Genomic DNA, 49,116 nt, shown 5'->3' on the forward strand with positions numbered 1-49,116 from the left:
CCGTCCACACCACGACCTGACGGACGGCCCGCGCAACACCGGCCGTCGCCCTGCCGGAGCTGGGGCGACGGCCGCCGTCGACTCGCCGCCGGCTACCGGCGGCCTCCCGACTCCTCCGCCGTTCCGCCGCTTCGGACGGCCGCGGAGAGCTGACCGCGCAGCCAGTCAGGTTCGGGGTTGACGTAAGGCCGGCCCGCCAGCACGACGGTCGGCACGGTCTCGTCGCCGCCGTTGACCGCCCTGACCGCCGCGGCTCCCGCAGGGTCACGCCAGATGTTCACCCAGTGCAACTGTTGGGCGTCGCGGCCCAACTTGATTCGCAGCCGCAGACAGAACTTGCAGCCGGGCCGCCAGTACACGACCGGACGGCCGTCGGCCGTGCTGCGACGCCGCGCCTCCTGCGCACCGATCGACCTCGGAAAGATCACAGGCGAGTACACGACCGCCAGCAGCACGAACCACAGCAGGACCGGTGCGGCCGCGCCGGGGCCCCTGCCGACGTACAGGCCGGTCGCGATCACCGCACCGCAGAGACCGAGCAGTATCGGCAGTGTCCAACTACGAGTCATGGATGTGCAGGCTATCGGCGTCCAGGTGATCACGGAACAGGTCGCTCAGGGCTCCCCGGACGCCAGGTGGCCCGGCCTCGCCCGCCCGGGCGGCGCGGCTTGATTCGTCGCCGTGCACCCCCGCGGCGGACAATGGGATCTCCGCGCCGACCGAGGTGGTGGTGACGATGCCCGTATGGCACCTGCGCGACTATCACGACGACGATCTCGACCAGGCCATCCAGATCTGGGACCAGAGCCGCGGGGCCGACGAGGACCGGGTGTTCCCGGTCTCCGAGGTCATGGCCGCGGCCAAGTCCGGGCAGACGGCGGTCGTCGCTGTGGTCGGCGAAGAGCTCGTGGGCATGGCCGTGGCGGAGTCCTACGCCAAGCGGGGATGGATCCTCCTGGTGGCACTGGCCGCCCGCTGGCGCGGACGGGGTATCGGCAGCGCGCTCGTCGCCGAGCTGGAGCGGCGGCTGCGGGCCGCCGGAGTCCGCCACATCAGCGCACTGCTGCCCGCCCACGCCGCGGGGACGAAGGCCCTGGCCAACTCCGGGTACCAGTGCCGCGACGACCTCACCTACTACGAGAAACTCGAACCACCGGGAACCGCCGACGCCGACGTCCTCGCGGCCCTGGGCGGACGCATGCTGCCCGATGGCCTGTGGGACGCGATGGCGGGCATGGAGCGGGAGAAGCAGGTCATCGAGCGCCGTGTCGTGCTGCCGCTGACCGAGCCGGTGCTGGCCGACCGCTACGGCGTCGTCCCGCCGAAGGCGGTCATGCTGTTCGGCCCGCCCGGCACCGGGAAGACCAGCTTCGCCAAGGCCGTGGCCTCGCGGCTCGGCTGGCCGTTCGTGGAACTCTTCCCCTCCCGCCTCGCCGCCGACACCAGCGAAGGGCTGGCCGCGGCCCTGCGGGAGGTGTTCGCCGAACTGGCGGAACTGGACTCGGTCGTCCTCTTCATCGACGAAGTCGAGGAGATCGCAGCCGTGCGGTCCGGCAAGGCGGTCGATCCCGGGCACGGAGTGACCAACGAACTGCTCAAGCTCATCCCCGTCTTCCGTGAACACGACGCGCGCCTGCTGGCCTGCGCGACCAACTCGGTCCGCTCTCTCGATCCGGCGTTCCTGCGGCCGGGCAGGTTCGACTACGTCATCCCCATCGGCCCGCCGGACCCGACCGCCCGTTCGGCGATCTGGGCCCGCTACCTCAGAGCCTCCGCCACCGACTCCGTCGACCTCCCCCGGCTGGTGGAGGCCAGCAAGCTGTTCACCCCGGCCGACATCGAATACGCGGCACGCAAGGGCGCCCAGGCGGCATTCGAACGAGAGGTCACCGAGCGCCAGGGCGGACCGGCCACCACCGACGACTACCTGACCGCCATCGCCGACACCCGGCCGACGCTCACCGCACGGGCGATCGAGGAGTTCACCGAGGACATCGACAAGCACAGCAGGCTCTAGGCCCCGTCCACCTTTCGATCCTCGTCCCGCCCGGCCGGCCGAAGCCCAGCACATCGCCTATTCTAGGTAGACCTACCTACCTAGTCTGGATGGCGATGGGCGAGACCGACATGAGTACGACAGCCCGCGGAAGGCGGCGTCCGGCCCGGGAGCGGCTGCTGGAGGCGGCGGCCCGACGCTTCTACGCCGACGGTGTGGCGGCGACCGGTATCGACACGATCACCGCCGAGGCCGGCGTCGCGAAGATGAGCCTGTACAACAACTTCTCCTCCAAGGCCGAGCTGGTCCGCGCCTATCTCGACGCCCGGCACGAGGAATGGCTCGGTCTCTACCGGGCGCGGCTGGAGGCGGCCCAGGGGCCGCGGGACGGGGTCCTCGCGGTGTTCGACGCGTACGCGGACCACGCCGCGTTCGCCTACGAGCGGGGCTTCCGCGGCTGCGGTCTGCTGAACGCCGCCGCCGAGTTCCCCGCCGGGGACGAGGGCCGGGCCGTGGTCCGCGCCCACAAGGAGGAGGTCGAGCGACTGATCGCCGGGCACCTGGACGAGCTGCTCCCCGGCCGCCCCGACGAGGCGCGCGCGACGGCAGAGCACCTGTCGTTCCTCCTGGAGGGCGCGATGGCCCGCGCCGGCCTGGAGGGGAACGACGAGCGTCTGCGGCACGCCCGCGCGCTCGCGGCCGGCCTGCTGGACCGGCTGTGAAGGGCGTCGACCGCGGCCGGTCCGCAGGGACGGGGGCGCTGTGCGTGCTGGCTGCCTCCGTGCTGTGGGGCACGACGGGAACGGCCGCCACCTTCGCTCCGGAGGTCGGCCCACTGGCCATCGGCGCCGTCGCGATGGGGCTCGGCGGGCTCCTCCAGGCGCTCGCCGCAGCGCGGCCGACCGTCCGTGACGCGCCGCGCCTGCTCGCCCGGCGCGGGACCGTACTGCTCGGCGCCGTCTCGGTGTCCGTCTACCCCCTGGCCTTCTACAGCTCCATGCGGCTGGCCGGCGTCGCCGTGGGCACCGTGGTGTCGATCGGCACCGCCCCGCTGGCCTCGGCGGTGATCGAGCGGGTCGTGGACCGTCGCCGTCTCACGCGCCGCTGGATGCTCGCCGCCTTCCTCGGTCTGCTCGGCACCGTCCTGCTGTGCGTCGCGGAAGCCGCTCACGCCTCCGACGGCGCGGGACGGCACTCCGTGGCCGGCATGCTGCTCGGGGTCGGCCTGGGACTCGTCGCCGCCGCGACCTACGCCCTGTACTCCTGGGCCGCGCACCGGCTGATCACCAGCGGGATCCCCTCGCGTGCGGCGATGGGCGCCGTGTTCGGCCTCGGCGGCCTGCTCCTGGTCCCCGTCCTGCTGGCGACCGGCGGCCCGCTCGTGGACTCGTGGCCCAACGCGGCCGTCGGTGTCTACATGGCACTGGTCCCGATGTTCGCCGGCTACGTCCTGTTCGGCTGGGGGCTCGCGCATGTGCCGGCCAGCACGGCCACCACCCTGTCCCTGCTCGAACCGGCCGTCGCCGCCGTCCTCGCCGTCCTGGTCGTCGGCGAACGCCTCCCCGTGGCCGGCTGGACCGGCATCGCGCTCGTCATCCTGTGCCTCGCCGTCCTCACCGCGCCGACAGGCGCCGGCGCCCTGGCGCGGGAGGAGGTGACACACCCGGGCGACGCCCCCGTGCCTGCGCAGGCGCACGCGGCCGAGGGCTGACCGGCCGAGAACCCGGAGGTGCACGGAGGCCGGGCATCCGGACGCTCCCCGACCCGACGCATCCGGGTCGCGCCGCGCCGCCCGGGTGCCGGGCTACGGCGTGAGAGGCAGGGCGCGGGCGATGAGCAGGGCCACGTCGTCGTGGCCGGTCGAATGCCGCAGCCGCCGCAGGAGCCGGTCGCAGGTCTCCTCCACGGTGCGGCCCGGCTCCGCCAGCAGGCGCAGCAGGGCGTCGAGACGTTCGTCGATGGCGTCGTCGCGGGTCTCGATCAGGCCGTCGGTGTAGAGCACCAGTTGGTCGCCGGGCTCCAGGGTGAGGGTCGTGGTGTCGAACGGGGCACCGCCCACCCCCAGCGGAAGTCCGGTGGGCAGGTCCAGCAGTGCGGGCGGCCGCCCGGCCCGGATCAGGACCGGGGGCAGGTGTCCGGCGGAGGCCAGGCGGATCCGGGTGCGCCGGGGGTCGTAGACGGCGTAGAGGCAGGTCGCGATGTACGGGTCGAGCCCCAGGGTGATCCTGTCGAGGTGGGTGAGGACGCGGGCGGGGTCGAGGTCCAGATCGGCGAGGGTGGAGGTGGCGGTGCGCAGGCGGCCCATGGTGGTGGCGGCGTCGATGCCGCTGCCCATGACGTCGCCCACCGTGAGGACGGTTCGGTCGCCGTCGAGGGGGATCACGTCGTACCAGTCGCCGCCCACCTGGTTGAAGGCCTGGGCGGGCCGGTAGCGCGCGGCCACCTCCAGGCCGGGATGGCGGGACGGGAGCCGCGGGAGCAGGCTGCGCTGGAGGGTCTCGGCGGCGCTGCGGATGTGCTCGTGCAGGACGGCGTTGTCGATGCTCAGCGCGGCGGTGGAGGCGAGTTCGCAGGCCAGGGCGAGATCGTCGTCGTCGAACGGCTGGGGGTTACGGGCGCGGGCCAGGCCCATGACGCCGATGACGTTGTCGCGTGCGATGAGCGGGATGGCCATGTCGGTGTGCACACCGGCCCGGGCCAGCAGGCCGGCCTTCTCGGAGTCGGCGGCGATGCGGTCGTGGCCGCCGCTGTCCACATGGGTGATCAGCAGGGGCTTACGGGTGCGGACGCAGTGGGCCGCCGGGTGGTCGGCGTGGTACGTGGTGAGGCAGCCGGGCGGAACGATCGCCTCGGCGGCGTCCGTGGGATAGGCGGTCTTGACCGCCATGGCGCGGAACTGGGCGGGACCCTCGCCCAGTTCCGCCCGGCCGGTCTGCAGGACCGAGTCCAGGAGGTCCACGGCGACCATGTCGGCGAGGCCCGGCACCACGACGTCGGCCAGTTCCCGCGCCGTCCGCTCCACCTCCAGGGTCGTGCCGATGCGAGCCGAACCGTTCGCCATCAGCCGCAGCCGCTGCTGCGCCCGGTCGGCTCTCCGGGCGGCCTCGTAGCGGTCGGTGACGTCGATGACCACGTTGGCGATGCCCAGCACGTGCCCGTGCGTGTCCTCCAGCCGGTAGAGCGAGACCGCCCAGGCGTGGTCGTGGTCCGGGTCGGCCGCGGTACGGCCCACCACCTGCCGGTCCACCATGGGCACGCCGGTCGCCAGGACCTCCCGCATCGCGGACTCGGCACTCCGGAACGGATCACCGGGCAGGACGTCCCGGAACCTCCGGCCGACGTGCTCGGCCTCGGGCAGCCCGTGCATCTGGGCCATCGCGGGGTTGACCGCCAGGTACCGCAGGTCGTTGTCCAGGACGGACAGCCCGACCGGGGCCTGGGTGACCAGCCGGGTGGACAGGGCCACCTTGCGTTCCACCTGCCGCAGCGTGGCCCGGTCGGTGGCGAGCCCCAGGGCGTAGTGATCACCCAGGTTGTCCGTCAGCCGCATGTTGCGGAATTCCACCATCCGGGTACGGCCGTCCTTGTGCCGGACGGGGAAGGCCCCCGCCCAGCCCCGTCCGGACTCCATCACCTCGGCGAAGAGGGTGATCGCCGCGTCGCGGTGCTCGGGGTGCAGGAGCAGCGGGGCCGCGTACTGCCCGACCGCCTCCTCCCCGGTGTAGCCGAACAGTTCCTCGGCCTGCGGGCTCCACATGTCGATCCGGCCGTCGGCCTCCACCAGCACCGCCGCGACACCCAGCAGGTCCAGCAACCCGCTCGGCTCCGCGACGGAACTCTCCGCGCGGTCCGTCGCCCACTGCGGGCGCTGCTCGGCTCGGCTCATCGGCCTCGCTCCCTTCCCTCGCCGCGGAGGCACCCCGTTCAGCAGAGCACGTGAGCAGGCTCGCCGCCCTCTCCACCGCGCCGCCGACGGTGCGGCGGCGAACGCCACCCACCGGGACCGAGGCGGGGGACGGCCCTCGCGTCACGGAGCGACCACGGCATATCCATCATGCTCACAGCCCGAACAGCTTCGCCGCGTTGTCGTGGCACACCGCCCGCAGCCACTCCTCGCCGAGATCCAGCCGCTCCAGGGCGTGCAACTGGTGCGTGTACGTGTAGGGGATGTTGGGGAAGTCGGAGCCGAGCAGAACGCGCTCGCCGAGCCGGGCGAGCCGGGGCAGGGCCCGGCGCGGGAAAGGCATGAGCTCCTCGGTGAAGTCGGTGAACGCCATCGTCGTGTCCAGCCGAACCTGCTCGTACCGCTCGGCGAGACCGAGGAACTCCTCGTACTCGGGCATTCCCAGGTGCGCGACGATCAGCCGGAGCCCGGGATGCCGCGCCAGTACCCGCGCGATCGGCCCGGGACCGGTGTACTCGCCCGGCGCGGGTCCGGAACCGCAGTGGATCACCACGGGAACCCCGGCCTCGGCCAGCACCCCCCAGGCCGGCTGGAGCAGGGCGTCGGCCGGGTCGTACGCCCCGACCTGTACATGCGCCTTGAACACGCGGGCGCCCGCCTCGACGGCCTCACGGACGTAGGTCTCGACGCCCGGCTCGGGAAAGAGTGTGGCGGTGTGCAGACAGTCGGGGGTGCGGCGGGCGAAGTCGGCCGCCCAGGCGTTCAGCCACCGGGCCATGCCGGGCTTGTGCGGATAGAGCATGGCCGTGAAGGCCCGGACACCGAACTCCCGCAGCAGGGAGGTCCGTTCCTCCTCCGCCCTCCGGTAGGCGATCGGCCACTCGAGGCCGGCCGTCAGCGGTCCCTGTGTGTCGAAGTAGTCCCAGACCTTGTGCAGGACACGCTCGGGCATGAAGTGCGTGTGGACGTCGATCAGCCCGGGAAGACCGAGCCGGACCCAGAAACGGCGCACTTCCCCGGCCTCGTCCGCCTCGGCGCTCCCGGTGGATTCTCGCGAACCGGGCGCGGCGGGTGGCATGTGGTGATCACTCATGCCGCCCACGATCGGCCCTGCCGACGGTGCGGGTCCACCCCCCTGCCACGACCCGAACCGTCAGGTCACGCGGGCACGGCCGGGTTTCATGAGATCTCACATCGTGGTACTTGCTTTTCAGAAAGCAAGACGAGTGAGATCGTTTGCATCGCCCGTACAGTTCGCACGGTCTTTCGGCGAGGGGATGCGTGCGGGACGCGGGCCTTCGGCAACCGATCTCCACCTCGCGCGCGAAAGACCGAGCAATGCCCGCACCAGCCACCGGCTCCGCCAGGACACCCGTCAATCCGCGGTCCCGCGTCCTCATCGCCAGCCTCATCGGCACGACGATCGAGTTCTACGACTTCTACGTCTACGCGACCGCCGCCGTCCTGGTCTTCCCCTCCCTCTTCTTCCCGGGCGGCGACCCGGCCACGGCGCTGCTGTCGTCCTTCGCGGTCTTCGGCGCCGCGATGGTCGCCCGCCCGATCGGCGCCATCTTCTTCGGACACCTCGGCGACCGCCTCGGCCGCAAACGGACACTCGTGGTCTCGCTGCTGACGATGGGCCTCGCCACGCTGCTCATCGGCGTGCTCCCCACCTACGCCCAGGCCGGCTGGATCGCCACCGCGCTGCTCGTCCTCATGCGGCTCGCGCAGGGCTTCGCGCTCGGCGGCGAGTGGAGCGGTGCCGCGCTGGTCGCGACCGAGAACGCGCCCCGCGGCAAGCGCGCCCTGTACGGCACCTTCCCGCAGCTGGGGGCCCCGCTGGGCTTCATCATCGGCAACGGTCTGTTCCTGATCATCGGAGCCCTGCTCCCGTCCGCGACCGGAACCGACCCCACGCAGCCCTCCGACGCCTTCCTGAGCTGGGGCTGGCGCATCCCGTTCCTGTTCTCCGCCGTGATGGTCGCCATCGGTCTGTGGGTGCGCTCGCGGCTCGCCGAGTCAGCGGTGTTCGACAGGACCCGCGAGGCGGGGAAGGTGCGCAAGCTGCCGCTGGCCACGGTGGTCCGCGGCCACTGGAGGCAGCTCATCCTCGGCACCTTCTTCATGCTGGCCACGTACGTGCTCTTCTACCTGATGACAACGTTCTCCCTCAGCTACGGCCGCACCCCCGAGGACGCCGCCGTGCCCGGGCTGGGCTACAGCTACACCACGTTCGTCCTGATGATGATCTTCGGCGTGGTGTTCTTCGCCGTGTTCACCCTGGTCTCCGGCCCGCTCGCCGACAAGTACGGCCGGCGTACCACCCTGATGTGGATCACCGCCGCGATCGCGGTCTTCGGGCTGGTCTGGGTGCCTCTGATCGGCCTCGGCACGCTGGGCGTCGTCCTGTGGCTCGTCCTCGGCTTCACGCTGATGGGTATGACGTTCGGCCCGATGGGCGCGCTCCTGCCCGAGCTCTTCCCGACGAGCGTGCGTTACACCGGATCCGGCATCTCGTACAACGTCAGCTCGATCCTCGGTGCGGCCGTCGCCCCGTTCATCGCGGTGGCGCTGTGGCAGGCCGGCGACGGCTCACCCTGGCTGGTCGGGGTCTACCTCTCCGCCATGGCGGTACTGACGCTGATCGCGCTCTCCCTGGGCGAGGAGACCAGGGACGTCTCCCTGGACGAGGGTGAGACCGCATCGGCGGACGACGGTAGCGCCACGGCCGCCTCCTCCGCGGTCTCCCCGTAGGGCCGACGCCTCCTCCGGGGCTCACGCCTCACCTCGCGGCCCCCGGCCCCGCATCCCAGCGGCGCCGGGGGCCGTCGTATGCCCGCCCGCCGCGCTGGATTGAGGGTCCGCCGCGCGGGCAAGCGGACGTCACGACGGCGGAGCCAGGGCAGGCGTGATGCCGCATTAGTCGAGGAGACCAGGGAGAGTGGGCAGGGATGACGCGGGAAACGATCGCGGCGTCGGACGAATCGTCCGGGCCGGCCGGCCGGGGCGGCATCCCGACTCCGCCGCTGCGGCCGGGCGGGTACGACCCGGGCGACTACGCAGCGCTCGTCGTGCGCAGCGCCGAGGAGGCCGGAGTGTCCGCGCTGCTGCTGATGGGCGTGCTGCACAACGAGGCGTACAAGCCGCACCACCCGCTGCTGGAGCGGCTGTGGCACTGGTGGAAGCCCGAAGCCTCCTTCGGGATCGCCAACATGCACCGGGCGACGTTCGAGCAGGTGCGGCAGGCGCACGGCCTGACGGGCCGATGGAAGGACCTGCGCGACGACCCCGCCTTCGCCGTGCGGGCGGCGGCCCTCCACCTGCGGGACCTCGACCGGCGGCTGCCGCAGCGGCATGTTCGCCGCTACCGCCGGGACGAACTCCTCGCCCTGGGCTACAACGCCGGTGAGCGCAACATGCTGGCCTTCGCCCGAGGCGTGCCCCCGGGTCCCATGGCCCGGTCCTACCTCCGCCGCCTGCGGGCCAACCGCCACCGGTCGGCCGAGGTCCTCGCGTCGTTCGCCGGCCGGGGCGCCGGGACTTCCGAGGCGGCGGCGGTGGCGCCGGTCAGCCGGAATCAGGCAAACGGGGCATAGAAGGCATCCTGGGTGAGGGTGCGGGTAACGGGATGTGAAAGTCACTCCGACAAGGAGGCGCATCCCATGACGCCGACTCAGGATGTCGTCGAGATGATCCTCGAGGATCACCGGACGATGGAAGATCTGCTCCGCCTGATGCGCAGCACGGAGGCCGACCGCCAGGGCGCGCTCCACGATTTCGCGCACCTGATGATCGCGCACGGTGAGGCCGAGAGAGCCTCGGTCCACCCCGTTCTGCTGTCCTTCGAGGACGCCGACACCGTCGAGCACGTCGAGGCCGCGCACCAGGAAGCCGTCAAGGTTCTCTTCGCACTCCTCCAGGTCCGCCGGATCGGCTCCGTCGAATGGGACTGGAGGCTCCAGCAGTTGGCCGCCGTCACCGCCCGACACACGGACACGGAGGAGCGCACCCTGGTCAACCGGGTGCGGCAGAGCCTCAGTCGGCAGTGCCGGGAGGAGCTCGGCGCCGGTTTCGCCCGGATGGAGGCGGAGTTGCTGACGGCACGGTGCGGCAGTGTCGCCAACGTCCACCGCATGGTCCACGACGCCGCACCCGCGTGATGTCCCGTCGGCTCCGTGCGGGCCCGGCGACCGGGCCGCACCGGTCGCCGCGGAGAAGAGAACCACTGCTGAGGGCACCACGACGGAGAGAACCTCGACAGGAGGCTGTCATGAACTGGACCCTGGACACCTTCCTCACCCAGGTCACCGAACGCGCGGGCTATGACAGGCCGCAACAGGGGGCCAGGGCCGTGCGGAACGTGCTGGAGGTGCTCGGCGCACATTTGGTGGGCGACGACCGCACGGACCTGGCCGCGCTGCTGCCCGGAGGCTGCGGAGCACTGCTGACCGCGAGCGAGCCGGCCAGCGAACCACTGACACCGGCGTCGTTCGTCGAGGCCGTGGCCGACCGCAGTCACGAGGACCTCACCGAGGCCAGACGCGAGATCGACGCCGTACTGCCCACACTGGCCGAGGTGGCGGACCATGCACTGCTGCGCCGCGTCCTCACCCAGCTGCCGCCGGGTCACGCGGGCCTGTTCGGTCGCACGGACCCCGGATGACCGGCCTGGGCGGTCCGGTTGCCCGCCCAGGGATCGCGCGCTCCGCGGCGGGCCGTCCGGTCAGTCGCCGACGGCCTGGACGATGTCCTGCGGATCCAGGCCGGTGAGCTGCGCGATGCGCGGCGCGGGAATACCCGCGGTGAGAGCACGCTGGACCAGCGACTGCCAGTCCTGGGTGGTGTCCCGGAAAGTCAGCAGCTCCGACTCCAAGTCCGTCACGGACCGGGGCGCACAGGCGTGCTCGACCCGCAGTGTCTCCTCCTCGCTGAGGGGAACCGGCAGCCGCTCCGCCTCCTCCGGAATGAGCACCTCGGCTCCGGCCGGCAGGATCCTGACGTGCTCGGAGGAGGCGGGGATCCCGTGGGCGTGCAGCCAGCCCAGCACCGCGGGGCTGTCGGCGCACTCCAACTCGCCGACCGCGGACAAGGCCGCACCCAGACGCGGATGACGCTCCGGGAGAACGAACAGCAGGGCCTCGTCGGCCATGGTCGGCACCTCTCTCGCAACAGCTGGGCAAGGGACCCCATCCCTATCCCCTCCCAACTCGATGTGCCCGCATCGCCATCGCTCACTCACTCCGGAGGCTGGCCTGCCGATCGCGTGTACGCATTTCAGGGACCGGCCTCCAGGACAGAGCGCGACAGGCCGTCTCTCGCGGGTGGCGGAGTGCGCGGCTGCCCTACCTCACCGTGACGAGTGCGGCTTCGGTCTGCGATGCTTCGTCGACGGCATCGCCATCACCTGGGAGGACCGCCAGTGTCCCGGACCGCCATGCCCTCCAGCGCTCAGTGGGCCGCGGGGGGAGACCGGATGACCGTTCACGGGCGCACGGGCGCGCACACGCTCTTCGTCCGCCAGGACGGCCCCGCCGCCGGCCCACCGGTGACGCTCGTCCACGGCTTCCCCACCTCGTCCCACGACTGGTCGCTGATCGTGCCCGAGCTGGCGGCGCGAGGCCATCGCGTCACCACGTTCGACCTGCTCGGCTTCGGGCACAGCGACAAGCCGCGACGGCACCGGTACTCCGTACTGGAACAGGCCGATCTGGTGGAGGACGTCTGGCGCGCCCTGGACATCGGCGACACGGCTCTGGTCGCTCACGACTACGGGGTGAGCGTCGCCCAGGAGCTGCTCGCGCGGAATCCCGGGCGCATCACCCGGGCGGCCTGGCTGAACGGAGGCCTCTACCCCGATCTGCACCGTCCGATCGTCGTCCAGCGGCTGCTCCACGGCCCGTTCGGCCCGGTGCTCGCGCGCGCCGTCACCGAGCGCGGGTTCCGCGCCTCGATGCGCCGGGTGCTGGGCCGCACCGTACCGGACCACGATCTGCGTGCCATGTGGGAGAGCGTCTCCCGCGACCGCGGACACCTGCTGGCGCCGCGGCTGCTGCGCTACATCGACGAGCGGCGCACCCACGGGGCCCGCTGGATCCGGGCGCTGGAGAGCTACGAGGGTCCGGCGTTGTTCGTCTGGGGGCCGGCCGACCCGATCAGCGGGGCCCATGTGCTGACCCGTATCAGGGAACGCATGCCGGTCGCGGCAGTGACCGAACTGGGCGGCCCGCCGGCGGCCGGCCACTATCCGCAGGTCGAGGCGCCGCACGAGGTCGCGGAGGCCCTCGGCGGCTTCCTCGTCGCCGCGTGACCCTCGATCACGGGCGGGGGCGCGTCGCCCTCAGCGGGCGGGGCGGGTCGGAGCCGGCGGGTTCGTGAGCGTTCGGTGCGGTTCAGGCGCAGCCGTGCCGCCAGTTCCAGCCGACGAAGGTGTGCCGCAGCACCACCTCGAACCGGCAGGAGGCGGTGCCGTCGGCGCGGAGGCCGACGTACGAGTGGTGGCTGTTGGCGTACCAGTTCCCGGTCGCGTCGAAGATGCCCCGGTAGCTGAAGTCCGCGTGCGCCTCGGAGCGGGAGTTTGCGCAGTCGGCGGTGCAGTCGGTGCCGTGTGTCACCGATGCCGGGGACCAACCGGCGTTCCAGGGCTCCCGGTTGTGCTGCTCGGTGACATCCGTTGCGGCGCTGACGACCCGGCTGCCGTCGGTGGTCCAGTCGGACGTCGTGTACAGGCCGGTCATCCGGATGTTGCAGCAGTCGTACATCTCGTTCCAGCTCGAGACGCGGTGGGAGCCCTCCGCCGCGGTGGCGGCCGTGGTTCGGCGTCCCTCCGCGACGCTCCTGTCGGCCCGGTCCACCGGCACCAGCCGGACCGCACCGAACCGCGGGGCGCAGTCCGCACCGATCGAGACGTCCTGCCGCACCGCCATGCCCGGGGGCGGTTCCGGCAGCGAACTCGTCAGCCGCAGCGCGCCGCATGAACGGGCCGCAGGATCCGCGCCCTTCCCGACGGCCATGGCGGCCGGACCGATCGCGACGAGCCCGGCCGCGGCGAGCATCACGAAGAGGGCGTAGCGAGTGCGCAAGTCCCGTTCCTTCCGGTGGAGTCGGCCCACTGGGCGGTCTCAGACGCGAAACCTAACGTCCGGACACGCGCCTTCGGGGCCGTCACCGGAAACTTGGCGGAAAGGCGTGGCCTGTCCGCGGCCCGTCAGTGGATCCGAGGCCTCTCGGGCCTTCCCGCGTGGTCCGAGCGAACCCGTCTAGTCAGTGTTCACCGTTCGGTCCGCCTCGTCCTGGGCGAGCAGCGAGAGCAGCGAGGCCACGGTCAGCCCGATCCCGGCCTCCGCCGGGTGGCGCAGGACCCTGGTGGGGTCGATCCGGTAGGTGTTGCTGCGCCCCTGCCGGGTGTGGGAGAGGTATCCGTCCTGCTCCAGGTCGGTGATGATCTTCTGTACCGCGCGTTCGGTGAGGCGGCAGTGGGCGGCGATATCGCGGATGCGGGCGTTGTGGTTGTCCGCGATGGCCGCCAGTACGCGGGCATGGTTCGTCAGGAACGTCCATCCGCTGTGTGGCTCGGGCACTCCATCCATGTTTCAAGTTTACGGGCCAAGGCTTCACGCATCCAAAAACACGTACTTTATTTCCGGCATCGACTGACGTACTTTGGTTCTCGAGCAACGCGTCGAGCGGATGACGGAGGGAGCCATGTACGAGCCGGCCCATCGCGGAAAGTCCCTCATGGTGCGAAGCTGCGCCTCAGCGGGCGCGGACGACGGCCGTGGCCCGGTGCCGCCCGGCCTGGTGGTCGTCACCTACGCATCGAGCGGATGCCGCACCCGGGTGACCGTCCGTGGCGAACTCGACCTCAACGCCGGCCGGCATCTGCACAGTCAGCTCCACACCGCGCTCGCCGACTCGGCCTGCGGCCTCGACCTGGACCTGAGCAGGCTCGGCTTCTGCGACTGCGCGGGCCTCACCGTCCTGTTGGACCTGCGACTGCAGGCCCTCCGCCAGGGCAAGACCATCACGATCCGTGCCGCCGGCCCGGCCGTCGACCGGCTGCTCGACCTCGTCGGGGCCCGGGAACTGTTCACCACCGCGCACTCCTGCCCGACGACGGCGTCGCAGCCGGACGCACCGGATCGTCCCCCGGCCGCCGGTCACTTTTCGCCGGGCCCGCTCACCACCGTGAGCAACTGTTCCCGGCCGGCCAGGGCGTCCAGGGAGAGCGTTCGATAGCCGACCTCGTCGAAGAGCACGGTGATGCGGTCCCCGTCCTCGCTCAGCACGGTGCCGCGGCCCCAGCGGGCGTGCCGCACCGGGGCCCCGGCCGGATACGAGCCGGCGTGCGAGGGCCGCTCGTCGCGTGCCCCCTCATCGCCGCCGGCCGCCTGCTCGTCGCACACGTCGCAGTTGCCGCACGCCGACTCGGACTGCTCGCCGAAGTAGCCGAGGAGGAAGCGCCGGCGGCAGCCGGTCGCCTCGGCGTACGCCCGGGCCATGTCCACCCTTGAGCGGTCCATCCGCTTGTGCGCCTCCGCGCCGTCCGCGGCCCGTCGCACCGCGCTCGAAGGCTCCATGCCCGGGGCCGGCCGGATGGCGCCCGAGCCGTCCGTGACCACGGCACCGGCCTCCTCCAGCAGGTTCACGGCCGTGGTGACCCGGGTGCGGGACATGCCGACCTCGCGGTGCAGGGCCTCCAGGCCCGGGGGGTCGCCGGCGCTGTCGTGGACCGCCCGTGCGACCGCCCCCACGGATTCCGGCCCGACCGTACGGCCGCTGAAGTACGCCTGCATCCCCGTGTCCTCGGCGCGGTAGTGCAGCACGGCCAGGGCGGGCTGCCCGTCGCGGCCGCAGCGCCCGATCTCCTGGTAGTAGGCGTCCAGGGAGCCGGGCAGGGAGGCGTGCAGCACGAACCGTACGTTCTCCTTGTCGATCCCCATGCCGAAGGCCGAGGTGGCCACCACGACGTCCGTCTCGCCCGCCAGGAACGCCTCGTGGACACGTCGGCGTTCGGCGGCGCGCATACCCGCGTGGTACGCCTCGGCGGCGAACCCGAGAGAGGCCAGTTCCGCGGCGTACGACTCGCTGTCCTTCCGTGTCGCCGCGTAGACGATGCCCGGCTTCGCGGCGGCGGCGGCCTCCTCGACGACCACGCGCCGCCGCTCGGCGTCGTCCAGATGGCGGCATGCCTGGAGTCTGATGTTGGGGCGGTCGAAGCCGGTGACGAGCTGCCGCGGCCGGTCCATGTCCAGCCGTTCGACGATGTCCTGCCGTACCGGAGGCGCGGCGGTCGCGGTGAGCGCCAGCACGGGCGGCCGGCCCAGACGCCGTGCCGCCTGGCCGAGGCGCAGGTAGTCGGGCCGGAAGTCGTGACCCCAGGACGACACGCACTGGGCCTCGTCCACCACGAAGAGGCTGGGGCGCACCTCGGCCAGCCGCCGCACCACCTGGTCGTTGGCCAGTTGCTCGGGCGACAGATAGACGTAGCGCACCGCGCCGTCGCGGACCTCTTCCCAGGCGGCATCGGTCTGCGCCGCGCTGAGGTCGGAGTTCACGGCCACGGCGCCCGGGCCGCGGTCGCCACCGGGGAGCCCGGCGATCTGGTCCCGTTGCAGCGCGAGCAGGGGTGAGACGACCACCACCGGCCGGGGCAGCAGCAGAGCGGGAACCTGGTACACGGCGGACTTGCCGGATCCCGTCGGCATGACGACGAGTGCGTCCCGCCCTTCCAGCACCCACCGCATGGCGGTGAGCTGCTCCGGACGCAGCTCGTCCCAGCCGAACACCTCGGCTGCCGTCTCCCGCAGACGCCGGGTCGACCGTCTGCCCGTGCGTCGTCCTTCATCGGTCATGGCGCGGAGCCCGTCCCGTCCGGCGATCCATCGTGCGCCGCTCGACGCGGCGCTGCTCCGGGTCACCTGGTGCGTTCCCCGCAAACGCGGCGCGGCGACCGGGCAGGGTCACGACATCGAGGTCCGGCCGCACCGTCCGCCCTCTGCGTTCAGCCCTACGGCGGACCAGGAGGGCGGTCGGCGGACCGGTAGGCGTTCCAGTCGGCGCGGCCACCGGCGCCCAGGACGGCGAGATCGGCCGCCAGCTCGGAGGGGGAGTGGCGCCGAAGCTCGCGTCGGGTGATCCGGGCGACGACCGCCGGGAAGAACGGCCGCAGCGGCTGGCACCAGCGCAGCCACGGTGGCGCGTAGACGTACGGGGCGCGGCGGGCGATGCCGGAGGCGAGCCATTCGGCGACCTGCTCGGCGGTGTGGACGCGGCGCGCGAAGTGCGGCTGATTGCGGCGCAGGGCACTCAGAACCGGGTGATCGTCGATGCCGGCGACCATGTCGGTTCCGGTCCAGTGCAGGTAGGCGACACCCACGCCGATGTGATCGGGTTCGACCTCGCCGCGCAGCGCCAGGGCGAACGATTCCGCACCGGCCTTGGAGGCGCAGTAGGCGCTCATCATGGGAGCGGAGCCGAAGGCGGCCGTGGAGGCGATCTGCAGGAAGTAGCCGCGGGTGCGCGCCAGTTGGGCGAGGAAGACTCTGGCGGTGTTGGCGGCGCCGACGAGGTTCACGTCGATGACCCGCTCCCACAGGTCCGCCGGAGTATCGGCGAACGGGCCACCGGCCGCGATCCCGGCGTTGGCGACCACCACGCTCGCCGGGCCCAGCTCCCTCTCCACCCGACTGGCGGCGCTCTCGAGCGCGGCGCGGTCGGTGACATCGGCCTCGACGCACATGGTCCGGTTCGGCAAGGAGCCGGCCGCGCGGCACAGGGTCTCCTTCTCGCGCCCGAGCAGGGCCACGCTCATCCCGTCGTCGGACAGGCGCCGCGCCAGGGCCTCGCCCACGCCCCGTGCGGCCCCGGTCACGACCGCGACCCGCCCGCGCAGCGGTGCGCCGGCACCTGGGCGGTGCCCGGCAGCCGCGAAGATCTCACGCAATTCCAGCCCTCGTTTCCACAGGCGCAGACGGATGGCGCCGTCCCGGCTCACATACCCGGTAGAGGTGGCCGGGTCCGCTCCGATGCATCCGTTCGGCGGCGGGCATGCCGGCTTCATCGCAGTGGTTGTGTGGCAAGTGTCCAGTAGCTACTACCGCAAACCGGGCATCCACTATTACGCTGGACCGAACCTCTGCCGGGCCTGCGGCGCAGCTGACGCGCCGCAGCCACCACCCGGACTGCCCGCAGCCGGGCCGAGCAGAGGTGACCCATGACCGGCTTTCTTCACCCGCGTCCGGAGCGCTCCGACTGGCGTGACCAGGCCGCATGCGTCGGCGAGGACCCCGAGGTCTTCTTCCCGCTCGCCGACTTCTCCACCCCCGGTGCCGAAGCGTCCCTGGCACGGGCCATATGCCGTCGGTGCCCCGTGATCATCGCCTGCCGCACATGGGCGATCGACAAGGGGGAGGACGACGGCATCTGGGGTGCGACGACGGCCGCCCAGCGCCGCGCCATCCGTCGGGCCTCGCGGGACTCCGTCGGCCGCGCGGAACGCCGGCCGCGCGACCCCACGCAGGGCTCGCTCGGAAGAGCCGGCTGACGCCGCGCCGCTGCCTCAACAGGCGCCGAGCACGTCAGCCGCCTTGCCGGGCCGGAACGTGGCCACGCCTTCGTCTTGCGTACACTCCGGGTCGTGTCCCGGTGATGGGGCACAGCGCTTGCACCATCGCGGGGCGCGGACCTGGCCGCACCTCCCGGCGGGCGCACGGGTGCCCTCCCTCGGACGGGTGACCTTCTGGCGCGGTTGCGACGCGTGCGTCTGGTGCGCCGCCCGATCGAGTGCCCATTCCGTGTGGATGAGGGGCCGTGGCCACGGCGGGGCCTACCATCCTCGAGGAGCTTCGACACAAAGGGGGACCCATGCTTTTGACAAGGCTGGCGGCCGTGGGAGCGGGCGCGGTGCTCGCGGTGAGCCTGAGCGGTGCACCGGCGAACGCCGTGCCGGTGCTGTCCAACTTCGTGAATCAGGCCACGGACAAGCCGTGCCTGGACTTCCGGGCCGACTACGGTCCGTACGTCTTCAACTGCAATGGTACCTCTTACCAAAGGTGGTACTGGAACGACGACTTCGAGTACACCGCGTTGCGGCAGCAGGCGACCAGACTGTGCCTCACGCTGCGCAGTGACCAGTTGACCATGAAGCCCTGTGCCGCTGCCGACGATGCGGCGCTGTGGCAGATCGACGAGACCAAGCCCGCGCTGATCAGGAACATGGTCAGCCGCAAGTGCCTCGCGCGGATGGCGAACGACCGCGTCTCGACCGCGACCTGCACCGGAGGACCCTCGCAACGCTGGTCCCTCAGGTTTTCCTGAGCCTCGCGGGCGGGGCCGGCACAACTCACCGGCCCCGCCTCCTCGTCGCAGGTCAGTCCGGCCAGGTGCCGGTCAGGAACAGGCCACCGGCCGGCATCCCGCCGACGGCGCCCAGCAAGAGACCGACCGGCTTGCAGGTGATCGGGGATGGCTTCACCGTGTCATCCCTTCCGGCGGCACATCAGCCACAGCACGGCGGCCGCTCCGGCGGCGGCGAGCACCAGCCCGCGGTTGTCACGCGCCATCCGCGCGCCCTGGGCCGTACTGGCCCGCACCGGCTCGGGCACCTTCTTCTCCCAGACCTGGCCGGCCTGCGCCGCCTTCACCCGTGCCTGCCCGGCCACCTGTGCGGCCTGTTCCCTGACCGGGTCGGGCAGCTTGTCCTGCACACGCGACGCCGCCTGAGCAGCCGCGGTCCTGGCCTGCTCGGCCCTGAGCACCGCCTGCTGCTTCAACTCACCCGCCTTGACGACCGCTTGGTCCCTGACCTCAGCGGCCTTCTCCTTGGTACGGGTTTTGACGTCGGTCCTGGCCGCGAGCGCCTCCACTGTCTCTCCGAGTTCCTGGCGAGTGTGCTCCACCTGCTCGCGCAGCTCTTCGGGGGTCTCGGCGGTCGGCTCGTCGTGAGGCGGCTGGGTCATCGGTGCGCACTCTCCTTGATCTCGGCCACGTCGGCCTTCACGTTCTCGATCGTCGCCTCGGGCGCGGGCGGCGCGGCCTCGGCGAACTCCTTCTTCCCGGTCAGCGCCATCACCGCCACGATCACCGCGAGGACCGCGGTCACGATGAGCCCTGCGGCCCACACCGGCAGCGCCACCGCCAGGGCGGCGATCGCGGTGGCCACCAGGGCCTGAAGCATCAGGAACCCGACCAGGCCGGCGCCGCCGAACAGCCCGCCGCCCTTGCCGTACTTCCTGCCCTTCTCCTTCACCTCAGCCTGCGCCAGGCGCAGTTCGCCGCGCACCAGCTCCGTCAACTGCTGTGAGGCGCGCTGCACGAGCTCGCCCACGGGCTCCGACCCCGCCGTCTCATGGCCCGGGCCCTGACGCGGCTGCGTACTGGTCGACAAGGCGATCACCTCCTCCGTGCTGACTCCGTCCTGCGGAAAACGCACAGCGGCGCCTCCCTTGAGCGCGCGGGTACCCCGAACGGACCAGTTCAGGACACCGATCTCGCTCTGTCGCCGCGTACGCGAGCGGCGACCGGGCCGATCACGGTGCTACGGCGGCCGATGCCATGGCGAGACGGATCCGGAACAGGGGTATCCGGCGTCACTCCTTATCGACGCGGGTATACGCGCGAGGGACGAACGGGGTACAGAAGATGGCCGCGATGGAATCATTGCCCGTGGGCGAGGACGGCGTCACGCCGGGCGCACGGGTCGCACAGACCACGGTAGCCCTGGACGGGGACGGCACCGACATAGCTCAGGCCCGCCACCTGGCCGCCGACTTCCTCACCCGGGTCCGGACCGAAGACGGGCTGCCGGTCTCACAGCGGGCCATGGACCTCACCCAACTCGTGGTCAGCGAACTGGTCACCAACGCCCGTAAGTACGCCCCCGGCCCGGTACTGCTGGACCTGCGCGTCGTCGGCGACATGGTCGAGGTCGTGGTGTGGGACTCCGCCCCGGAGCTGCCCATGGCCAGGGCCGCGGCCGCCGACCGGGTGGGCCAGCACGGACTGGAGATCGTCATGGCCGTCGCCCAGGGCTTCGAAGCGCAGCGGGAGCCGGGCGGCAAACGCATCACGGCGCGCATCGCTCTGATCGACGACCCCGGCGGTGCGGTCTCGGGACGCCCGCCCCGGTAGAGCGGCCGGCCGGGCCTCGGGTCAGGCCGGTACAGCAGTTCTGCCGGTGGGGGAGTGGTGCCGGTGGACCACGGTGAGGGGGATGACCTCCCGGTGGGCGCCCACGGCGTCGCGCAGGCGCCGTGACATGACCTCGACCTGGTCGCGCCACGACGCGCCGGAGTCCGGCAGGCCGGTGTCCACATGCCGTCTCGGGGGACCACTTCGCGGTTCCCGACCCCGACCGGCTGATCCACCTGCAGTTCCGCGCCGGATGCCGGCGAGCACGCCTACGACCAGTGGTCGGTCGGCGAACTGCTGGAACTGGCGGCCCGTGCGGACGCGCGGGCGACCATCGAGCGGCGGACGCCCGGCACCGGCATCTGATCGATGCGCGGGGTGGGCCTTTTCGCTGCGCGCCGTCACCAGGGTGCCACCGGCACTCGCTCTGACCCGGCGGAGCCGTCCGCGCGGTGCAGCTGGAACCAGACGCTCTTGCCGGTGGCCGTACGTACGCTGCCCCAGCGGTCGGCGAGCAGGTCCAGCAGTTCGGTTCCACGGCCGCCCTCCGCGTCCGGGCCGGCGATGTTGCGCACGGGGCCGGCGGACTCGGTGTCCTCGACCTCGCAGAGCAACCGGGAGTCACTCAGGCGCAGGTTGAGCCTGAGTGGACCGCGGGTGTGCCGCAGGGCGTTGGTGACGACTTCACTGACCAGGAGCTCGGCGGTGTCGCCGAGGTCGGGTACGGCCCAGTCGGCCAGCTGCGCCGTGACCAGGTGCCGGGCTCGGCGTACGGAGGCCAGTTCCTGCTTCAGGGGCCAGGAGGCGTCCCAGGCGGTGGCGCGTCCACGGGGTGCGTCCAGCGGCCGCAACGGTGCCAGCGTGCGGGACCACAGGGCCCGATGCCTGACGGCCCAGGCGCTTGCGGCGGCGCGCGAGAAGCGCCTCCTGCGGCGAGCGGCTACGGGGAGGCCGATGGCCAGGACGGCCATGGGGAATCAGTCCTTTCCGGGAGCGAGTGGTTTGCCGGAGAGCGTGCTGGACGCGCCAGGCGCAAACATGTAGCGGCTGCTACATCAAAAAATATACACGTAATGGCTGCTACAGTAAAGACCTGTACAAAAGATCTCATATCGGACAGGCGAGGGATCGCCCCGCACTCCAGGAGCCGTCATGCCCCGCCCACCGGACACGGCCAAACGAAGTGAGCTCCTCGACCGGGTCCGCGACTACGTGCTGCGCAACGGTCTCGCGAACCTCTCCCTACGCCCTCTGGCGCAGGCGCTGGGCACCAGTGACCGCATGCTCCTCTACTACTTCGGCACCAAGGAGCGGATGGTCGCCGAGGCACTGGCCGACTACGAGCGCCGCCCCCTCCTGCGCGCCCGCGAACTGCTGGAATCGGCCGGCTCGCCCGAGGACCCCGCAGCCCTGCGCCGCTTCATGAACGAGGTGTGGCGGCAGTTCAGGACCCCTGACGTACGCGCCGCGCTTCCCCTCTACCTCGAGATCATGAGCGTCGGTCTCCTGCACCCCGACCGCTACGGCTCGGTCATGTGCGACGTCCTCACCTCATGGACCGACCTGCTGACGCCCGTCTTCCAGGACCTGGGCATGACCCGGGACCGGGCCCGGACACAGGCCACCCTCCTGACGGACGCCTCCTTCGGCCTGTTGCTGGCCCCGCTGGCAGACGGCCACTGGGACCGTGCCGACCGGGCCTTCCACGCTCTTCTCGACAGCCTGGAACCCGGGTGGCACGAGGGAGGTGCGGGTGGATAGGCCGTGCCCAGCCGGCACGGCCTGAATCCGGCCGTGCACAGCCGGTGCGCGATCAGCGGGGTGGCCGCCGCGCCGCGCTGCGGCGGATGGAGATACCCAGGGCGAGCATCCAGTAGCTGAGGATCGCGCCCATCAGGGCGGTGGTCCCCCAGCCGTTCGCCGCGTAGAAGTGTGCGGGGGCGTTGCCGAAGAACAGGGACGGCACGAAGGCCAGGTTGACCCCCGCCAGTACGAAGGCGGAGCGGCCGGTCCACCGCGGCAGCAGGTTCGCCCGGGAGATCCCGTAGCCCACGGCGGTCAGGAAGAGCGCGAGCATGAGGCGGCCGATCGATCCGTACAGGATGTAGGTGCCGTCGACCGTGATGGTCGGGTCGACGGGGTGGTCGGTGGCGATGACAGCGCCGGCCTCAAGCCCGCTGGAGACCAGGGTGATCGTCGCGTAGACGAGTCCGGCGGCGAAGGCCAATGTGCCGGCCCATTCGCAGGCGGGGTTCGCCCTCTTGACGAGCTCACGGAAGGCGGTGACGAACACGATCAGGAACGCCAGCGCGAGGATGCCGATCAGCAGCCTGGCCAGGACGTTGGAGTCCGGTGGCGGGCCGGAGTAGATGAAGTACAGGGGTACTTCGACGATGAGGGCGGCCGCGGTGGCGATGCCCGCGAGGCCCGTCAGGCGCCTGGCGTCGATTTCGTTCATGGATGTCCCCCTGGGCCCGCGATGCGGGGCCCTCGTCGGTTGGTTGCCGGTGAGGTGAATGCTGCCGCTCCCGCCGCTCCCCGTCGCTGGGCGTGGGCCCCGGATCAGAGGTGGTCCTACCGACACCCCGGCTGTGCGAGGGCCCTCGCCCGAACGGCAAGTCGTCACTGGCCCCCGGCATCACGGAGTTGCCCTCGCCGCAGTGGTGAGGCGGTCTGGCCGACCATCAGCGGCGTCGATAGCGTGACCGCGTGGATCGGGATGAACGGCTCCTTCACGCGTCGTCGTTCGGGCCGGCTGCCGCCGCGTACGCCGAGCACCGTCCGGACTACGCGCGGGCCGCGGTGCGCTGGGCGCTCGACCCCGCGCCCGGCCCGCGCGTGCTCGACCTCGGTGCCGGAACCGGAAAGCTGACCGCCACGCTGCTCGCGCTGGGCGCCGAGGTCACGGCCGTTGAGCCCGACCCCGCGATGCTGACCGAGCTGCGACGCTCGCTGCCCACTGTCCCTGCCCTGTCGGGCAGCGCCGAGTCGATACCGCTGCCGGACGCCTCCGTCGACGCCGTGCTGGCCGGCAACGCCATGCACTGGTTCGACATGGCTGTCGCGGGACCCGAGATCGCCAGGGTCCTCGCACCCGACGGCATCCTGGCAGGCCTGTGGAACGTCATGGACGACCAGGTCGAGTGGGTCGCCCGGCTCGCCCCGGTCAGCGGGAGCGCGGCCATCGGCCCGCGTGACACGCCAACGAGCTGGCGCGCCGCGACAGCCGACGCACACCTCCCGAAGTCAGGCGTCGCCGCCCGGTTCGGCTCGCCGGAGCAGAGGGTGTTCCCCCATGGACAGCGCCGCACCGCCGACTCCCTCGTCGCGACCCTCGCGACGCGCGCGGGGATGCTGGTCATGCCGGAAGAGGAATGACAGGCCATGCTGAGCCGCGTCCGCGCTTTCCTCGCGAGCAGACCGGAGACCGCCCACGGCGAGTTCACCCTGCCGATGCTGACCGGGGTGCTGCGCGTCGGGCGGATGTGAAGCATCACACCCACACCCGAATCCCTTCTCCGTGCGGCCGCATCGCACGGACGGTGGCGCCGGCGTGCTCACCACCGAGGAGGGCGTAGGCCGCCGGCGCGGTCCGCAGGCGCGGCGGGAGCCGTGACATCGAGGTGCGCCGCGAGGGCCGGAGCCAGGGCCGCGGCCTGCCCGGCGGCCTGGCACGTCCGAGCGCCGTGGGCGTCCCCCTCAGGCCGCTTCGGCTGACGGAAAGTCAGACCGGAACCGTGGAGCCATTCCGGGGCCGCTCGGCGGTGTGTGCCGTGTCACGCACCCAAAACACCGCCCAAGTTGTCTGCATCACAGCGCAAATGTCCCTTTAGCGTCCATTCTCGAAGCGGCTACCGGCTCCGAAGTGGAGTTGACCGGCATTGCCTTGGGCGTGAAGTTCCGAAATGGCGCCTGGCATACCACTCGCGACGTTCCTCCTGATCCCCCCCGGAAAGGTGCCCATCATGGCCGCTTACGTCTGTCCTCCTGCCGTGATACACGGCGAGCACGCAGTGAAGACCAGCCAGATCGTGGCGGAGGTGCGTGACCGGCACCCGCACGCGGCGTGGGAGCCGCGGATCGACGGCATCGCGGCCAGTACGGGCATCGAGACCCGCGGGTGGATGCTGCCGCTGGAGACGGCCGTGGCACCGGGCAACGGCGGGGGCCTGCGGGCCATCGGCGCCGGGCGGGCCCAAGAGGCGCTGGCGCGCGACGGGTTCACCGAGCGGGACGTGGAGCGCGTGATCGCCGCCCTGGAGGCGGTACCCGCGCCGCAGACCGTCCAGGAGCGCACCGCGCCGGCCTGGGAGGCCGTGCAGTCCTACGGCGAGCGCGCGGCGCGCGGGGCTCTGCAGATCGCCGGGCTGGACGCCGCCGACGTCGACTGCCTGATCACCAGTCACTCCACCACCCCGGCGCTGCCGGGTCTGGACGTCTCCCTGGCCAACAAGCTCGAGCTCCGCCCCGACACGATGCTGCTGCCGGCCACCCAGTGGGCCTGTGTGGCGGGGACCCGCTCTCTGGCGCTGGCGGCGGACCTCGTCGCCGCCGACCCCGACCGGGTGGTACTGGTCGTGATCGCGGAGGCGCTGAGCACGACCTACCAGCCCGCGGACGACACCCTCGAGTCCCTGATCGTCCGGCTGCTGTTCGCGGACACCGCGGTCGCCACGGTGGTCACCGGCCGGCAGAGGCGCGAGTCGGTGCTGCGGCTGGACGCCGACTGGCACCACACCCTGCCCGGCACCCAGGACCTGCACCGCCTGGAGACGCGGGCGGACGGCACGCACTTCGTGATGGACCGCCGTGGGCCGCGCGCCGTACAGGAGACGGTCACCGCGATGTGGGAGTGGCTGCGCACCCGTTATCAGGACGACCCCGACTCGTGGCACCCCGACGTGCTGCTCGCGCACCCCGGCGGGACCCGGGTGCTGGAGTACATGGAGCAGACGATGCCCGACACGTGGCCGCCGGGGCTCCTGGACTACAGCCGGGACAGCTACACCAGCGGCAACCGCGGCGGCGCCGCCGTGTTCGACATCATGCGGCGGGCGTACGACGCCGGGCAGAAGTCGGGCAACCGCGCCGTCCTCTACGCGGCGGCACCCGGCCTCACCGCCACCGCCCTCGAAGGGGAGTGGCTCTAGTACGAGCCCGCGTCCGTCGGCGGACGGCCCGCCCGCACCCCCACACCCGCCTCACCGCACGACTTTCGCCCAGACCACCTTGCCGGTGTCCGTCCAGCGCACCCCCCAGCGGCTGGTCAGCCCGTGCACGACGTGCAGGCCACGACCGCCGTCGTCGAGGAGACCGCCCCGGCTCAGCCGCGGCCTGCCGTTGCCGGTGTCGCCCACCTCGCACAGCAGACCGTGACCGGTCCTGATCAGCCGCACCGTGACCGGACCGGTGGCGAAGAGCACCGCGTTCGTGACCAGCTCGCTGACCAGCAGCAGCACGTTGTCCCGTGTGTTGTCCCGGGTATGCCACCGTCGCAGCAGCGCGGAGACCAGCGCGCGGGCACGGGCGGGCGCGTCGTAGCGGGCGGGCAGCCGCCAGGTCGCGGTGTCCTCCTTGCGGTAGCCGATCATGCGTGCGAGCAGCAGGGTCACGTCGTCGCGCTGACGCGCGGGCGCCAGCGTGGAGACGACGCGCCGTGCGGCCTGCTGCAGGGTGTCCCACGGGTGCACCGTGGACACGGCGTCCGCCAGCGTGGCGATGCCCTCGTCGATCGACACGGCGGGATCCTCCACCAGGCCGTCGGTGTACAGGGCGAGCAGGGAGCCCGGGGGAGCGCCGAACGTGTGCACGTGGAACGGCTCCCGCAGCGCGAACTCGGCGCCCAGACCGGGATGGGGGCGGACCGCGAGCGGGCCCGCCTGCCCGTCCGGGGACACCAGGATCGGGGGAAGGTGACCGGCGCTGGACAGCGTCACGTGGTGGCTGACCGGGTCGTAGAGAGCGATGCAGCAGGTCGAACCGAGGGCGCTGTAGCCGGCCGCCAGCCCGGCTTCCGAGTCGTCCAGCAGCGTCACCGTCTCGTCCAGGTGCTCCAGCACCTCGTCGGGCGCCAGCCCCGCGGACAGCAGCGCGCGGGCCTCCATGCTCAGCTGGCCCATGGTCGCCGCGGCTCCCAGGCCGTGCCCGACGACGTCACCGACCACCAGCGCGGTACGGCCGTCCGGCAGCGGAAAGCTGTTCACCCAGTCGCCGCCCACACCCGCGCTGTCAGGGGTGGCGGGCTGGTAGACGCTGGCGATCTCGATGGTGTCGCCGCCGGTCCGGGGCAGCAGCCTGCGCTGCAGTGCCAGCACCTGGGTGTGCTCGCGCTGGTGCTGACGGGCCAGGTCGACGTGATGGGCGGTCCTGGCCACCAGTTCCTGCAGGTCGATCAGCTCGCTGTCGCGGAACGGGCAGTCCGCCCGCCGCCAGACCTCCGCCACGCCCAGCACGACGGGCGGCGTGCCGTCCAGGACCAGCGGTATGCACGCCACACCCGCTGACCGGTCGCCGGGCACCAGGGCACGCATCGCCCGCGGAGTGCCGAGTACCCGCTCGACCGCCTCGCGGTCGGGCATGACGATGGCCTGCGGGGTGTCGTCGCGCCGTACCGCCTGCGCCAGCAGGCGACTCGCGTCGCTGGGAAGATCGTCGCCCGGAGTCACGTAGCCCTCGGGCCATACCCGGTCCGGCACCAGCGCCGCCCGCCGCAGTCGGATGCGTCCCCGCGCCTGCTCGCTGACTCCCTCGCCCGTCCACACGGCGAAGTCGAGGTCGACGGCGGCCACGTCTCCCCAGGCCAGCAGGGACTCCGCCAGCGACTGCGCGGTCTCGCCGATGTCCAGCGAGGTGCCGATCGCGGTCTCGGCGGCGTAGAGGTGCAGCCTCGTGGCCATGGCGATCACGGAGACGGTCAGGCCCTCCTGGGGCACCGCGGCGGGCAGGATGCTCAGTGATACCACCAGCTCCGAACCGTCACGGCGCCGCAGGCGCTGGATCCGGGCGACGTGCGCCTCATCGGTTTCCAGTACCTGCCGCAACCGCCGGGTGACGGTCGGTACGTCCCCGGCGGGCAGGAGATCGACGAAGGGACTGCCGGCCGCGGCCTCCAGACCCGCGAAGACGGGAGCGTCCAGATTGCAGCGGGTGATCCTCAGCTCCCTGTCCAGGTTGATCGCGCCGAGAATCTGATCCTGCGGGCCCTCCGCCGCGTCCTCGGGCACGCGCCGGCCGGCGGCGCGGTCACCCGGCGCGTCGGCGGGACCGGTCGGCGCCGCACGTCCGCCGCGCGGGATGTAGCGCCCAAGAGCGCTGCTGACCAGTTCGAACGGCGAAGAGGACGAAGGGGACGGTGTGGAGTCCATGCGGCTCTCTCAGCAATCCCCGGCGAGGCGCCGGGGCCGTACGCGGACCCGTGCGACGGGCCCCGAGATCCCTGATCGCACACCTCATTGAATAACACCGGGAGTCGCTTCGCCCACATCAGATCGCTTTGTGCCGGTGATGGGGTGTGTGGCGGTTGGTGGGGCTGGGTAATCGAACCCACCGGAGTCGCTGATTCCGCTTTGGGGATCCGCTGCCAGAGCCAGACGATGCTGGAGGACAGACCGTGAGCAAGCAGATACGGCGTTGTGCCGTCACGGGCGTTTCCGCTGTAGCCGCCGTGGGCGCACTCGTCGCCGTGGGCGGTCCCGCGAGCGCGACGCGGGCGCCGCAGGCGTCGCCTGCATCCGCCCAGGCGGTGCCCGCCGAGCATCACCCGTCGCGGCCGTCCGCCGGACACCGGCAGATCGACCCCTGGGTCGCGGGCCAGATCGCACAGTTCGACCCCGAGGCCGCCCGGCGGCTCGCGATCTACGACCCCTGGGTCAAGGACCAGCTGGCGCAGTTCACCACTCACGGGAAGTGACCAGGAGGCCGGCGTAGCCGGCGCCCAGCGAGCCGTAGATGGTGTCCAGGGAGCCACTGAGGTCCAGGTAGAGGCTCAGCAGCCAGGTCAGCGTCATCCACAGCACCAGGTGGACGGCCGCGCCGGCGCCCCGCTCGAACTACCGTTGCTCCCCATGACAGCCACGGGGACGGACATCACAGAGGACCTGATCCGGGATCTGCTGCGCGAGCAGCACCCCGACCTGGCGGATCGCCCGCTGAAGCTGGGAGCGCTCGGCTGGGACAACCAGGTGTGGCGGCTCGGTGACGACCTCGCCGTCCGCGTGCCCTGGGCGACGCTGTCCGCGGACGCGCTGTTGCGCAAGGAACACGCCTGGCTACCCCTCCTCGCCCCGCACCTCCCTCTCCCGATTCCCGTTCCGCAGCGCCTCGGTGAGCCCTCCGAACGCTTCCCGCGGCCCTGGCTCGTCACCACCTGGGTTGCGGGTGAGCCCGCCGACCGCGCCCCCGCGACGCGCCCCGCGGAGGCGGCCGTCACCCTGGCCGACTTCCTGACCGCTCTCCACCGCCCCGCCCCCGGCGGCGCGCCGGCGGGCCGGGACCGTGGTGGCCCGCTGGCCGACACCGCCGGACAGTTCACCCAAGCGCTCGCCTCGGCCACCGAACTGGGGCTGATCCGCGACCCTGAAGCCGTCCGCGCGGTGTGGCAGGACGCGGCCGCCGCGCCCGAATGGGCGGGCCCACGCCTCTGGCTCCACGGCGACCTGCACCCTGCCAACATCGTGACCGCGAACGGCGATTTCTCCGGCGTGATCGACTTCGGCGACCTCTTCGCCGGCGACCCGGCCTGCGACCTGGCCGCCGCCTGGATCCTGCTGCCGGACGGCGCCGCCGACCTCTTCCACGAGACCTACCGGCCGAGCCCTGACACCGCGACCCTGCGCCGCGCCCGTGGCTGGGCGGTGCTGCGCGCCCTCGCCGGCATCCACATCGGACACGCCGGCGCCCACGGCCGCCCCGGAGGCAAACCGACCTGGGGGCCGCCCGCGCACACCGCGCTCGACCGCCTCACCGCAACGATCCACCGGTGATCGGGTATCCCGGCTGGACCGCACCGGTTCCTGCCCAAGTCTGGTCGCATGTCAGCCGGTTCGTACCCCCGATCTTGTCCATGCTTTGACAACTCGTTCCCTGGACGTTCAACCGGCCGACCCCGTCCAAGCTGTGTGCCGTCCGTAAGGTCCCTGAGCGTTGCGGAAGAAGGGACTCATGGACGCACTCCTCGCAGTCCGGGCTCGCGGGATCACCAAGTATTTCGGCGACGTGGTCGCGCTCGACGGTGTCGACCTGGATGTGACGCAGGGCCAGATCCACGGCCTGGCAGGACCGAACGGCGCCGGCAAGACGACTCTGCTGGGCCTCCTGCTGGGGCTGGCCGCCGCCGACAGCGGCCGCCTCGAGATTCTGGGCACGCCGGTCGGGCGGGCGCTCACCGCCCCCGACGGGGTCGCCGGCTTCGTGGACGGCCCCGGCCTCTACCCCTCGCTCACCGCCCGGCAGAACCTCGCCACGCTGGCCGCCCTCCGCGGGAACGGCGCGCGGACGAAGGAGATCGATGACGCGCTCGACCAGGTCGGCCTCACCGATGTCGCCGACGACCGAGTGCGCGGTTTCTCCCTGGGCATGCGGCAGCGGCTCGGTCTCGCCGCCGCCCTGCTCACCCGGCCCCGGCTGCTCGTGCTCGACGAACCCGCCAACGGCCTCGACCCCGCCGGCAAGAGACATGTGCACGGTGTCCTCACCCGGCTCGCGGCGGACGGAACCAGCGTCGTCCTCTCGAGCCACCGTATGGACGACCTAGAGGCGCTGTGCTCCGAGGTGACGATCATCGCCACCGGACGGCTCGTCTTCTCCGGACCGCTGGACAAACTGGCCGCCGAGAAACGCGAACTCGACTACCGGCTGGTGACCTCCGACCCCGAGGCCGCCCGCCGCCTGGCCGCCGACACGGAGGGGATTCACATCGTCGACGACGCCACCACGCGGTACGGCGCCGAAGTCCTGGTCGTACGCGCGCTGGTGCCGGCCCTCGACGAACTGGTGGCGGGACTCGTGCGGGCCGGCGTCGCGCCGCGCGAGCTCACCCCCGTGGTGTCGCCGCTCGAAGCGGCGTTCCTCGCCCTGACCGAGCAGCACCCGCAGGAGCCGGGCCGATGACCGCGACTCTCCACTCTGGCAACGATGTCCGGCCCAGCCCGGTGCCGCTGCTGCGCGGATACCGGTTCGAACTGGTCAAACTGGTCTCGCAGTGGCGGACGCGCCTGCTGGTCCTCGCCTGCTGGATCACGCCGGCGCTCTTCGTGGCGGCGGTGAGCCGGCAGAGCACGCTCCCCGTCGACACCCTCTTCGGCCGCTGGATGCACGCCACGGGCTGGGCCGGGCCACTGGTGGTGCTCGGATTCGCGGGCACCTGGGCGCTGCCGCTGCTGACCTCGGTGGTGGCCGGAGACGTGTTCGCCGCCGAGGACCGCCTGGGCACCTGGCGCCACCTGCTCGTGGCGGTCCGGTCCCCGCGACGGATCTTCGCGGCGAAGGCACTGGCAGCCCTCACCGTCATCCTGCTGCTGGTGGCCGGGCTCGCCTGTTCCAGCGCGGCCGGCGGAGCCGTGGCCGTCGGCAACCAGCCGCTCGTGGGCCTCGACGGCCACCTGCTGACACCGGCGGACGCCGCCGGCCAGGTCCTGCTCGCCTGGATCTGCGTGCTCGCCCCGACGTTGGCCCTCGCCGCGATCGGACTGCTCGGCTCCGTCACCCTCGGCCGGTCCCCGATGGGACTCCTGCTGCCCGCCCTGTTCGCGCTCGCCACGCAACTCGCCCAGATGCTGCCGCTGCCCGTCGCCGTGCGCCTCTCCCTGCCCGGCTACGCCTTCATCGCCTGGAACGGCCTGTTCACCAGCCCGGCAGAGCTCGAGCCGCTGCTGATCGGGATCGCGGTCAGCCTCGTCTGGGCCGTGATCGCCACGGCACTGGCCTACCTGCTCTTCCTACGCCGCGACTTCACCAATGCCGCCTACGACGGCTCGGGACGCCGTGCCGTGACCGCCGGGGTGCTGCCGCTGGCCGGGCTGGCCGCCGCGACGGTGCTGATCGTCGCCACGACGACCTCGGCCACCGGCTCCGGGATCGACCAGGCAGAGGTGCAGCGCTCCCTCGCCACGGAGTTCGCCCACCTCTACCGCCTGCAGACCGGGCAACTGCACCGTCCCGACGTCACCGAGGCGCGGCTGAGGGCGACCGCGACGTGCGACAAGGGCAGCGTCAGGGTCGCCGCCGAGGGGCCGGGCAACGACTGGCGCTGTGTCGTCTCGTGGCATCTGCCCGGCGTCGAGGCCACCGGCTCGGCCGTCTACCAGCTCGACGTCACCGCGGACGGGCGGTTCGTCGCCGACGGCGACGGACCGAAGGAAGTGAACGGCTACTTCCTGGTGCGCACCCCGGCCGGGGACGCACCGAACCCGCTCTGGCAGTTCGACGGCAACGTCGGTCTGCTGTCCACCTCGAAGGGATGAACCCATGCAGGTAACACGCCACCGCAGGCGTGTCCAGACGAACGGTGTCGCTCTCCTCGGCAGACGCGTCGGCCGCCGGACCCTGCTGACCGCCGGCATCACCGCTGTCGCCGTCACCGCCGCGGGCACCGCGTTCGCCCAGACGCACCAGTTCGGCACCGACCAGGTCGGCCGGCTCACCCACCGGGGCCAGGTCGTCTCCAGCGACCAGTACATCGCGCCGTACGGCGAACGCCTCGTCATCGACAACGGCAAGATCATGTCGTCCTCGGTGAGCCCGGACGGCACCCACCTCGCCGCCTCCGTCACCGACGGCGGTGCCGCACTGTCGATCGTGGACCTGAAGAAGTGGACGGTGCAGCAACTCGTCGGCACCGCCGCCTCGTCCAGCCCGCGCGTCAGCAGCAACGAGGTCGGCCAGGAAGGCCCCACCTACTCGCCCGACGGCTCGCATCTGTGGCTCGGCCAGACCGACGGCTACACCAGGTTCACCGTGAACCCGGACGGCAGCGTCGCCGACCCGACGACCGTGAAGCTCCCGGCGGACGGAGCCAAGCACGCGCTGGTGGGGGAGGCGGTGTTCTCGCCCGACGGCTCCACCGTGTACTGCGCGGTCAACGGCCAGAACCGGGTCGTCGCCCTCGACGCGGCGACCGGGGCCGTCCGCCGGAGCTGGTCCGTCGGCAACGCCCCCCGCGACCTGGTCCGGGTCGGCGACAAGCTCTACGTGAGCAACGAGGGCGGGCGCCCGGCCGAACCCGGCGACCCCACGCTCAACTCCTACGGTACCCAGGTACCGGCCGACCCCAGGACGGGTGCCACCACCACCGGCACGGTCGGCGTCATCGACCTGGCGCACCCGGACGCCGCCCCCACGAGCATCGACGTCGGCCTGCACCCCACCGCCCTGTACGCCAAGCGCGGTGCGCTGTTCGTCACCAACACCGCCACCAACGACGTGTCGGTCATCGACACCCGCCGCGACAAGGTCGTGCAGACCATCGCGACCCAGCCCTGGCCCGAGGCCTCGGTGGGCTACGAGCCCGACGCGGTGACGCTCACCGACGACGGCCACCTGCTGGTGACGCTCGGCCGCGCCAACGCGGTCGCCGTCTACCGGTACAGAACCCCGCAGGAGCCGGTCAGCTACGTCGGCCTGCTCCCGACGGACTACTTCCCCGCGGAGATCGCCACCGTCGGCGACCAGGTGCTCGTCTCCAACACGCGCGGTGTCGACGCCCGCCGTCCCACCAGCGCCGCCGGCCACGCCACCCACGACACGACGTCGAGCCTGACGCGGCTCGAGCTGCCCGACGACATCGTCATCCGGTCCCAGACGCCCAAGGTCTTCCAGCAGAACGGCTGGAGCCGCGGCTCGGTGAAGCTCGCCAGGGGCAAGGGCCACGAGAAGCCGGTGCCGGTCCCGCAGCGGCTCGGCGACCCCTCGACGATCAAGCACGTGTTCCTGATAGTCAAGGAGAACCGGACCTACGACCAGCTCTTCGGCGACGTCCCGAAGGGCAACGGCGACCCGTCGCTGGCACAGTTCGGTGAGAACGTGACCCCGAACCAGCACGCTCTCGCCGAGCAGTTCGGGCTGTACGACAACACCTACGACATCGGCACGAACTCCGCCGAGGGCCACAACTGGCTGATGCAGGCCGACAATCCGGAGTACACGGAGTCCTCGGCCGGTGCGTACAAGCGCAGTTACGACACCGAGGACGACGCTCTCGGCCACCAGCGAACCGGGTTCATCTGGTCCGGCGCCCAGGCGGCGGGGAAGAGCGTGCGGGACTTCGGCGAGTTCCAGCAGTTCCTGTCGAAGCCGGCGGACGCGAGCTGGCAGAACCTGTACTGCGACGCCAAGAACATGGACACGACCGGGCAGGACACCGCGTACACCCTGAACTCGTCCTCGCCGATCCCGTCGCTCAACGACGTGTCCGTGCACGGCTTCGCGAAGTTCGACACCAGTGTCCCGGACATCTACCGGCACCAGATCTGGAAGCGGGACTTCGAGAAGAACGGGCCGGCGAACCTCAACATGTTCTGGCTCTCCAGCGACCACACCGGTGGCCCGGCCAACGCGGCCGCCCAGGTCGCCGACAACGACCTCGCCACCGGCCGGATCGTCGACGAGATCTCGCACAGCCGGTACTGGAAGGACTCGGCCGTCTTCGTCGTCGAGGACGACTCCCAGGCCGGCCTCGACCACGTCGACGGTCACCGCGCCCCGGTGCAGATCATCAGCCCCTGGGCCCGGCACGGCACCGTCGACAGCCACTACTACTCCCAGATCACGGTGATCCGGACCATCGAGCAGATCCTCGGGATCCACCCGATGAACCAGAAGGACAGCGCGGCCACCCCGATGCGGGGGGCCTTCACCGAGAAGGCGGACCTCACGCCGTTCACCGCGCTGCCCAACCGGACCTCGCTGACCGGCGGCCTGAAGACCCCGCCCGCCTGCGGCGTGGACACACCCGCACCGCAGGACCCCGCGGCGGCGCCCGCGCCGTCGGCCAAGGTCCCCGCGGACAAGCGGTCACTCGCCGCGAAGTGGGACCGCTGGAAGTCGAAGCAGCGCCTGACCGGACCCAACGCGGTGCCCGACTACGCCAACCCCGCGCAGATGAACCACTTCACCTGGTACGAGACGCACAACTGGCAGAAGCCGTACCCCGGCGAGGCCAGGATCTTCGAGCCGGACGACGTACCGGGCGCCTACATCCCGTCATCGGAGTCCGACGGCTGACGCGCACGCCTGGCACGAAGGGGCCCTGCCCGGCGACGACGCCGCGCAGGGCCCCTTCGTGCCACATGGCGGAGAGGGCAGGATTCGAACCTGCGTGGGCCTCCGAGGAGGCCCGACCGTGAGGCGAGCTCGCTGGTCCCCGATCAACCACTCCGGGCACCTCTCCCTGTTCCCGGCCCCGGTCTGCCCCGCTGCCGTTCACATGACTGAGACTGACAGCAGCCCCTGACATGGACCTGACGCCTCCCTGACGGAGCCCTTCGGCGAGCCTGATCGCCCGCCGGACCGACCATCGGTGGCGCGGCCCCGGCAGGCCGCGAGCCGGGTTCAGGTCACATGCCCGACGCCGACCGGCGGGTGCGCAACTTGTCGAAGAGACGCTGGGCCTGGGCTCGGCGGCGTGGATCGGCCGCGGTGCGGCGTGCTTGTTCGATGGTGCGCCGACCCTGCGGACTTTGTGCGAACTGCTTGAGTCGCTGGAGAACGCCTGGCATGTCACTCCTTTCGCCGTGGGTGCCTGGCTTCGGCCCGGCCCCGTGAAGTTCGACTACCCGGTCATCGGCCGTTCAGCCTGGTCGAGCCGAGGAGGGCGGTCGCGCCCTGTCGCGTGGAGTGGCTGGCCGGGATTCCGCTGTGTCCGACCGGGTGGGGAGCTGTCCAGGTGGAGGTGGGCCACCACCTGCTTGCCGGTCTCCAGTGCGACCGTGTGCAACTGCGCGCACAGCCGGGTCACCAGGCGCAGGCCATGGCCGCCGATGCGGCGGGCGTCAGGCTCTCGCAGCTCGGGCCGGAGGGGGGAGCTGTCGCGGACGGTGATCCGCAGCAGGGCGGCGTCGGGTACGACCTCCAGCTCCAGCCCACCGGGGCCGGGCGCGTGACGGTGCGCGTTGGTGACGAGCTCGCTGACCACCAGCTGGGCGTCCTGGCACGCCCGATCTTCCGGGGAATGTCCTGCCTGGGCCAGCAGGGTGCGCACGGCTTGACGAGCGTCGGCTATCGGCGGTTGAACCTTGTCCCAGGCGGTGCTGTACCGCAGGGACCCTGCCGGTTCTCGTCCATCCGGCGCCTGATTCCTAAGCGGGATGACCATGAGTATTCCTGTGGGGGGTCCTTGCCTTCTGACCACGTGATCTCTTTGTCGTGCAGTGTCGCGTACCCGCTGCCGTCATTCTCATGAGCATTCCGCTGTCCGCTGGTGGCCGTCGCCTCGCTTCGCCGGCGCCTCGCACCAGGCGCCGGCTGCCGGAACAGCCATTTCCCGCGTATCGGCACATGGCTGTTCCTGGACGTGTGGAGCGTCATGCGCATGGGGCAGCACACGACGGACAGGGCGGCTGCTCGGGGTGCTAGTCCCTGGGCGGCTTGACGGTGATGTCGAGGTAGAAGGCGTCGATGCTGCGGACCGCCGCTTCGAACTCCTCGAGATTGACGGGCTTCGTCACGTAGGCATTGGCGTGGTGGTGGTAAGCACCGGTGACGTCGTCGGGAGCCGCGGACGTGGTCAGCACGACCACCGGAATGGTCCGCAGGTCGGCGTCCTCCTTCACCACGGCGAGGAATTCGCGGCCGTTCATCCGCGGCATATTGAGGTCGAGGACGATGAGGTCCGGGCGTTCGTTGTCCGGGTCGCGCAGGTATTCCAGGGCTGCCATACCGTCGGAGACCTGGGTGAGGTTGCGGGTACCGCGCTCGGCGAGCGCGTCCTGGATGAGCATGGCATCGGCGACGTCGTCTTCGACCAGCAGGACGTCGTAGGGGCGGGTAGCGGCGGCGGCCATGTGTCACAAGCTCCGGGGTTCGGGGGAGGAAGGGGTGGGTGTGCTGTTGGTGATGAGACCGGGCCAGCGGCGACGGGCCCCTTGCCGGCTCATGCTCATGGCCTGGCCGATCTCGGGGTAGCCCGCCCCGCTCGCCGCCGCCGCATGTGCCGCCTGGTCCTCCAGACGTCTGACGGCCTGCTTGACACCGCGCAGCACACTCAATCGCGCGAGGGCATGCCGACGGCCGTCACCGGCCGTGTCCAAGAGATCTGCGGGTGGATGGATGACGTCTTGGGCAAGTCGCAGAGTGAGCTCGTCCACCACCTGCGCCACCAGCGCGGCCGTCTCCCCGGACAAGGGCGGAGTGGGTGCGGGACCAGGCATGACGCCCACTCTACGGTGATGTTCCCGACAGGGACAACATGCGTTGTCGAGGCCTGGGTACAGTGTGGTTGCCACAAGGCAACAGCGGCCCACTCGTCGAGGAAAAGATGCAGACCGCCATAGAAACCGAGTCGTCCGACAGCGGCGTGCTCTCCGGCTGGACGACGCGGCGCTGGCTGCGTACCGGCGTCGCCACCACCCTGGCGGTCCTGGCGGTCCTGGGTTCACTGGGGGGCTGGGCGATGTGGCGTACATCGCAGATCACCTCCGAGCTGGTCGACCGGCGCTCGCCCGCCCTGATCGAGGCCATGAGGTTGGAGCAGGCCCTGGTCAACCAGGAGACCGGGATCCGCGGATACGGCCTCTCCGGCCGTTCCGATTTCCTCCAGCCCTACGCCCAGGGCGTGACCGCCGAGAAGGCGGCCCTGCGCCGGCTGCGACCGCTGGCCAAGGACGAGCGGGCGGCCGCCGACCTGGCCGAGGTCGAGCGGCTCGCCGGCACCTGGCAACGGCGCATCGCCCGCCCCATCTCGCAGGCCTCGGCCGGCGAAGCCGTGAAACTCGCCACGCAGCGTGTGGCGGGGGGCAAAACCGACTTCGACGCGCTGCGGCGTTCCATGGCGCGTCAGCAGGACCATCTGCAGAGCGAGCGGGAGGCGGCCGCGAGGACGCTGAGGCGAGCGGAGACGCTGCGGAACTGGGTGTTCGCCGTCATCGCCCTCGTCATCGCCCTGGTGACGGTCCTCATATTCGAGGGACTGCGCCGCGGCGTGACCGGTCCGCTCACCCGGATCGGCTCGGCGGCCCGTGAGGTGGCGCAGGGCCGATTCGACCGATCCCTCGTCGGCACCGGACCCGCCGACCTGCGGCAGCTGGCCCTCGACGCGGAGGCGATGCGGCGACGGCTGGTGGAGGAACTGAAATTCAGTGAGGAGGCGCGCAGGCTGCTGGACGATCAGGCCGAGGACCTGAAGCGTTCCAACACGGAACTGGAGCAGTTCGCCTACGTGGCTTCGCACGACCTGCAGGAGCCGCTGCGCAAGGTGTCCAGTTTCACCCAGCTCCTCCAGCGTCGTTACGGCGGTCAACTGGACGCGAAGGCCGACCAGTACATCGCCTTCGCCGTCGACGGCGCCAACCGTATGCAGACGCTCATCAACGACCTCTTGGCCTTCTCCCGGGTCGGCCGGGTTCACAACGACCACCAGACCGTCGATCTGGAATCCGTCATGAGCAAGGTCCTGGACGACCTGAGCGTGACCATCGAGGAGACGAGCGCCGAGGTCACCCACGACCCGCTCCCGACCGTCGTCGGGGACGCCACCCAATTGGGCATGCTCTGGCGGAACCTGCTCTCGAACGCCATCAAGTTCCGCAGTCCCGACCGGCCGCCTCGCGTCCAGGTCGGCGCGGTGTGCGAGGCGGGCGTGTGGACGTTCTCGGTGACCGACAACGGGATCGGCATCGCGCCCGAGTTCCACGAGAAGGTCTTCGTCCTCTTCCAGCGCCTGCACACCAAGGACGCCTACCCGGGCACCGGCATCGGCCTGGCGATGTGCAAGAAGGTCGTGGAGTTCCACGGCGGCACCATCAGCATCGACGCCGACCACACGACGGGTACCCGCGTCGTCTTCACCCTGCCCGCCACCGCAGCCTCGTCCGCGGCCCCGCAGGGAGGGGTGCAGCCGTGACCGATCCAGCCGCCGCCCGCGACGTGCGGTACGCCATCCTGCTCGTGGAGGACGACGACGGCGACGCCCTCCTCGTCGAGGAACTCCTCCACGACACCGACCTGCCGCATTCCCTCACGCGCTGCCGTACGGCCGCCGAGGCACGCGCCGCACTGGCCTCGGACGCCGTGGACTGCGTTCTCCTGGATCTGCACCTGCCTGACGCGTCCGGACTGGAGTCGGTCCAGGCGATCCAGTCGAACACCCACGCCGCGATCATCGTTCTGACGGGACTGGACGAACCCCGCGCGGGTGTCGACGCCCTCGCCGCCGGCGCCCAGGACTACCTGATCAAGGGCAAGGTCGAACCCGACCTGATGCAGCGTGCCCTGCGCTACGCCGTCCAGCGAAAGCAGGCCGAGCGCGCCAACGCCGCACTGCAGATCGGCCGCCTGCGCGCCGAGGAGAACGCACGCCTCGAACGCGGTCTGCTTCCCGAGCCCCTCCTGTCGTCCTCCACCGTCACCGCTTCCAGCCGCTACTACCCCGGCCGGGCCCAGGCCCTGCTGGGAGGAGACTTCCTGGACGTCGTCCAGACCGACGACGGACACATCCACGCCGTCATCGGAGACGTCAGCGGCCACGGTCCCGACGCGGCGGCACTGGGTGTCTGCCTTCGTATCGCCTGGCGGGCCCTCATCCTCGGCGGACACCGCGACCAGCATCTGCTCCATCTGCTGGAGCAGATCCACATCGCCGAACGTGCCGGCAGCGACCTGTTCACCACCTGCACCCTCATCACCCTCAATCCGGAGGCGGCCACCGTCACCCTCCATCTGGCCGGCCACCACGAACCCCTCCTCGTCACCGACGAGGGGGCACGGGTCGTGACCGCTGCCCACGGGGTCGCCCTGGGGATTGTTCCCGGGCTGGGCAAGTGGCCCTCCACCACCATCGACCTGCCCGCCCGCGGCGCGCTCGTCGCCTACACGGACGGCCTCATCGAAGGCTTCGCCGACGACAACTCCGCCCGGCTCGGCGTCGAGGGCCTGCTGGACATCATCGGCACCATCCACACGCCGGACCCCGGCTCCCACCTGGACCAGCTCATCGCCCGCAGCCGCACGCTCAACGCCGACCGGCACACCGACGACCTCGCCGTCCTGCGCCTGGACTGGAACAACACCCACACCGGCCGCACTCCCAGCGAGTGGCGCACAGTGCCGTAGTCCTCAGGACCGGCAGAGCCGGGCGCGGCCCGCCCGGGTCAGGCCGTGAGGGCTTCGCGGAGGCTGGTGCAGCAGGGGACGAGGGTGTCGATGCCGACGATCTGCAAGGTGCGCAGCACGTACGCCGAGGCGTTCGCCAGACGCAGCCAGCCGTCCCCCGCGGTGAGGTCGCGGTGGGCGGCGAGCAGGACGTTGATGCCGCTGGAGTCGATGAAGGTCACCCGCCCCATGTCGACGATCACGCGGGGCCGCTCGCCGAGACCACCGGGATCCAGGGCCTGGACGAGGCGGCCGACGCTGCCGTGGTCGATCTCGCCGGTCGCGGTCACCACGGTGACGCCGTCGGTGGTGGTGGACACCACCTCCAGCAACTCGGGCTCGTGCGGGTTCTGGGAGTCGGTCTCCACCACGGCGTTCCTCAGCATCCTCGAGATCAGATCGACCGGACATGGCTCTCCGGGATAGTGCCCGGCGGCGGCCCTGGCATATCCCCCCGATTGCGGCCCGGCAGCTACGAGGCGGCGTCCGCGTGTGACCCACCCCGACATATGCCGCGTAGCGCACGGTGTGATGTCCCGGCCTACCCGGGTACCTGGCCTGAGTACGAGGCATTGGCCGCGAGCGGACGGAACGGACCTTGTCTGGTGAGGACAGCATGACGCTCCACGACGACGGCCTTCCACGGGTCGCGGCAGCCCTGGACGGCCGGAGCCCCTGCATCGCCGAGGCCCGCCGCGTGGCCGCCGGCTTCCTGGCCCGGATGCGCGCCGAATACCGGACCCCTGTCTCCCAGCGGGCCGTGGAGCTGACGCAGCTCGTGGTGAGCGAGCTGGTCACCAATGCCCGCAAGTACGCCTCCGGGCCGATCCTGCTGGACCTGCGCATCGACGACGGTCTGGTGGAGGTACAGGTGTGGGACTCCGATCCCGTGCTGCCGGTGGTACGGGCCGCCGACGCGAGCCGGGTGGGGCAGCACGGCCTCGAGATCGTGAAAGCCGTCTGTCAGAGCGTCGAAGCGGTGCGGGAATCGGTGGGAAAACGCATGACCGTTCGCCTGGCCCTCACGGACCCCCACGGGTGACCGTTCCGCGCGCCGTCGGCAGGTGAGGGATCACCCCCAGCAGCACCGGCGAACCCGGACGCCCTCGAGACGGCGGCCGGGCCGCGCTGCCCTAGCGCCCCCTGTGCTCGCCGCGTGCCTGCTTGAAGGCATCGGAAATGGTTTCCGCGGCGCCGGAGAGGGCTCCCTTGGCCGCGCCCTGGGCGCCGGACTCCGTGAGCTTTCCCTTGAGCTCGGTGAGCCCGGCCGGCTTGCGCGGCCCCGATTCCAGGTCGAGGCGGTTGCACGCTTCCGCGAAGCGCAGGTAGGTGTCGACGCTCGCGACCACGATCCGTATGTCGATCTTGAGTATCTCGATACCGACAAGGGAGACCCGTACGAACGCGTCGATCACCAGTCCGCGGTCGAGAATGAGTTCCAGAACGTCGTACAGGCCACTGGAACCGCCCCCGCCGCCCCTCTGCTGTGTCGCCACGGTCATCGCGACCAACCCCTCATCGTCCGGTTTCGGCATGGTCTCGTCCGCAGAGCCCGTCAGCGAACGCGATGACACGCCGACCTTCGCCGCCTCCCGGGCTTCAACGTGCGGTTGCCCCCACCGCCTGTGACAAAACACCAAGATCACGTCACGAGCTGTCGGAGTGCCCGGACTGCGCCACCCGTCCGTCCGGGACGTCAGGCCATGGCTCGGCCTGCAGCGGCGACCAGTTCGTCGGTCGCCGCGATCGCGGACTCGCGGCGGGCGGCCAGTGCGGTGTGATCGGTGGCGTCGCGGAGGGCGAACGCGGCCAGGGCAGCCTGACGAGCAGGCCCGGCAAGGGACTGTTCGAGGACGGACACCGCGACCAGTGGGCCGGTCACCGCCGAGCGCGTGACACGGGAGGCCGCGCGGGCCGCCTCGACGGCTTCCTCGCTCGCCCCGTCCAGGCGCAGGACTTCGCGGCGCCACATGGCCCGCCGATGGTCGCCCAGCGAGGCCACCAATTCGCCCAGCGCCCTGCGCAGCGCTTCCGTCCTCTGGTCCGCACGGGCGGCGCTCTGGGCGATCCGCGCACTCTTGATCTGGAGCAGCCCGGTCAGAGCGCCCCCGAGCAGTGTGCCGGCCACGGCAATGATGCTGGGCCACAATCGCGAAGTCCCCTTTGAACAGCGGTACCGAGGAGGGTCGGAGTCAGCCGTTCCCGATTCAACACGGTGATCCGAAGGTGTGCGGGCGGGTGACAGCAGCGCCGCCACCCGCCCCCACAGGTCGTCAGGAACGAGACGAACGGACATCCATGACGTCCTTGACGGATCTCTCGTCGAGGAAATCGACGATGTGGCCGAACACGTCCAGGGCGGCCCCGCGGCCGATGAAAGGATCGACGTGGCCGTAGCCCGGAACTTCGACGTACCGAAGGTCGAGGTCCGGATAACGGCTCGACAGGATGTCGTAGCAGAGCTCGTTCGAATCGTGGAAGGTCTTGTTGTCACTGCCGGAGAGCAGCAGGAGGGGGCAGTCGATGCGGTCGGCGTTGTCCAGGGCGTTCTCCGGCAGTTGGCCGTGCCCCCGGTCGCCCGTGTTCCACGGCATCGCCGTGTGCGCCAGTTCCATGCGCCGCAGGTGCGGGCCAATCCAGGTGGGCGCGGAACCGAACAGTTCGGCAAGCCGACTGTGGGTCGTCTCGTGCAGGTTCTCGTGGACGTAGAGTGATGCGCCGGTACCCCAGGCGGAGTTGTGCAGGATATGGCAGGTGGGGTCGTCACAGTGGCCGGCCGAGAGGGAAGCCAGCGCGAACATCGGCGTGTAACGCGAGCGGAAGCCCACCTTGGTGAAGTCGACCGGGAGGTGAGTCCAGCGGGAGCGGCCCCACTCGCCGCCGAGGTGGCCGAGCAGCCGGGACCGCCCGGAATACTTCGGCGTCATGAAGACGCCCTGCGCCACCACTCCGGCGAGGCCCGGCACCAGGCCGGCCGTCATGCTCAACGACAGTGACAGCGCTCCGAGACAGTGGGCGACCACGAACAGCTGGCGCCCGCCGATCCGGTCGCGGATGTACGACACCGCGTCCGGGATGTCATAGAGCGCCACGTCGTCGAAGGTGTAGCGGACGCGGCCCTCGTTGTACGGCAGGCGGCAACTGCCCCGCCAGTCCAGCAGCCACGGTTCGTAGCCCGCACTGAGCAGGACGTCCACGAGGTTGCGGGTCTCGGGCAGTACGAACATGTCGGCCGAAGCCGTGAGGCCGTGCAGGAGCAGGACCGCGGGACGGTCGGTGCCGTGCCGATCTGCGGGGGTGTTGGCGGTCACCCGGCACAGGCCGAGTTCCGTGCCGTCGGACGCGTGGAACGGGATCTGCTCGACGGTGACGCGATCCATCGGGGCGAAGAGCGGTCGTGGTGTCATCGAAGGTGCTTCCTGTCCTTTTCCCACTTCGTGAGTTTGGCCTGGTACCGGTCCTTGTCGCGGTCGATCGCGTCCGGGCGCAGGTCGAGCAGTTCGGCGCCGGCGCGCAGGGTGGGCTCCAGCAGGCCCTGGCCCAACTGCGTGCTGAACCAGCCCAGCCAGGTGAACTTGGCGATCCGCTGCTCCCGCATCGACAGCTCGGGATTGACCCGGATACCGTCTATCTGCTCCCGCTTGTAGGACTTCTTGGGCACCTTCATCGTTCCGGCCAGGCTCGCCGGCTCGCCCTCGCGACCGGCCCGGATGGTGAGGGTGCGCGCCTGCTGCATGTAGTCGAAGCGAGCCCGGGCCGTCTTCCAGCCCTCCAGCCACCAGCCGTTTCCGTCGGCGTCGCGCAGGGCCAGGCGGTAACGCAGCAGGGGGTGGTCCAGGCTGTGGCGGTGAGGCACTCCCTCATGGGGGCGCACCCAGATCTCGCCGTCGTCCACGGTCAGCGGATCCGCGTGCAGCAAGGGACAGGAAACCGTGCCGCGTACGTCGATGGTGCGGTGCTGCACCAGTTGGTACATGCTGGCGATCGACAGGGTCAGCGCGAAGGTGCAGCGAGTGTCGGGCTTGGCGTCGACCGGGCCCACCTTGCCGCGCATCGTCTCCCGGAACCACAGATACGGCGGGTCGTCACGGCTCGGCAGGATCACCAGGCCGTCCCGGGCCATACGCTCGTAGCTCTTCAGCCGGGCCTGTGCGTCGACGCGGGCAGGCGGCGGCAGTTTGTGCCGGGCGACGAACGCCTCGGTCCGGTCCCCTGTCGCCATCGGGGCCGTGACGCTCGCCTCGACGATCTTCTGGCCGGCGGGGTTGCGCAGCACCCGTGCCATGAACTCCAGTTCGGGGACCGGATCGGTCTCACAGCGGTCCAGGAAGTCCTTGAGCCAGACATCCCACGGCATCACCCGAACGTTCAGCCCACCGAGTTCCTGATCGCGGACCATCTCGGTGAGAGTGTCCGGCCGTCCGGTGAGGTGGTAGTTCTGGCCCCAGCCGCTCGGCTCGCAGATCACCGCGGTCGCGACACGGCTCACCCAGTCCACCGGAGCGGAGTTCGAATAGTTGATCTTGGGTGCGACGCGGTAGCGGGAGATGGCGGAGAACAGACCCGTGTTGATGTCGTGCGGGTTGTACGCGCCGGTACGGGTGTGGCCGACGATGCCGCCGGGGCGCAGGAACGTCGCCTTCAGCCCGCGGTCGCGGGCGCGCCTGAGCGCTGCCTCGGCCGCCCACTTCGACTTGTCGTAGCCCGCCGCCAGCCGGTCCACGTGTGCCACCGGATCGTCCTCGCCCATCGAGGCGATACCGATCTCGTTGAACACGGCGATCGACGAGATGTGGTGCAGCGGTTTGGGCCGGCCGGTCATCGCGAGTTCGGCGAGGGACAGCACGCCGAGGACATTGGTCCGGCGCAGCGACGGGTAGCCGCGCAGGAAGTCCACGGCCGCTGCCACGCTGACGACCGAGTCGAGTTCGTCGGCCAGCAGGTACCACTGTTCGTCCGTCAGACCGAGGCGGGGCCGGCGCAGGTCGCCGGGCAGGACCGTGACCCGTCGCCGGATCTCGGCCGACCAGGGGAGGGAGAAACTGGCGAGACCCTCGGCCAGGCGCCGTTCCGCGTCCTGCACGCTGTCCCCGCGCACCAGGCAGACGACGTGTGCGTCGCTGTGCCGCAGCAGGTCGAGCAGCATGTGGCCACCCAGGAAGCCGTTGGCACCGGTCATCAGGACGCGGCGGGGCGGGACCGGTTCCGGGTCGCCACACCAGGGAAGCAGGTCAGCACGCGCGAGGTCGGCCGTGATGAGGGCGAGGTCCTCGGCACGGTCGTCGAGCGCGGGGAGCGTCTCGTCCGGCGCGACGGGCTCGGCCGGCACCAGGTCGGTGCCCGGCGATGCCGTCGTGGGGGCGGACGGCGCGGAGGCCACCGGAAGCTCGAGGGCTTTGGCGGTCGCCGGCGCCTCGGGCAGTGTGTGTCTCGCCGGACCGCCCAGCCAGCGTTGAGCGAGGCGCCGGGGCCGGGCGTCGGCGAAGACGTCGTCCAGACTGAGCCTGACGTTGAGGTCACGGTCGAGTACGGCGACGAGTCGAACGGCGTCCACCGACGTGGCCCCGGCGTCGAAGAGATCGGTCTCGGTGTCGATCTCCTTGCCGCCCAGCAGCGTGGCCGCCTTCGAGACGATGGCCTTGGCGAGTTGTTCGAGACCCCAGGCCGGTGCGCCGTCGGCCGGGGCCACGGGGCCGTTCGCGCTGTCCGTCGGCTGTGGCGGCGGGGCGGGCGGCTGAAATCGCGCCAGCAGACCGGCGATCGCCGCGGACCCGCGCGCACCGCCTTCGAGAAGCTCCCCCTCGTGCTGCCGGTCCAACTCGTGATTGCGGGCCGGTGCGTCGCCGCCGGCATCTGGGCTGGGTGTCATGCGGTTGCCTCCACGGTGTCGTCGGTTGTGGTGTCCCACGAGCGGAAGTCTCGGAGCCGGTCCGCGGGGACCAGCGCCTCCAGGCGCGGAGCCTCCGGGTCCCCGCCGGCCAGGGCGGCCACCAGCCGCCGTACGGGGACATTGCGGGGGGTGTGCTCGGCGACCATGCGTACGGCCGTGCAGCCCAAGGCCTCGGCCCGGTCCGCCAGCCAGCCGAGAACCCGTTCCTCGGCACCGCGGCCGAGCACCCGGCAGCTCATCATCCAGCCCAGGACCTCGAGCGTCCCGCCGTCGGGACGGATCACGAGGACGGCGATCTGCCCGTAGTCGCCGAACCTGTCCCGCGCCCGCACGGTCCACACCTCGCCGTCCTGCTGCCGGCGTGCCAGCTCCGCCTCGTCCACTGGCGAGGGCCGGAGATTGAACTGGTTGGTGCGCCGGGCCAGTTGGACGGAACGTTCCATCGTGTCGGCGCCGAGCAGCTGGAAGTCCATCTCCAGGTTCAGCCGCTCCAGGAACTCGGCGAAGGTGGTACGGGAACGTGCTTCCTCGCGCACCTTGTCCTGCCGGTAGAAGTCCGCCCGCGCGGCGTCCTCCTGTGTCGCCGCGCGCGGGGTGACCGGCCAGATCCTGGTCAGGAAGTCCGGCAGGCCTTCTCCGGGCGGGCAGGTCACGCAGAGCACCTCCGGCAGAGCCGCCCTCATCCTGGCGATCTCGGCCGGGTTGTCGTCGAGGAACATGAACGTGTCCAGGCCGAGGCCGAGTTCCTCCGCGACCGCCTTGAGGCGTACGGGCTTCGGGGCCCAGCCGGCGGAGATCACTTGGAAGTGCTCGGCCCGGAGCGGACTGTCGGGCCGGTCGAGTACGGCTCGTACGGTGGCCTCGTCGTTGTTGGAGACCAGCACCAGAAGTACACCGGCGGCACGCCACTGCAGCAGCCGGCGGGCGAGCTGGGCGCGGCCCCCCAAGAGGCCGACGTGCTCCGGCCCGTTCTCCCCGGCGATGCCGTCCCAGAGAGTCTCGTCGCCGTCCACCGCGATCACCTTGGGCGGGGTGCGGAGGGAGGCGCGCACCAGTTCGGCGAGGGCCAGGGCCACCGCGGCCTGGAACTCCGTCCGGAACGGCAGGTGCGCCAGCGCGTCCGTCTCGGCGTCGAACGGGTCGGTGAAACCATCGCCGCTGAAGCTCTCCGGGCCCAGGACCGCGATGCCGGCCTGATCCCGGAGCCGGGACCTCACCTGCTCCTCCCAGTTCCGCAGCCTCTCCTCTGTCGAGTGGGCGGGAAGAAGGCCGACGATCACCGGCCTCCCCGTGCGTTCGGCCAACGAGCGCAGGGCCGCCGGATACTCCTCGCCCAGCTCGGTCAGCAACTCGTCGCTGATTTCCCCGTAACGCCCCAGGTCGGCGGCGCGCAGCAGCACAAGGGCCGCCGCGGCCGACGGATCGGAGAGAACGCCGCACGGGTCGTGCAGGGCGGCCAGAACCTGGTGGTACGGAGCTTCGGCGACGGCGAGTCCGGCCTCCTCGAGAGCGAGGCCGAGCAGCGCGGAGAGGTCGCCCAGAGCGAAGGTGGCTGTCAGAGCGACGGATCGGGGTGCCGACGAGCGCGACGGGGGGATGGGCAACGGCTCCGGCGTGAGCGCCGCCGTTTCGGCTTCCCTCGCCGACGCGACCACTGGCTCCGCTGTCCGGAGCACCGGAAGAGCGCCGACGGTGTCCGTGTCCGCTCGGCCGATCACCTCGGCGATCAGGGCGAGGAAGTCCCGGCCGAACCGGGCACAGCTCGAGCTGTCGAGGATGTCCAGGTTGTAGTCGAGCCGCATATGACCCAGATCCGGTGACACACTGATCATCAGATCGAGGTCGGAGTGCCCGGTGCCCGCGGGGAGCATCTCCAGCCCGGGCAGTTTCAGGCCGCGCGGCGGAAGGTAGTTGAAGTAGACCTCGACCAGCGGCGCGTTCTCGCGGTACAGCCCCTCCGCCACCAGCGTGGACATGGTGTCCGAGAAGGAGATGCCCTTTTCGAGATGCACGCCCAGCCGGTCGTCGGTCCGGCGCAGCACGTCGGCCACCGGTTCGCCCGGGGAGGCCTCGGCGGGGAACGGTATCGGGACGCCGAAGAACCCGACCGCGTCGAGCGCTTCCGCGTGCATCCGGGTGTCCACCGGAACCGCCAGCACGAACCGGCTGCGCTCCCGCAGCCGGGCGAGGAACATGGTCAGCGTGCCCAGCCAGAAGGCGGCCGGGGTGATCCCGAGCCGTCGGGCCTCGACGCCGACCCGCTCCGAGAGCCCGTCGGGGACCTCCACGAGCTCGGTCGCCGCACGGTACGACCGTTCCGCGGGACGGGCCTTCGCGAGAGTCAGATCCAGCCTGCGGATCCCGGAGAACCACTCGCGCGGCTGCGCCGCCGAGGCCTCCCGGCCGTCCGTCTCCTGCCGCGCCGGCTGAGCCCGCATCAGGCCGTCGATGTCGGCCAAGGAGGAAGCGGACGACAGATGCTCACCCGTGAGGTCCGCGCCGATCTCCGCCGCCACCAGCGCGAGCGAGGACAGATCGGACACCGCGTGGTGCGCACCGTAGAGCAGTACCTGCTTCCCCGACGGGTAGTCCAGCAGCTCGAACCGCCACAGCGGTGCCGTGGCAAGCTCGAACGGTGCCTCCAGCAGCTCGCGCAGCCGCCGGTCCGGGTCCGTGTCCTCGTCGACGGTCGACCAGCGCAGCAAGGATCCAGGCAGGCTCCTCGCCACTGCCAGTTGGAGGCCGTGCTCGGGGTCCGCGACGATCGCCGTCCGCAGGGCCGCGTGACGGGCGGCGAGACTGCCCAGTACGTCGATCAGCCGTTCCCGGCCGACCGGAGTGGCGAGCCGCACGGCGGAGCCGATGTTGTGGGTGGCTCCCGGGGTGCCCAGCTGCTCCGTGCGCAGCATCCGTATGACGTCACGGGTCGCCGGCCACCGTACGGTTCCGCCGGCGCCCGGTACGACGAGCGGCTCCGAGCCTTCCCGGCGTGTGTCCCTCCCGGACTCGAGCGGTGCCCCGGCCTCCGCACCGGTCCGGCCGTCCAGGATCGCGTCCACGACGTCCATGACACTCGCCCCGCCGAGCAGGGTCGCCACCGGCAGTTCCTGCCCGAAGTCGGCCTCCACCAGACCTCGGGTGCGCATGGCCGTCACCGAGTCGATACCGAGCTTGGAGAGCGGGGCCGAGACGTCCAGATGGTCGGTGTCGAAGCCCAGCAGTTCCGCGACATGGTGCCGTACCCGGTCCATCACCTGCGCCCGGGTGCCCGCATCCCCGGACAGGGGGACGCCGGCCCGGGCTCCGGCCACGGCGCGCCCCGTGTCGGTGGGCGCGGCGAGCTCGCGAGGCGGGGTGGACGGCGCGGTCTGGGCCGCGAGGGCCTCCACGGACAGCCGGGGCGCCCGGCCGACCCAGTAGCTGCCCGCTTCGAGCGCGGTCGGCGGGAGCGGCGCCATGCGGCGCGGCCCGGCGTGGAGGCCGTGCCACGGTACCCGCACACCACGCACCCACAGCTCGGCCAGTTGCTCCAGGACGTGGTCCTCGACGAGTCCGGCGAGGAAGGAGTCCCCCCGGGCGCCGGCCAGGACAGCGGTCATCGGTCCGGCGTCCTCGTCGGCGTTGCCGCGGTGCGAGCTCGCGCCGCCGCCCGCCGTGGCGGCCACGCCGTCGACGAGGTGCTGTTCGAGGGCGCGCGCGAGCTGCTCGCGGTCGGCGGCGACCAGGGCGAGCCGCTCGGGCAGATGCTCCCGGCAGAGCTGGGAGGTGTAGGCGATGTCGGCCAGGCTCGCCGTGCCGTCGCGTTCGAGGAAGTCGTGCAGGCGGCCCACGGCCGTGCGCAGCAGCTCGGGGGTGCGGGCGGAGACCAGGACGACCTGCGGTGCCGGGTCCGCCGCGACG

45 protein-coding genes and 1 pseudogene (1 of these 46 running past the window's edge) are annotated in these 49,116 nt (G+C 71.2%); 24 read left to right on the plus strand and 22 right to left on the minus strand.

The features are described from left to right. A protein-coding gene (locus ACZ6B1_RS29865; RefSeq protein ID WP_468783410.1) for a hypothetical protein crosses the window boundary here: on the plus strand, positions 1 to 20 show its final stretch. Its footprint begins 385 nt before the window's first position; the window shows 20 of its 405 coding nt (coding positions 386-405); the start codon falls outside the window, past its left edge; the stop codon is at positions 18 to 20. A gap of 72 nt (positions 21 to 92) precedes the next feature. Here ACZ6B1_RS29865 and ACZ6B1_RS29870 read toward each other — a convergent pair whose 3' ends face one another. Beyond that, on the minus strand, positions 93 to 569 hold the full coding sequence (locus ACZ6B1_RS29870) for a glutaredoxin domain-containing protein (RefSeq protein WP_468783412.1): 477 nt from the start codon (positions 567 to 569) through the stop codon (positions 93 to 95). 167 nt (positions 570 to 736) lie between these two features. Between ACZ6B1_RS29870 and ACZ6B1_RS29875 the strand changes: the two genes are divergently transcribed. The 3 genes from ACZ6B1_RS29875 to ACZ6B1_RS29885 all read left to right on the plus strand — a co-directional run bounded on the left by ACZ6B1_RS29875 (position 737) and on the right by ACZ6B1_RS29885 (position 3,707). Beyond that, a complete protein-coding gene (locus tag ACZ6B1_RS29875) occupies positions 737 to 2,017 on the plus strand; it encodes an ATP-binding protein (protein WP_468783414.1) in 1,281 nt (426 codons plus the stop codon). Positions 2,018 to 2,112: 95 nt separating this feature from the next. Then, a complete protein-coding gene (locus tag ACZ6B1_RS29880; protein WP_468783416.1) occupies positions 2,113 to 2,718 on the plus strand; it encodes a TetR/AcrR family transcriptional regulator in 606 nt (201 codons plus the stop codon). A 44-nt stretch (positions 2,719 to 2,762) separates the two neighbouring features. After that, the gene (locus ACZ6B1_RS29885; RefSeq protein WP_468783418.1) at positions 2,763 to 3,707 is read left to right on the plus strand and encodes a DMT family transporter; all 945 of its coding nucleotides are present in this window, start codon (positions 2,763 to 2,765) and stop codon (positions 3,705 to 3,707) included. 93 nt (positions 3,708 to 3,800) lie between these two features. Here the strand turns inward: ACZ6B1_RS29885 and ACZ6B1_RS29890 are convergent, their stop codons facing one another. Both ACZ6B1_RS29890 and ACZ6B1_RS29895 read right to left on the minus strand, forming a co-directional pair. Then, entirely contained in the window at positions 3,801 to 5,882 is a 2,082-nt protein-coding gene (locus ACZ6B1_RS29890) for a SpoIIE family protein phosphatase (protein WP_468783420.1), read from the minus strand. Positions 5,883 to 6,054: 172 nt separating this feature from the next. Further along, positions 6,055 to 6,978 (minus strand): amidohydrolase family protein, encoded by a 924-nt coding sequence (locus ACZ6B1_RS29895; RefSeq protein ID WP_468783506.1) that lies wholly within the window; start codon positions 6,976 to 6,978, stop codon positions 6,055 to 6,057. A gap of 260 nt (positions 6,979 to 7,238) precedes the next feature. Between ACZ6B1_RS29895 and ACZ6B1_RS29900 the strand changes: the two genes are divergently transcribed. The 4 genes from ACZ6B1_RS29900 (at position 7,239) to ACZ6B1_RS29915 (ending at position 10,563) form a co-directional block, all read left to right on the plus strand. Further along, positions 7,239 to 8,654: an MFS transporter gene (locus ACZ6B1_RS29900; protein WP_468783422.1), complete on the plus strand. Its 1,416-nt coding sequence runs from the start codon at positions 7,239 to 7,241 to the stop codon at positions 8,652 to 8,654. 197 nt (positions 8,655 to 8,851) lie between these two features. Then, on the plus strand, positions 8,852 to 9,496 hold the full coding sequence (locus ACZ6B1_RS29905) for a lytic transglycosylase domain-containing protein (RefSeq protein ID WP_468783424.1): 645 nt from the start codon (positions 8,852 to 8,854) through the stop codon (positions 9,494 to 9,496). A gap of 66 nt (positions 9,497 to 9,562) precedes the next feature. Further along, complete coding sequence (locus ACZ6B1_RS29910; protein ID WP_468783426.1) at positions 9,563 to 10,060, plus strand: hemerythrin domain-containing protein; 498 nt, start codon at positions 9,563 to 9,565, stop codon at positions 10,058 to 10,060. Between the two features lie 110 nt (positions 10,061 to 10,170). Further along, entirely contained in the window at positions 10,171 to 10,563 is a 393-nt protein-coding gene (locus ACZ6B1_RS29915; RefSeq protein ID WP_468783428.1) for a DUF2267 domain-containing protein, read from the plus strand. Between the two features lie 60 nt (positions 10,564 to 10,623). Here the strand turns inward: ACZ6B1_RS29915 and ACZ6B1_RS29920 are convergent, their stop codons facing one another. Then, complete coding sequence (locus tag ACZ6B1_RS29920) at positions 10,624 to 11,049, minus strand: DUF6003 family protein (RefSeq protein ID WP_468783430.1); 426 nt, start codon at positions 11,047 to 11,049, stop codon at positions 10,624 to 10,626. Positions 11,050 to 11,373: 324 nt separating this feature from the next. Here ACZ6B1_RS29920 and ACZ6B1_RS29925 point away from each other — a divergent pair, with 324 nt between their 5' ends. Next, the gene (locus ACZ6B1_RS29925; RefSeq protein WP_468783432.1) at positions 11,374 to 12,207 is read left to right on the plus strand and encodes an alpha/beta fold hydrolase; all 834 of its coding nucleotides are present in this window, start codon (positions 11,374 to 11,376) and stop codon (positions 12,205 to 12,207) included. Positions 12,208 to 12,289: 82 nt separating this feature from the next. On the opposite strand, the gene ACZ6B1_RS29930 is transcribed toward ACZ6B1_RS29925, so the two are convergent. Together ACZ6B1_RS29930 and ACZ6B1_RS29935 are read right to left on the minus strand one after the other, a co-directional pair. Next, the gene (locus tag ACZ6B1_RS29930; protein ID WP_468783434.1) at positions 12,290 to 12,979 is read right to left on the minus strand and encodes a hypothetical protein; all 690 of its coding nucleotides are present in this window, start codon (positions 12,977 to 12,979) and stop codon (positions 12,290 to 12,292) included. 177 nt (positions 12,980 to 13,156) lie between these two features. After that, the gene (locus ACZ6B1_RS29935; RefSeq protein ID WP_358939273.1) at positions 13,157 to 13,486 is read right to left on the minus strand and encodes a helix-turn-helix transcriptional regulator; all 330 of its coding nucleotides are present in this window, start codon (positions 13,484 to 13,486) and stop codon (positions 13,157 to 13,159) included. Between the two features lie 115 nt (positions 13,487 to 13,601). Between ACZ6B1_RS29935 and ACZ6B1_RS29940 the strand changes: the two genes are divergently transcribed. Continuing rightward, on the plus strand, positions 13,602 to 14,135 hold the full coding sequence (locus tag ACZ6B1_RS29940; protein WP_468783436.1) for an STAS domain-containing protein: 534 nt from the start codon (positions 13,602 to 13,604) through the stop codon (positions 14,133 to 14,135). Here ACZ6B1_RS29940 and ACZ6B1_RS29945 read toward each other — a convergent pair. Together ACZ6B1_RS29945 and ACZ6B1_RS29950 are read right to left on the minus strand one after the other, a co-directional pair. Further along, the gene (locus tag ACZ6B1_RS29945) at positions 14,057 to 15,751 is read right to left on the minus strand and encodes a RecQ family ATP-dependent DNA helicase (protein WP_468783438.1); all 1,695 of its coding nucleotides are present in this window, start codon (positions 15,749 to 15,751) and stop codon (positions 14,057 to 14,059) included. The two genes, ACZ6B1_RS29940 and ACZ6B1_RS29945, sit on opposite strands and share 79 nt — an antisense overlap. 155 nt (positions 15,752 to 15,906) lie before the next feature. After that, entirely contained in the window at positions 15,907 to 16,833 is a 927-nt protein-coding gene (locus ACZ6B1_RS29950) for an SDR family oxidoreductase (protein ID WP_468783508.1), read from the minus strand. Positions 16,834 to 17,112: 279 nt separating this feature from the next. Between ACZ6B1_RS29950 and ACZ6B1_RS29955 the strand changes: the two genes are divergently transcribed. Further along, positions 17,113 to 17,442 (plus strand): WhiB family transcriptional regulator, encoded by a 330-nt coding sequence (locus ACZ6B1_RS29955; protein ID WP_468783440.1) that lies wholly within the window; start codon positions 17,113 to 17,115, stop codon positions 17,440 to 17,442. A 320-nt stretch (positions 17,443 to 17,762) separates the two neighbouring features. Beyond that, on the plus strand, positions 17,763 to 18,215 hold the full coding sequence (locus tag ACZ6B1_RS29960; RefSeq protein WP_468783442.1) for an RICIN domain-containing protein: 453 nt from the start codon (positions 17,763 to 17,765) through the stop codon (positions 18,213 to 18,215). 161 nt (positions 18,216 to 18,376) lie between these two features. Here the strand turns inward: ACZ6B1_RS29960 and ACZ6B1_RS29965 are convergent, their stop codons facing one another. After that, entirely contained in the window at positions 18,377 to 18,856 is a 480-nt protein-coding gene (locus tag ACZ6B1_RS29965; RefSeq protein WP_468783444.1) for a DUF3618 domain-containing protein, read from the minus strand. Further along, entirely contained in the window at positions 18,853 to 19,284 is a 432-nt protein-coding gene (locus ACZ6B1_RS29970) for a phage holin family protein (protein ID WP_468783446.1), read from the minus strand. Before ACZ6B1_RS29970 ends, ACZ6B1_RS29965 begins: the two co-directional genes overlap by 4 nt. Positions 19,285 to 19,547: 263 nt before the next feature. Between ACZ6B1_RS29970 and ACZ6B1_RS29975 the strand changes: the two genes are divergently transcribed. Beyond that, positions 19,548 to 20,027, plus strand: coding sequence for an ATP-binding protein (locus ACZ6B1_RS29975; RefSeq protein WP_468783448.1), 480 nt, complete (start codon positions 19,548 to 19,550; stop codon positions 20,025 to 20,027). A 401-nt stretch (positions 20,028 to 20,428) separates the two neighbouring features. Here the strand turns inward: ACZ6B1_RS29975 and ACZ6B1_RS29980 are convergent, their stop codons facing one another. Further along, positions 20,429 to 20,998 (minus strand): ATP-binding protein, encoded by a 570-nt coding sequence (locus tag ACZ6B1_RS29980; protein ID WP_468783450.1) that lies wholly within the window; start codon positions 20,996 to 20,998, stop codon positions 20,429 to 20,431. Positions 20,999 to 21,179: 181 nt separating this feature from the next. On the opposite strand from ACZ6B1_RS29980, the gene ACZ6B1_RS29985 reads away from it, so the two are divergent. Further along, the gene (locus ACZ6B1_RS29985) at positions 21,180 to 21,788 is read left to right on the plus strand and encodes a TetR/AcrR family transcriptional regulator (protein ID WP_468783452.1); all 609 of its coding nucleotides are present in this window, start codon (positions 21,180 to 21,182) and stop codon (positions 21,786 to 21,788) included. Positions 21,789 to 21,840: 52 nt separating this feature from the next. On the opposite strand, the gene ACZ6B1_RS29990 is transcribed toward ACZ6B1_RS29985, so the two are convergent. Beyond that, positions 21,841 to 22,485 carry a hypothetical protein gene (locus ACZ6B1_RS29990; RefSeq protein WP_468783454.1) on the minus strand — a complete coding sequence of 215 codons (645 nt, stop codon included), beginning with the start codon at positions 22,483 to 22,485 and terminating at the stop codon, positions 21,841 to 21,843. Positions 22,486 to 22,736: 251 nt separating this feature from the next. On the opposite strand from ACZ6B1_RS29990, the gene ACZ6B1_RS29995 reads away from it, so the two are divergent. Both ACZ6B1_RS29995 and ACZ6B1_RS30000 read left to right on the plus strand, forming a co-directional pair. Beyond that, positions 22,737 to 23,405 (plus strand): class I SAM-dependent methyltransferase, encoded by a 669-nt coding sequence (locus ACZ6B1_RS29995; RefSeq protein WP_468783456.1) that lies wholly within the window; start codon positions 22,737 to 22,739, stop codon positions 23,403 to 23,405. A 587-nt stretch (positions 23,406 to 23,992) separates the two neighbouring features. Further along, complete coding sequence (locus tag ACZ6B1_RS30000) at positions 23,993 to 25,177, plus strand: type III polyketide synthase (RefSeq protein WP_468783458.1); 1,185 nt, start codon at positions 23,993 to 23,995, stop codon at positions 25,175 to 25,177. A gap of 51 nt (positions 25,178 to 25,228) precedes the next feature. On the opposite strand, the gene ACZ6B1_RS30005 is transcribed toward ACZ6B1_RS30000, so the two are convergent. Then, positions 25,229 to 27,391, minus strand: a complete 2,163-nt coding sequence (locus tag ACZ6B1_RS30005) for an ATP-binding SpoIIE family protein phosphatase (RefSeq protein ID WP_468783459.1) — start codon at positions 27,389 to 27,391, stop codon at positions 25,229 to 25,231. 245 nt (positions 27,392 to 27,636) lie between these two features. Here ACZ6B1_RS30005 and ACZ6B1_RS30010 point away from each other — a divergent pair, with 245 nt between their 5' ends. From ACZ6B1_RS30010 to ACZ6B1_RS30030, 5 genes are all read left to right on the plus strand, one after another. After that, on the plus strand, positions 27,637 to 27,936 hold the full coding sequence (locus ACZ6B1_RS30010) for a hypothetical protein (protein ID WP_468783461.1): 300 nt from the start codon (positions 27,637 to 27,639) through the stop codon (positions 27,934 to 27,936). 154 nt (positions 27,937 to 28,090) lie between these two features. After that, on the plus strand, positions 28,091 to 29,008 hold the full coding sequence (locus ACZ6B1_RS30015; protein ID WP_468783463.1) for an aminoglycoside phosphotransferase family protein: 918 nt from the start codon (positions 28,091 to 28,093) through the stop codon (positions 29,006 to 29,008). 178 nt (positions 29,009 to 29,186) lie between these two features. Further along, complete coding sequence (locus ACZ6B1_RS30020; protein WP_468783464.1) at positions 29,187 to 30,134, plus strand: ABC transporter ATP-binding protein; 948 nt, start codon at positions 29,187 to 29,189, stop codon at positions 30,132 to 30,134. After that, the gene (locus ACZ6B1_RS30025) at positions 30,131 to 31,486 is read left to right on the plus strand and encodes an ABC transporter permease (RefSeq protein ID WP_468783466.1); all 1,356 of its coding nucleotides are present in this window, start codon (positions 30,131 to 30,133) and stop codon (positions 31,484 to 31,486) included. Before ACZ6B1_RS30020 ends, ACZ6B1_RS30025 begins: the two co-directional genes overlap by 4 nt. 4 nt (positions 31,487 to 31,490) lie before the next feature. Beyond that, positions 31,491 to 34,244, plus strand: coding sequence for an alkaline phosphatase family protein (locus tag ACZ6B1_RS30030; protein WP_468783468.1), 2,754 nt, complete (start codon positions 31,491 to 31,493; stop codon positions 34,242 to 34,244). A 66-nt stretch (positions 34,245 to 34,310) separates the two neighbouring features. Here ACZ6B1_RS30030 and ACZ6B1_RS30035 read toward each other — a convergent pair. From ACZ6B1_RS30035 to ACZ6B1_RS30045, 3 genes and pseudogenes are all read right to left on the minus strand, one after another. Beyond that, positions 34,311 to 34,410 (minus strand): annotated as a pseudogene (locus tag ACZ6B1_RS30035). A 381-nt stretch (positions 34,411 to 34,791) separates the two neighbouring features. Then, positions 34,792 to 35,334 (minus strand): ATP-binding protein, encoded by a 543-nt coding sequence (locus ACZ6B1_RS30040; RefSeq protein WP_468783470.1) that lies wholly within the window; start codon positions 35,332 to 35,334, stop codon positions 34,792 to 34,794. A 256-nt stretch (positions 35,335 to 35,590) separates the two neighbouring features. Beyond that, positions 35,591 to 36,022, minus strand: a complete 432-nt coding sequence (locus tag ACZ6B1_RS30045; RefSeq protein ID WP_468783472.1) for a response regulator — start codon at positions 36,020 to 36,022, stop codon at positions 35,591 to 35,593. A 473-nt stretch (positions 36,023 to 36,495) separates the two neighbouring features. On the opposite strand from ACZ6B1_RS30045, the gene ACZ6B1_RS30050 reads away from it, so the two are divergent. Both ACZ6B1_RS30050 and ACZ6B1_RS30055 read left to right on the plus strand, forming a co-directional pair. Further along, entirely contained in the window at positions 36,496 to 38,079 is a 1,584-nt protein-coding gene (locus ACZ6B1_RS30050) for a sensor histidine kinase (protein ID WP_468783473.1), read from the plus strand. Next, positions 38,076 to 39,287, plus strand: coding sequence for a PP2C family protein-serine/threonine phosphatase (locus tag ACZ6B1_RS30055; protein ID WP_468783475.1), 1,212 nt, complete (start codon positions 38,076 to 38,078; stop codon positions 39,285 to 39,287). The genes ACZ6B1_RS30050 and ACZ6B1_RS30055 overlap by 4 nt, the downstream gene beginning before the upstream one ends. A gap of 38 nt (positions 39,288 to 39,325) precedes the next feature. Here ACZ6B1_RS30055 and ACZ6B1_RS30060 read toward each other — a convergent pair whose 3' ends face one another. Continuing rightward, a complete protein-coding gene (locus ACZ6B1_RS30060; protein ID WP_468783477.1) occupies positions 39,326 to 39,712 on the minus strand; it encodes an STAS domain-containing protein in 387 nt (128 codons plus the stop codon). Positions 39,713 to 39,942: 230 nt separating this feature from the next. Here ACZ6B1_RS30060 and ACZ6B1_RS30065 point away from each other — a divergent pair, with 230 nt between their 5' ends. Continuing rightward, positions 39,943 to 40,368 (plus strand): ATP-binding protein, encoded by a 426-nt coding sequence (locus ACZ6B1_RS30065; protein ID WP_468783479.1) that lies wholly within the window; start codon positions 39,943 to 39,945, stop codon positions 40,366 to 40,368. A gap of 91 nt (positions 40,369 to 40,459) precedes the next feature. Here the strand turns inward: ACZ6B1_RS30065 and ACZ6B1_RS30070 are convergent, their stop codons facing one another. The 5 genes from ACZ6B1_RS30070 to ACZ6B1_RS30090 all read right to left on the minus strand — a co-directional run. Further along, a complete protein-coding gene (locus ACZ6B1_RS30070) occupies positions 40,460 to 40,828 on the minus strand; it encodes a gas vesicle structural protein GvpA (RefSeq protein WP_468783510.1) in 369 nt (122 codons plus the stop codon). A gap of 194 nt (positions 40,829 to 41,022) precedes the next feature. Further along, positions 41,023 to 41,454, minus strand: coding sequence for a protein kilB (locus tag ACZ6B1_RS30075; RefSeq protein ID WP_468783481.1), 432 nt, complete (start codon positions 41,452 to 41,454; stop codon positions 41,023 to 41,025). A 145-nt stretch (positions 41,455 to 41,599) separates the two neighbouring features. Then, complete coding sequence (locus tag ACZ6B1_RS30080; protein ID WP_468783483.1) at positions 41,600 to 42,733, minus strand: alpha/beta fold hydrolase; 1,134 nt, start codon at positions 42,731 to 42,733, stop codon at positions 41,600 to 41,602. Continuing rightward, positions 42,730 to 45,195: a thioester reductase domain-containing protein gene (locus tag ACZ6B1_RS30085; protein WP_468783485.1), complete on the minus strand. Its 2,466-nt coding sequence runs from the start codon at positions 45,193 to 45,195 to the stop codon at positions 42,730 to 42,732. The genes ACZ6B1_RS30080 and ACZ6B1_RS30085 overlap by 4 nt, the downstream gene beginning before the upstream one ends. Further along, the coding region (locus tag ACZ6B1_RS30090) for an HAD-IIIC family phosphatase (protein WP_468783486.1) at positions 45,192 to 49,116 on the minus strand (3,925 nt) is incomplete at its 5' end. The genes ACZ6B1_RS30085 and ACZ6B1_RS30090, both read right to left, overlap by 4 nt.

This window comes from Streptomyces sp. NPDC041129 (assembly GCF_055592265.1).

Bases quoted from the DNA above. Each gene is read 5' to 3' on its own strand.
- ACZ6B1_RS29905 (WP_468783424.1), top strand. From the start codon at position 8,852: ATGACGCGGGAAACGATCGCGGCGTCGGACGAATCGTCCGGGCCGGCC.
- ACZ6B1_RS29965 (WP_468783444.1), bottom strand. From the start codon at position 18,856: ATGACCCAGCCGCCTCACGACGAGCCGACCGCCGAGACCCCCGAAGAG.
- ACZ6B1_RS29870 (WP_468783412.1), bottom strand. From the start codon at position 569: ATGACTCGTAGTTGGACACTGCCGATACTGCTCGGTCTCTGCGGTGCG.
- ACZ6B1_RS29945 (WP_468783438.1), bottom strand. From the start codon at position 15,751: ATGACCGATGAAGGACGACGCACGGGCAGACGGTCGACCCGGCGTCTG.
- ACZ6B1_RS30000 (WP_468783458.1), top strand. From the start codon at position 23,993: ATGGCCGCTTACGTCTGTCCTCCTGCCGTGATACACGGCGAGCACGCA.
- ACZ6B1_RS30045 (WP_468783472.1), bottom strand. From the start codon at position 36,022: ATGGCCGCCGCCGCTACCCGCCCCTACGACGTCCTGCTGGTCGAAGAC.
- ACZ6B1_RS29980 (WP_468783450.1), bottom strand. From the start codon at position 20,998: ATGGCCGTCCTGGCCATCGGCCTCCCCGTAGCCGCTCGCCGCAGGAGG.
- ACZ6B1_RS30065 (WP_468783479.1), top strand. From the start codon at position 39,943: ATGACGCTCCACGACGACGGCCTTCCACGGGTCGCGGCAGCCCTGGAC.
- ACZ6B1_RS29915 (WP_468783428.1), top strand. From the start codon at position 10,171: ATGAACTGGACCCTGGACACCTTCCTCACCCAGGTCACCGAACGCGCG.
- ACZ6B1_RS30060 (WP_468783477.1), bottom strand. From the start codon at position 39,712: ATGCTGAGGAACGCCGTGGTGGAGACCGACTCCCAGAACCCGCACGAG.
- ACZ6B1_RS29975 (WP_468783448.1), top strand. From the start codon at position 19,548: ATGGAATCATTGCCCGTGGGCGAGGACGGCGTCACGCCGGGCGCACGG.
- ACZ6B1_RS29880 (WP_468783416.1), top strand. From the start codon at position 2,113: ATGGGCGAGACCGACATGAGTACGACAGCCCGCGGAAGGCGGCGTCCG.
- ACZ6B1_RS30050 (WP_468783473.1), top strand. From the start codon at position 36,496: ATGCAGACCGCCATAGAAACCGAGTCGTCCGACAGCGGCGTGCTCTCC.
- ACZ6B1_RS30030 (WP_468783468.1), top strand. From the start codon at position 31,491: ATGCAGGTAACACGCCACCGCAGGCGTGTCCAGACGAACGGTGTCGCT.
- ACZ6B1_RS29955 (WP_468783440.1), top strand. From the start codon at position 17,113: ATGACCGGCTTTCTTCACCCGCGTCCGGAGCGCTCCGACTGGCGTGAC.
- ACZ6B1_RS30020 (WP_468783464.1), top strand. From the start codon at position 29,187: ATGGACGCACTCCTCGCAGTCCGGGCTCGCGGGATCACCAAGTATTTC.
- ACZ6B1_RS29990 (WP_468783454.1), bottom strand. From the start codon at position 22,485: ATGAACGAAATCGACGCCAGGCGCCTGACGGGCCTCGCGGGCATCGCC.
- ACZ6B1_RS30080 (WP_468783483.1), bottom strand. From the start codon at position 42,733: ATGACACCACGACCGCTCTTCGCCCCGATGGATCGCGTCACCGTCGAG.
- ACZ6B1_RS29925 (WP_468783432.1), top strand. From the start codon at position 11,374: ATGACCGTTCACGGGCGCACGGGCGCGCACACGCTCTTCGTCCGCCAG.
- ACZ6B1_RS30015 (WP_468783463.1), top strand. From the start codon at position 28,091: ATGACAGCCACGGGGACGGACATCACAGAGGACCTGATCCGGGATCTG.
- ACZ6B1_RS29910 (WP_468783426.1), top strand. From the start codon at position 9,563: ATGACGCCGACTCAGGATGTCGTCGAGATGATCCTCGAGGATCACCGG.
- ACZ6B1_RS30040 (WP_468783470.1), bottom strand. From the start codon at position 35,334: ATGGTCATCCCGCTTAGGAATCAGGCGCCGGATGGACGAGAACCGGCA.
- ACZ6B1_RS29920 (WP_468783430.1), bottom strand. From the start codon at position 11,049: ATGGCCGACGAGGCCCTGCTGTTCGTTCTCCCGGAGCGTCATCCGCGT.
- ACZ6B1_RS29940 (WP_468783436.1), top strand. From the start codon at position 13,602: ATGTACGAGCCGGCCCATCGCGGAAAGTCCCTCATGGTGCGAAGCTGC.
- ACZ6B1_RS30005 (WP_468783459.1), bottom strand. From the start codon at position 27,391: ATGGACTCCACACCGTCCCCTTCGTCCTCTTCGCCGTTCGAACTGGTC.
- ACZ6B1_RS29985 (WP_468783452.1), top strand. From the start codon at position 21,180: ATGCCCCGCCCACCGGACACGGCCAAACGAAGTGAGCTCCTCGACCGG.
- ACZ6B1_RS30070 (WP_468783510.1), bottom strand. From the start codon at position 40,828: ATGACCGTGGCGACACAGCAGAGGGGCGGCGGGGGCGGTTCCAGTGGC.
- ACZ6B1_RS30085 (WP_468783485.1), bottom strand. From the start codon at position 45,195: ATGACACCCAGCCCAGATGCCGGCGGCGACGCACCGGCCCGCAATCAC.
- ACZ6B1_RS29890 (WP_468783420.1), bottom strand. From the start codon at position 5,882: ATGAGCCGAGCCGAGCAGCGCCCGCAGTGGGCGACGGACCGCGCGGAG.
- ACZ6B1_RS29875 (WP_468783414.1), top strand. From the start codon at position 737: ATGCCCGTATGGCACCTGCGCGACTATCACGACGACGATCTCGACCAG.
- ACZ6B1_RS30025 (WP_468783466.1), top strand. From the start codon at position 30,131: ATGACCGCGACTCTCCACTCTGGCAACGATGTCCGGCCCAGCCCGGTG.
- ACZ6B1_RS29895 (WP_468783506.1), bottom strand. From the start codon at position 6,978: ATGCCACCCGCCGCGCCCGGTTCGCGAGAATCCACCGGGAGCGCCGAG.
- ACZ6B1_RS29900 (WP_468783422.1), top strand. From the start codon at position 7,239: ATGCCCGCACCAGCCACCGGCTCCGCCAGGACACCCGTCAATCCGCGG.
- ACZ6B1_RS29935 (WP_358939273.1), bottom strand. From the start codon at position 13,486: ATGGATGGAGTGCCCGAGCCACACAGCGGATGGACGTTCCTGACGAAC.
- ACZ6B1_RS29960 (WP_468783442.1), top strand. From the start codon at position 17,763: ATGCTTTTGACAAGGCTGGCGGCCGTGGGAGCGGGCGCGGTGCTCGCG.